The organism is Streptomyces sp. NPDC027672, assembly GCF_055566335.1.
In genome coordinates this window covers 397,445-455,115 of sequence record NZ_JBVHSO010000005.1, presented here as the reverse complement: position 1 = coordinate 455,115, position 57,671 = coordinate 397,445, and the positions used below count along the sequence as shown (strand labels likewise).

19 protein-coding genes (2 of these 19 running past the window's edge) are annotated in these 57,671 nt (G+C 74.8%); 11 read left to right on the top strand and 8 right to left on the bottom strand.

Annotation, left to right across the window (positions count from 1 at the left end):
* The 7 genes from ACZ4SV_RS15390 to ACZ4SV_RS15360 all read right to left on the bottom strand — a co-directional run.
* A protein-coding gene (locus tag ACZ4SV_RS15390; RefSeq protein ID WP_468004634.1) for an SDR family NAD(P)-dependent oxidoreductase crosses the window boundary here: on the bottom strand, window positions 1–9,303 show its 5' portion. The gene continues 2,454 nt to the left of window position 1, outside the view; the window shows 9,303 of its 11,757 coding nt (coding positions 1–9,303); the start codon lies at window positions 9,301–9,303; its stop codon lies beyond the left edge, outside the window.
* Between the two features lie 60 nt (window positions 9,304–9,363).
* On the bottom strand, window positions 9,364–24,303 hold the full coding sequence (locus ACZ4SV_RS15385) for a type I polyketide synthase (RefSeq protein WP_468004632.1): 14,940 nt from the start codon (window positions 24,301–24,303) through the stop codon (window positions 9,364–9,366).
* An 18-nt stretch (window positions 24,304–24,321) separates the two neighbouring features.
* Window positions 24,322–38,343 (bottom strand): type I polyketide synthase, encoded by a 14,022-nt coding sequence (locus ACZ4SV_RS15380; protein WP_468004630.1) that lies wholly within the window; start codon window positions 38,341–38,343, stop codon window positions 24,322–24,324.
* A 192-nt stretch (window positions 38,344–38,535) separates the two neighbouring features.
* Window positions 38,536–39,642: an arylcarboxylate reductase gene (locus ACZ4SV_RS15375; RefSeq protein WP_468004628.1), complete on the bottom strand. Its 1,107-nt coding sequence runs from the start codon at window positions 39,640–39,642 to the stop codon at window positions 38,536–38,538.
* 1 nt (window position 39,643) lies between these two features.
* Complete coding sequence (locus ACZ4SV_RS15370) at window positions 39,644–40,615, bottom strand: ACP S-malonyltransferase (RefSeq protein WP_468004626.1); 972 nt, start codon at window positions 40,613–40,615, stop codon at window positions 39,644–39,646.
* 665 nt (window positions 40,616–41,280) lie between these two features.
* The gene (locus ACZ4SV_RS15365) at window positions 41,281–42,126 is read right to left on the bottom strand and encodes a PaaX family transcriptional regulator C-terminal domain-containing protein (RefSeq protein ID WP_468004804.1); all 846 of its coding nucleotides are present in this window, start codon (window positions 42,124–42,126) and stop codon (window positions 41,281–41,283) included.
* A 35-nt stretch (window positions 42,127–42,161) separates the two neighbouring features.
* Window positions 42,162–42,761 (bottom strand): GNAT family N-acetyltransferase, encoded by a 600-nt coding sequence (locus ACZ4SV_RS15360; RefSeq protein WP_468004624.1) that lies wholly within the window; start codon window positions 42,759–42,761, stop codon window positions 42,162–42,164.
* Window positions 42,762–42,911: 150 nt separating this feature from the next.
* Here ACZ4SV_RS15360 and ACZ4SV_RS15355 point away from each other — a divergent pair, with 150 nt between their 5' ends.
* Window positions 42,912–43,976: an alpha/beta hydrolase family protein gene (locus tag ACZ4SV_RS15355; protein WP_468004622.1), complete on the top strand. Its 1,065-nt coding sequence runs from the start codon at window positions 42,912–42,914 to the stop codon at window positions 43,974–43,976.
* A gap of 147 nt (window positions 43,977–44,123) precedes the next feature.
* On the opposite strand, the gene ACZ4SV_RS15350 is transcribed toward ACZ4SV_RS15355, so the two are convergent.
* The gene (locus ACZ4SV_RS15350; protein WP_468004621.1) at window positions 44,124–47,768 is read right to left on the bottom strand and encodes a glycoside hydrolase family 3 C-terminal domain-containing protein; all 3,645 of its coding nucleotides are present in this window, start codon (window positions 47,766–47,768) and stop codon (window positions 44,124–44,126) included.
* Between the two features lie 1,347 nt (window positions 47,769–49,115).
* On the opposite strand from ACZ4SV_RS15350, the gene ACZ4SV_RS15345 reads away from it, so the two are divergent.
* From ACZ4SV_RS15345 to ACZ4SV_RS15300, 10 genes are all read left to right on the top strand, one after another.
* Window positions 49,116–50,132: a zinc-dependent alcohol dehydrogenase family protein gene (locus tag ACZ4SV_RS15345; RefSeq protein ID WP_397971985.1), complete on the top strand. Its 1,017-nt coding sequence runs from the start codon at window positions 49,116–49,118 to the stop codon at window positions 50,130–50,132.
* Between the two features lie 72 nt (window positions 50,133–50,204).
* The gene (locus ACZ4SV_RS15340) at window positions 50,205–50,747 is read left to right on the top strand and encodes a cyclophilin-like fold protein (RefSeq protein ID WP_468004619.1); all 543 of its coding nucleotides are present in this window, start codon (window positions 50,205–50,207) and stop codon (window positions 50,745–50,747) included.
* Window positions 50,748–50,791: 44 nt separating this feature from the next.
* Window positions 50,792–52,042 (top strand): MFS transporter, encoded by a 1,251-nt coding sequence (locus ACZ4SV_RS15335; protein ID WP_468004617.1) that lies wholly within the window; start codon window positions 50,792–50,794, stop codon window positions 52,040–52,042.
* Between the two features lie 45 nt (window positions 52,043–52,087).
* Window positions 52,088–52,855, top strand: coding sequence for a glucose 1-dehydrogenase (locus ACZ4SV_RS15330; protein WP_468004615.1), 768 nt, complete (start codon window positions 52,088–52,090; stop codon window positions 52,853–52,855).
* Window positions 52,856–52,918: 63 nt separating this feature from the next.
* Window positions 52,919–53,242 carry a carboxymuconolactone decarboxylase family protein gene (locus ACZ4SV_RS15325; protein WP_468004613.1) on the top strand — a complete coding sequence of 108 codons (324 nt, stop codon included), beginning with the start codon at window positions 52,919–52,921 and terminating at the stop codon, window positions 53,240–53,242.
* A gap of 43 nt (window positions 53,243–53,285) precedes the next feature.
* A complete protein-coding gene (locus ACZ4SV_RS15320) occupies window positions 53,286–53,699 on the top strand; it encodes a (R)-mandelonitrile lyase (protein WP_468004611.1) in 414 nt (137 codons plus the stop codon).
* 594 nt (window positions 53,700–54,293) lie between these two features.
* Window positions 54,294–55,391, top strand: coding sequence for a sugar ABC transporter substrate-binding protein (locus tag ACZ4SV_RS15315; RefSeq protein WP_468004609.1), 1,098 nt, complete (start codon window positions 54,294–54,296; stop codon window positions 55,389–55,391).
* A gap of 87 nt (window positions 55,392–55,478) precedes the next feature.
* Complete coding sequence (locus ACZ4SV_RS15310; protein WP_468004607.1) at window positions 55,479–56,258, top strand: ATP-binding cassette domain-containing protein; 780 nt, start codon at window positions 55,479–55,481, stop codon at window positions 56,256–56,258.
* Entirely contained in the window at window positions 56,255–57,526 is a 1,272-nt protein-coding gene (locus ACZ4SV_RS15305; protein WP_468004605.1) for a sugar ABC transporter permease, read from the top strand. Before ACZ4SV_RS15310 ends, ACZ4SV_RS15305 begins: the two co-directional genes overlap by 4 nt.
* Window positions 57,527–57,538: 12 nt before the next feature.
* A protein-coding gene (locus ACZ4SV_RS15300; protein ID WP_468004603.1) for an ROK family protein crosses the window boundary here: on the top strand, window positions 57,539–57,671 show its 5' portion. 1,127 nt of this gene lie beyond the right edge of the window; only the first 133 of its 1,260 coding nucleotides appear in the window; its start codon is at window positions 57,539–57,541; its stop codon lies beyond the right edge, outside the window.

The following is a 57,671-nucleotide window of genomic DNA, read 5'->3' as shown; positions in this document are numbered from 1 at the left end:
GTCCAGGTCCACGAGCAGGAACCGGCCGGGGTGTTCGGTCTGCGCGGTCCGCAGCAGCCCCCACACGCCGGACCGCGTCCAGTCCGCCGCCCGGTCGCCGGGGCCGGTGGTCACGGCGCCCCGGGTGACGACGGCGAGGACGGAGCCGTCGTACCGCTCGCCGGACAGCCACTCCCGCACGAGTGCGAGGCACTCCGCGGCGACGGCGTGGAACACCGCGGTCTCGTCCGTGCCGCCGCGCGCGTCTTCGTGCGCGGCGTCCGGGCGCGGGCAGTCGGCGACGACCAGGGCGGGCACGGGGCTGTCCGGTTCGGCCCGCAGGACGGCCCAGTCGCCCGGGTCCGTCTCCGGAACGAGGTCGTCGGCGTCCGGCGCGGGCACCCAGTCCACCCGGTGCAGCCCGTCCCGGCCGTGCCCCGCGCGCCCCGGCCCGCCCGCCGACGCCGGGCGCAGGGCGAGCGAACCGGCCGACAGGACCTCCTGCCCGGCGAGGTCGTACACGGTCAGGGCGACGGCGTCCGGTCCCTCGCCGGTGAGCCGGACCCGTACGGCGGTGGACCCCGTGGCGTGCGCGGTCACGTCGTTCCAGCTGAACGGCAGGCGCGCGGTGTCGTCGCGGCCGGGCAGCAGCGCGGCGGTCTGCAGGGCGGCGTCGAGGAGCGCCGGGTGCAGGCGGTACCCGGGGGCGTCGGCGTGCTGCCGCTCGTCCAGGACGAGGTCGGCGCAGATCTCGCCGTCCCGGGTCCAGGCGGCGCGGATGCCCCGGAACGTGGGCCCGTAGCGGTATCCGGCGGCCGCGAACCGTTCGTAGAGGCCCTCGATGTCCACGGCCTCGGCGCCGGGCGGCGGCCAGGTGACGAGGGCGGGCCCCGCGGGGCGGGCCGCGGGCGCGACGGTGCCGGTGGCGTGGGTGGTCCACGCGGACGCGGCCCCGGGCTCCGGTCCGGTCTCCGGCCCCGTTTCCGGTCCGGTGTCCCGCTCGGCCCGTGAGTGGAGGCCGAGTGCCCGCCGCCCGTCCGCGCCGGGCGTCCCGAGGCGCACCTGGATGCGGACGGCGCCCTCGTCGGGCAGCGGGAGCGGTGCGGACAGGGTGAGTTCGTCCACCGTGGCGCAGCCGGCCGCGGCGGCGGCGCGCAGCGCGAGTTCCAGGAAGGCGGTGCCGGGCAGCAGGGCGGTGCCCTGGACCACGTGCTCGGCGAGCCACGGGTGGCTGCGCCGTGAGAGGCGTCCTGTGCACAGGACTTCGCCCGTGCCGGCGATCTCGACGGTGGCGCCCAGGAGCGGGTGTCCCGTCGTCCCGAGCCCCGCCGAGGCCACGTCCCGGCTGGTGGTCGGGACGTCCAGCCAGAGGCGTCGTTCCTGGAAGGGGTAGGTGGGCAGGTCGGTGCGGGTGGCGCCGGTGCCCGCGAAGACGGGGGCGAAGTCGACCGGGATGCCGTGCGCGTGGGCCTGCCCGAGGGCGAGGAGCATCCGCTGGAGTCCGCCTTCGTCCCGGCGGAGCGTGCCGAGGACGACGCCGGTCGCCTCGGCCGCCTCCAAAGTCTCCTCGACCGCCATGCCGAGCACCGGATGCGGGCTGACCTCGATGAAGGCGTCGAAGTCCGCATCCGCCAGGGTACGGACGGCGGGCTCGAAGGCGACCGGGCGGCGCAGGTTCGTGTACCAGTACGCGGCGTCCATCGCCGAGGTGTCCAGCCACTCGCCCGTCACCGTGGAGAGCAGCGGCACCTCGCTTCGCACCGGCCGGATTCCCTCCAGGGCCCGTGCCAATTCGTGCTCGATCCGCTCCACATGGGCCGAGTGCGAGGCGTAGTCCACCTCGATCCGCCGCGCCCGTACGCCGTCCGCCGCGCAGGACGCGAGCAGCTCGTCCAGGGCGTCCGTGTCCCCGGACACCACCACCGCCGAGGGGCCGTTGACCGCCGCCACCGACAGCCGTCCGGTCCAGGCCGCGACGGTCTCGGCGGCCCGCTCCGGCGACAGGGCGAGCGACACCATCCCGCCCTGTCCGGCCAGTCCCGCGATCGCCCGGCTGCGCAACGCGACCACCTTCGCGCCGTCCGCCGGTGACAGCCCTCCCGCGACGACCGCCGCCGCGATCTCCCCTTGCGAATGTCCGACCACCGCGTCGGGCACCACGCCGAAGGAGCGCCACAGCCGCGCCAGTGACACCATCACCGCGAACAGCACCGGCTGCACCACGTCCACCCGGTCGAGGTCCGTGCCCGAGCGCACCACGTCCAGCAGCGACCACGGCGTGTACGGGGACAGGGCCGCCGCGCACTCCCGCAGGGACTCCGCGAACTCCGGTGATTCGTCGAGCAGTTCCCGCGCCATCCCGGCCCACTGCGCGCCCTGTCCCGGGAACACGAACACCGTCTTGCCGGACACCGAGGCCCGGCCCTGAGCGACGAACGCGGACGGCTCTCCGGCGGCCAGTGCCCGTACGCCCCGCAGCAGTAGCTCCCGGTCCCCCACCACCACGGCCCGGTGCTCGAACCGAGAGCGCGTCACCGCCAGCGACAGGGCCACGTCGGCGGCCCGGGTCTCCTCGTCGCACCCCTCCAGCAGCCGGGCCGCCTGCTCCCGCAGCGCCTGGGGCGTCTTCGCCGACACCACCCAGGGCACCGGCACCGGCAGGTCGCGGTCGGCGGGCGGGACCGTCTCCGGGGCCTGCTCCAGGATCACGTGGGCGTTCGTCCCGCTCACCCCGAACGACGACACCCCGGCCCGGCGCGGTCCGCCGCCGGCCTCCCACGGGCGTGCCTCGGCGAGCAGCCGCACCTCACCCGCCGACCAGTCGACCTGCGGGGTCGGTTCGTCGACGTGGAGGGTCCGCGGCAGCGTCCCGTGCCGCATCGCGAGGACCATCTTCATGACTCCGGCGACACCGGCCGCGGCGGAGGTGTGGCCGATGTTGGACTTCAGCGAGCCCAGCCACAGCGGCCGCCCCGCCCGGCGTTCCCTGCCGTACGTCGCGAGCAGGGCCTGCGCCTCGATCGGATCGCCCAGCGTGGTCCCGGTGCCGTGCCCCTCCACCGCGTCCACGTCCTTCGCCGACAGCCCGGCGTCGGCGAGCGCCGCGCGGATCACCCGCTGCTGGCTCGGCCCGTTCGGCGCCGTCAGACCATTGCTCGCGCCGTCCTGGTTCACGGCACTGCCCCGTACCACCGCCAGTACCGGACGGCCGTTGCGGCGGGCGTCCGACAGCCGCTCCAGGAGCAGCACCCCGGCGCCCTCGCCGAAGCCGGTGCCGTCCGCGCCGGCGGCGAAGGACTTGCAGCGGCCGTCGGCCGCCAGACCGCCCTGGCGGCTGAACTCCACGAAGAGTTCCGGGCTGGACATCACGGTGACCCCGCCCGCGAAGGCGAGCGAGCACTCGCCGCTGCGCAGCGACCGCACCGCGGTGTGCAGGGCCACGAGCGAGGAGGAGCAGGCCGTGTCGATGGTGAGGGCCGGGCCTTCGAGGCCGAAGGCGTAGGCGATACGGCCGGACACGACGCTGCCGGAGTTGCCGGTGCCGAGGAAGCCCTCGACGTCCTCGGGGATGTGCGGGAGGAGCCGTACCGCGTAGTCCTGCTGCATCAGGCCGATGAAGACGCCCGCGGGGGTGCCGCGCAGCGCGGCCGGGTCGATGCCGGCGCGCTCGCACGCCTCCCAGGTGAGGGTGAGCAGCAGGCGCTGCTGCGGGTCCATGGCGATGGCCTCGCGGGGCGAGATGCCGAAGAAGTCGGGGTCGAAGTCGGCGGCTCCGGTGAGGAAGCCGCCCTCGCGCACGTACGAGGTGCCGGTGTGCCCGGGGTCCGGGTCGTAGAGCGCGTCGAGGTCCCAGCCGCGGTCGGTGGGGAAGGCGGAGACGCCGTCGCCGCCGGAGGCCACCAGCCGCCACAGGTCGTCCGGGGTGCGGACCGCTCCGGGGAAGCGGCAGCCCATCGCGACGATGGCGATCGGCTCGGCCACGGCGGCCGCGGGGGAAGGCCGGGCCGCGGGCGCCGTGGGCACGGGGTCCGCTCCGGTCAGTGCGTCCCGCAGGTGCGCGGCGAGCGCCTGCGGCGACGGGTGGTCGAAGACCAGGGTGGCGGGCAGCCGCAGACCGGTGGCGGCGGTGAGGCGGTTGCGCAGTTCGACGGAGGCGAGGGAGTCGAAGCCGAGGTCGCGGAAGGCACGCGCCGGGACGACCGCGCTGTCGGAGGTGTGGCCGAGCACGGCGGCGGCCTGGGCGCACACCAGCCGGACGAGCGTGCGCAGGCGTTCGGCCTCGGGCAGGGCGGCGAGGCGCTCGGGCAGGGCGGTGCCGGTGTCCTGGGCGGGTGCGGCGGCCGCGGCCCTGCGCGCGGGTACGCGGACGAGGGAGCGCAGCAGCGGCGGTACCGGCTCTCCTTCGGCGGCGCGGGCCCGCAGTGCGCGCGGGTCGAGCCGCAGCGGCAGCAGCGCCGGGGCGTCGACGGTGAGGGCCGCGTCGAGGAGTGCGAGGCCCTCGTCGGTGGTGAGGGGCGGCATGCCCGAGCGGGCCAGGCGGCGCAGGTCGGCGTCGTCGAGGTGTCCGGTCAGGGCGGAGCGCTGCTCCCACAGGGTCCAGGCGAGGGACCGTGCGGGCAGGCCGAGGGCGTGGCGCCGCCCGGCGAGGGCGTCCAGGTAGGCGTTGGCGGCGGCGTAGTTGCCCTGTCCGGGGCCGCCGAAGGTGCCCGCGGCGGAGGAGAAGAGGACGAAGGCCCGCAGGTCCTTGTCCCGGGTGAGTTCGTGCAGGTGCCGGGCGGCGTCGGCCTTGGGGCGCAGCACCGTGTCGACGCGGCCGGGGGTGAGGGCGGTGATGACGCCGTCGTCGAGGGCGCCCGCGGCGTGGACGACGGCTGTCAGGGGGTGGCCGGCGGGGATGCCGTCGAGCAGGGCGGCGAGCGCGGTCCGGTCGGCGGCGTCGCAGGCGGCGACGGTGACGTGGGCGCCGAGCGCGGTGAGTTCGGCGGTGAGTGCCGTGACGCCGGGCGCGTCGGGGCCGGACCGCCCGGCGAGGAGGAGGTGGCGGACGCCGTGCCGGGCCACGAGGTGGCGGGCCACGCGGGAGCCGAGCAGTCCGGTGCCGCCGGTGACGAGGACGGTGCCGTCGGGGTCGAGGGCGACCGGTACCGGGTCGGCGGTGGGGACCTTGGCGAGCCGGGGGACGAGGACGGTGTCGCCGCGTACGGCCAGTTGCTCCTCCCCGGAGGTGAGCGCCGCGGCGACGGCCCGCGGCGCCGCCTCCTCGTCCAGGTCCACGAGGAGGAAGCGGCCGGGGTGTTCGGACTGGGCGGAGCGCGTCAGGCCCCACACGGCCGCGCGGGCCGGGTCGGCGGGCGCCTCGCCGACGGCGTTCCGGGTGACGAGGGCGAGCCGTGTGCCGGCGAGCCGCTCGTCGGCGAGCCAGGTCTGGAGGGTTTCCAGGGCCCGGTGGACGGCGGCGTGCACGTCCTCCGCGTCGTCCGTGTCCCCGTCGTGGTACGGCGGTTGCGGCGCCAGCACGAGGGCGGGCGGTGCCGTGCCCGCGTCGAGGGCGGCGGTGAGCGCGGCGGTGTCGGCGTAGACGGCCGACGCCGGCAGGCCGGTGCCGGCGGGGCCGATGACCGCCCAGTCGGCGGCCACGGGAGCGGGCGGGCAGGTGACCGGGGTCCACTCCACCCGGAACAGCGAGTCGTGGTGGGTCCGGGTCGCGCGGGCGTCCGGTGCGGCCGGGCGCAGGACCAGGGACTCCACGGAGGCGACGGGGCTTCCGGTGGTGTCGGCGACCTCCAGGGCGAGGGTGTCCGGCGCGGTCCGGGTCAGGCGGACGCGCAGCGCGGCGGCGCCCGTCGCGTGCAGGGTCGCCCCCGACCAGACGAACGGCATGCGGTCGCCGTCGCCCGTCCCGTCGGCGGTGAGTCCGGTGGCGTGCAGAGCGGCGTCGAGCAGCGCCGGATGCAGGGCGAACCGCTGGGCGTCCTGATGGATCCCGGGCGGCAGCACGGCTTCGGCGTACAGGTCGTCGCCGAGCCGCCACACCGCCGTGAGTCCCTGGAAGGCGGGCCCGTAGGCGAAGCCTCCCTCGGCGTAGCGCGCGTACATGCCGTCGAGGTCGACGGGGGCCGCGCCGGGCGGCGGCCAGGCGCCCGGGGCGGTGGCGGCGGGGGCGGGGGCCGCCGGGGCGAGGAGGCCGGTGGCGTGGCGGGTCCACTCCTCGTCCGTGTCCGGGTCGTCGGGCCGCGCGTGCAGGGCCAGTGCGCGGGTGCCGTCGGCGGCGGGCGCGCCGACGGACAGGCGCAGGACGACACCGGCGTCCCGTGGCAGTGTCAGGGGCGCTTCGAGGGTGAGCTCGTCGACGCGGGAGCAGCCGGTGCGGTCGCCGGCGAGGACGGCGAGTTCCAGGAAGGCGGTGCCCGGCAGCAGGATGTCGCCCTGGACGGTGTGGTCGGCGAGCCAGGGGTGGGTGCGCGCCGAGAGCCTGCCGGTGAACAGCAGGCTTTCGCTGTCGGCGAGCGTGACGACGGCGCCGAGGAGCGGGTGTCCCGAGGGGTCGAGGCCGAGCGAGGCGGCGTCGCCCGCGGGCGCGCCGGTGTCCTCCAGCCAGTAGCGCTCCCGCTGGAAGGCGTACGTGGGCAGGTCGACGCGGGTGGGGCGGTGCCCGGTGAGGACGGCGTCCCAGTCGACGGGCACGCCGCGCGTGTGCAGTTCCGCGAGCGCGGCGAGCGTCCGGCGCCGGCCGGCGTCGTCGCGGTGCAGGGTGCCGAGGGCGAGGGCGTCGGTGCCGGCTGCCGCGGCGGTGTCCTGGAGGGCGGCGGTCAGCACGGGGTGCGGGCTGACCTCGACGAACACGCGGTGCCCGGCGTCGAGCAGGGCGCGCGTGGCCCGCTCGAACTCCACGGTGTGCCGGAGGTTCTCGTACCAGTAGGCGGCGTCGAGGCGCTCGGTGTCCAGGAGACCGCCGGTGACGGTCGAGTAGAACGGCACGACGGCCGGGCGGGGCGTGAGGCCCGCCAGGGCCGCGGACAGCTCCGCGCGGATCGCCTCGACGTGCGGGCCGTGCGAAGGGTAGTCGACGGGGATGGCGCGGGCCCGTATCCCGTCGGCTTCGAGGGCGGCGAGGAGTCCGGCCAGTGCCTCGGGGTCGCCGGAGACGGCGGCCGACTCGGGGCCGTTGACGACGGCGAGCGCGATCCGCCCGGCCCAGGGCGCGAGGCGTTCGCGCACCTGGTCGGCGGGGAGCGCCACCGACGCCATGCCGCCGTGTCCGGCGAGGGCCCGCAGTGCCCTCGCGCGCAGGGCGACGACCTTCGCGGCGTCGTCGAGGGTGAGGGCGCCGGCGACGCAGGCGGCGGCGATCTCCCCCTGGCTGTGCCCCACCACGGCCGCGGGCTCGACACCGTGCGCGCGCCACACCTCCGCGAGGGAGACCATCACCGCGAACAGCGCGGGCTGTACGACGTCGACGCGGTCGAACCCCGGGGCGCCGGCGGCGCCGCGGACCACGTCCGGGAGCGAGAAGTCGGTGTACGGGGCGAGGGCGTCGGCGCACTGGGCGAACCGGGCGGCGAACACCGGTGAGGTGTCGAGGAGTTCGCGGGCCATGCCGGGCCACTGGGAGCCCTGGCCGGGGAAGACGAAGGCGACGGCCTCGCCGGGGCGGGCGGTGCCGCGCACGATGCCCGGCGGCAGCGGGTCGGCGTCGCGGGCGAGCGCGTCCAGCCCGTCGAGCAGCGCCTGCCGGTCGTCGGCGAGGAGGACGGCCCGGTGCTCGTGCCCGGCCCGGCCCGTCGCCAGGGTGTGGGCGACGTCGGCGGGGCGGAGGCCGGGCGTCTGTGCCAGGTGGGTGTGCAGGGCGGCGGCCTGGGCGCGCAGCGCGGCGGCGGTGCGCCCCGAGACGACGCAGGGCACGGGGCCGGTGGGCGCCTCGGTGCGCGGCGGCGCCTCGGCGGGCTCGGCCTGTTCCAGGACGACGTGGCCGTTGGTGCCGCTGACGCCGAAGGAGGACACGGCGGCGCGGCGCGGACGCCCGGTCCCGGGCCAGTCGGTGGCCTCCGTGACCAGTTTCAGCGTCCCCGTGGACCAGTCGACCTGGGGGGTGGGGTCCGTGCCGTGCAAGGAGGGCGGCACCATGCCGTGCCGCATGGCGAGGATCATCTTGATGACGCCGCCCACGCCGGCGGCGGCCTGGGTGTGGCCGATGTTGGACTTCAGCGAGCCGATCAGCAGCGGCCGTTCGGCGGTGTGTTCCCGGCCGTACGTGGCGAGGAGCGCCTGCGCCTCGATGGGGTCGCCGAGCGGGGTGCCGGTGCCGTGGGCCTCGACGACGTCGACGTCCGCCGCCGTGAGCCGGGCGTGGGCGAGGGCCTGGCGGATGACGCGTTGCTGGGAGGGTCCGTTGGGCGCGGTGAGGCGGCTGCTGGCGCCGTCCTGGTTGACGGCGGAGCCCCGTACGAGCGCGAGCACCGGGTGGCCGTTGCGGCGGGCGTCCGACAGGCGTTCCAGCAGGAGCATGCCGACGCCCTCGCCCCAGCCGGTGCCGTCGGCGGCGGCCGAGAAGGACTTGCAGCGCCCGTCGGCGGCGAGGCCGTTCTGCCGGCTCATCTCCACGAACGGCACGGGCGTGGACATCACCATGGCGCCGCCGGCGAGCGCGAGCGTGCAGTCGCCCTGCCGCAGCGCCTGGCCGGCCAGGTGGAGGGCGACCAGGGACGACGAGCAGGCGGTGTCCACGGAGACGGCGGGGCCTTCGAGGCCGAAGGTGTAGGCGATGCGGCCGGACGCGACGCTGTCGGAGCTGCCGTTGCCGAGGTAGCCCCGGACGTCCTCGGGCACCTGGCGCAGCCGGACCGCGTAGTCCTGGTACATCACCCCGGCGAAGACGCCGGTGCGGCTGCCGCGCAGGGTGTGCGGGTCGATCCCGGCGCGTTCGAAGGCCTCCCAGGCGGTCTCCAGGAAGAGCCGCTGCTGCGGGTCCATGGCGAGGGCCTCGCGCGGGGAGATCCCGAAGAAGCCGGGATCGAACCCGGCGACGTCGTCGAGGAAGCCGCCCTCGGCGCTGTAGGTGGTGCCGGGGCGCTCCCCCGCCGGGTCGTGCAGCGCGGCCAGGTCCCAGCCGCGGTCGGCGGGGAAGGGGGTGATCGCGTCGGTGCCCGTCGAGACCAGGCGCCACAGGTCCTCGGGGGTGCGCACACCGCCGGGGTAGCGGCAGGCCATCGCGACGACGGCGATCGGCTCCCGGTCCCGGGCCTCGGCCTCGCCGAGGCGCTGCTTGGTCCGGTGCAGGTCGGCGGCGACCCGCTTGAGATAGTCGCGCAGCTTGTCGTCATTCACCGTGGATCGTCACCTTCGTACGCGGGGCGGTCGGGGGGCGTGCGGGCGGCGGCGGTCACGTCATGGGCTGCCGAGTTCGCTGTCGATGAAGTCGAAGAGTTCGTCGTCGGTGGAGCCCATGCGGTCCTCGACGGCGTCCGCTGCGGGGCCGGGGTCCGGGCGGAGGGTCTCCAGGAGGTCCTGGAGCCGGGCCGTGAGCGCGGTGCGTGCCGCGTCGTCGTGCACGGCGTCGCGCACCGCGCCCTCCAGGCGGTCGAGTCCGGCGAGGACCTCGGGGCCGGGTCCGCCCGTGCCGTCCGCGGGGGCGATCTGCTCGGCGAGGTGGCGGGCGACCGCGGCGGCGGTGGGGTGGTCGAAGAGCAGGGTCGCGGGCAGGGGCAGGCCGGTGGCGGCCCGCAGCCGGTTGCGCAGCTCCACTGCGGTCAGCGAGTCGAACCCGAGGTCGAGCAGCGGCAGTTCGGTGCCCACGGCCATCGGGTCGGAGAAGCCGAGCACCAGCGCGGCGTGGGTGCGGACCACCTCGGTGAGGGCCCGCTCGCGCTGTGCCGGGGGCAGTCCGGTCAGGCGCTGTAGCAGCGCGCCGGCGGTGTCGGGGCCGGGTCCTTCGCCTGCCGCGGCACGGCGTACGGGGGTGCGGACGAGTCCGCGCAGGAAGGCGGGCACCCCGCCGGTGGCGGCCTGTTCCGCGAGGACGCCGGTGTCGAGGCGCAGCGGCAGGAGGGCGGGCGCGTCCAGGCCGGTGGCCGTGTCGAAGAGGGCGATGCCGTCGGCCGGTGTGAAGGCGACGATGCCGCCGCGGGCGATGCGGGCGAGGTCGGCCGCGCCGAGGTGCCCGGTCATGCCGCCGCCGGTGGCCCACAGGCCCCAGGCCAGCGAGACGCCGGGCAGGCCGCGGGCGCGCCGCCGGTGGGCGAGGGCGTCCAGGAAGGCGTTGGCGGCCGCGTAGTTGGCCTGACCCATGCCGCCGAAGACACCGGCGATGGAGGAGAACACGACGAACGCGGACAGGTCCAGGCCGGCGGTCAGTTGGTGCAGGTTGACGGCGGCGTCGACCTTCGGGCGCAGCACGCGGTGGAGCTGCTCGGGCGTCATGTCGGCGACCACTCCGTCGTCGATGACGCCCGCGGTGTGCACGACACCGCGCAGCGGATGCTCCAGACCGTCCAGCAGTTTCTCCAGGGCTTCCCGGTCGGCGGCGTCGCAGACGGCGATCTCGGCGTCGGCGCCCGCCGCGGCCAGGTCGTCGAGGAGCGCGCCGGCGCCGTCGGCGGCGGGTCCGCTGCGGCTGATGAGCAGCAGGTGCCGTACGCCGTGCTCGCGCGCGAGGTGGCGGGCGACCAGGGCGCCGAGGGAGCCGGTGCCGCCGGTGATCAGGACGGTGCCGTCGGGGTCCCAGGGGGCCTCGCCCGCGGGCAGGGAGCCGGGGACGCGGGCCAGCCGGGCGGCGTGGAGCTGTCCCGCGCGCAGGGCGAGCTGGGGTTCGCCCGTGGCGAGTGCCGTGGTCAGGGCGGCGCGCGAGGCCGGGTCGCCGTCGGTGTCGAGGAGGACGAACCGGTCGGGGTGCTCGGTCTGCGCGGAGCGGACCAGGCCCCATACGGCGGCGTGCGCCGGGGCGGGCACGTCGTCGCCGGGGGCCACGGGAACGCCGCCCTGGGTGACGAGAGCGAGCCTCGCCCCTTCGAACCGCGCGTCGGCGAGCCAGGTCCGCACCAGGTCCAGGACATGGCCGGTGAGGTCGTGCACGGCCCGGACCGTGCCGCCGTCACCGCCGTCCGTGGCGCCGCCGTCCGTGGCGCCGCCGTCCGTGGCGCCGCCGTCCGTGGCGCCGCCGTCCGTGGCGCCGCTGTCCGTCTCCGGCAGGGCGGTGAGTACGAAGGCGGGCACCTCGGCGCCCGCGTCGATCGCCGCGCCCAGGGCGGTGAGGTCGGTGTGGGCCGGCGCGAGGCCGGCGAAGGCGTCCCCGAGCACCGCCACGGCCCCCGGGACGCGACGGGTGGGCGCGGCGACGGGCCACTCCAGGCGGAAGACGTCCTCATGGGCACCCGTGCGGGACTCCTGGATCCGCTCGGCCGTCACCGGCCGCAGCACCAGGGACCGGGCGGTGGCGACCGGGGCCCCGGTGGGATCGGCGACCGTGAGGGCGACGGCGTCGCGTCCCGCGGGCGTCATGCGCAGCCGCAGGGCCGTCGCGCCGGACGCGTGCAGCCGTACCCCGCTCCAGGAGAACGGCAGCCAGCCCTGGTCGCTGCCTTCGAGTACGCCGAAGGCCAGCGAGTGCAGCACGCTGTCGAGCAGCGCCGGGTGGAGCCCGTAGCGGCCCGCGTCCGTGCGCTGCTCCTCGGGCAGGCGGGCCTCCGCGTAGACGTCGGTGCCCAGGCGCCAGGCGGCGCGCAGGCCCTGGAAGGCGGGTCCGTAGGCGAATCCGCCGTCGGCGAGGCGCTCGTAGAGGCCGTCGGTGTCCAGGGGTTCGGCTCCGGGGGGCGGCCAGGTGGTGAGGTCGTCGGCCCGCACCGGTGTGCCGTCACCGAGGCGGCCGCTCGCGTGCCGGGTCCAGGGCTCGTCGGGTGCGGCGTGCTCGGGCCGGGCGTGGACGGCGAAGGGCCGGCCGCCGGTGGCGTCGGGCGCCTGGACGGTGAGCTGGAGGGTGACGGCGCCTCGCTCGGGCAGGGTGAGGGGTGCTTCCAGCGTGAGTTCGTCGACCTCCGGGCAGCCGGTGCGGTCGCCCGCGTGGACGGCGAGTTCGAGGAAGGCCGTGGCGGGCAGGAGCGCGCCGCCGTGGACGGCGTGGTCGGCGAGCCAGGGGTGGGCGGCCACGGACAGCCGGCCGGTGAACAGGAAGCCGCCGGTGTCGGCGAGCGGGGAGCCCGCGCCGAGCAGGGGGTGCGCGGACGGCAGCAGGCCGGCGGCGGGCAGGTCGGCCGCCGCCGGGGTGGGCGCGAGCCAGTAGCGGGAGCGCTGGAAGGCGTACGTGGGCAGCGCGACGTGTGTGTCCGGCACGTCGGCGAACAGCGGGGCCCAGTCGACGCCGGTGCCGTGGACGTGCAGGCGGGCGAGGGCGGCGGTCACCGCGGCGGGTTCCGGCGTGTCCCTGCGCAGCAGCGGCACCGCGGCGACGTCGTCGGCGGCGCCGGTGAGGCAGTCCTGGGCGAGCGCGGCGAGGACTCCGTCGGGTCCGAGGTCCAGCAGGGCGGTGGCGCCCTCGGCCTCCAGGGTGCGTACGGCGTCGTGGAAGCGGACGGTGGAGCGCACGTGGCGGACCCAGTGGCCGGGGTCGCGCAGGTCGGCGGCGGTGGCGAGGGCGCCGGTCAGGTCGGAGACGACGGGGATGTCGGGCTCGTGGTACGTGACTTGTTCGGCGACGGCCCGGAAGTCGGCCAGCATGCCGTCCATGTGCGGGGAGTGGAAGGCGTGGCTGACGGTGAGCCGCCGGGTCTTGGCGCCCTGCGCGCGCCAGTGTGCGGCGATCTTCTCGACGGCCGCCGGGTCGCCGGACAGGACGGTGGCGGCGGGCCCGTTGACGGCGGCGACGGCTATCTCGTCCTCCCTGCCCGCCAGTTGGGGCAGGAGTTCCGCCTCGGGGACGGTGAGCGCGACCATCGCGCCGCCCTGGGGCATGGCCTGCATCAGCCGGCCGCGGGCGGCCACCAGGGCGGCGGCGTCGGGGAGCGAGAGCACGCCCGCGACGTGCGCGGCGGTCAGTTGTCCCACGGAGTGTCCGGTGACGAGGTCGGGCCGCACCCCGTACGACGCGACGAGCCGGTGCAGGGCGACGCCGAGGGCGAACAGGGCGGGCTGGGTGTAGGCGGTGGTGTCGAGCAGTGCCGCGTCGTCGGTGCCCGGCGCGGCGTGGACGACGTCGCGCAGCGGCCGGTCCAGGAGCGGGTCGAGTTCCGCGCACACCGCGTCGAAGGCGTCGGCGAACACCGGGAAGCGGCGCAGGAGTTCGGCGCCCATGCCGAGCCGCTGGCTGCCCTGCCCGGGGAACAGGAAGGCGGTCTTGCCGGCCCGTCCGGCGGTGCCCGCGATCACGTCGGCCGATGCGGTGCCGTCGGCGAGCGCGGTCAGGGCGGCCTCCAGCGCTGTCCGGTCGGCGCCGAGGAGGACGGCCCGGTGTGCGAAGGTGCTGCGGCCGGTGGCCAGGTTCTTCGCGACGGCGTCGGAGCCGGGTGACGGGTCGGCGCTGACGTGGTCGAGGAGGCGGCGGGCCTGGGCGCGCAGGGCGTCCTCGCCGCGGGCGGAGAGCAGCCAGGGCAGGCAGGGCGCGGCCGGTGGTGCCGTCTCGGGCGTCGGGGGGTCGGGGACGTGTTCCAGGATGGTGTGGGCGTTGGTGCCGCTGACGCCGAAGGAGGACACGGCGGCGCGGCGCGGGTGGTCGCCGTCGGGCCAGGCGGTGTTCTCGGTGAGCACGCGGACCTGGCCCGCTGACCAGTCCACGTACGGCGTCGGCTCGTCGACGTGGAGGGTCGCCGGGAGCGTGCCGTGCCGCATGGCGAGGACCATCTTGATGATGCCGGCGATGCCCGCGGCGGCCTGGCTGTGTCCGATGTTGGACTTCAGCGAACCGACGAGCAGCGGCCGTCCGGCGGGGCGCCGTTGTCCGTACGTGGCGAGCAGGGCCTGCGCTTCGATGGGGTCGCCGAGTTTGGTGCCGGTGCCGTGCGCCTCGACGGCGTCGATGTCGGCGGGTGTCAGGCCGGCGCCGGCGAGGGCCTGCCGGATGACGCGCTGCTGGGAGGGCCCGTTCGGCGCGGTGAGGCCGTTGCTGGCGCCGTCCTGGTTGACGGCGGAGCCCCGTACGAGCGCGAGCACCGGGTGTCCGTTGCGGCGGGCGTCCGACAGGCGCTCCAGGAGGACCATGCCCGCGCCCTCGGCCCACGCGGTGCCGTCGGCGGCGGCCGCGAACGGCTTGCACCGGCCGTCGGCCGCGAGGCCGCGCTGACGGCTGAACTCGACGAACGCGCCCGGTGTCGCCATCACGGTGACCCCGCCCGCGAGCGCCAGGGAGCACTCGCCGCCGCGCAGCGCCTGCGCCGCCATGTGCACGGCGACCAGGGAGGAGGAGCAGGCCGTGTCCACGGTCACGGCCGGGCCCTCCAGGCCGAAGGTGTAGGCGATGCGCCCGGAGGCGACGCTGCCGGCGCTGCCGATGCCGAGGTAGCCCTCGAACTCCGCGGTCGGCTCGGTGACGCGGGAGCCGTAGTCGCGGTAGCTGGAGCCGACGAAGACGCCGCCGTCGCCGCCCCGGACGGTCCGCGGGTCGATGCCCGCCCGCTCGAACGCCTCCCAGGCGGTTTCCAGCAGGAGGCGTTGCTGTGGGTCGACGGTGAGGGCCTCGCGGGGTGACATGCCGAAGAAGGCGGGGTCGAAGTGGTCGGCGTCGTAGAGGAATCCGCCTTCGCGGGCGTAGGTGCGGCCGGCCTTGTCCGGGTCGGGGTCGTAGAGGCCCGCCAGGTCCCAGCCGCGGTCGGTGGGGAAACCGGAGATGGCGTCGGTGCCGTCGGCCAGGAGCTGCCAGAACTCCTCGGGGCTGGTGACGCCGCCGGGGAAACGGCAGCTCATCGCGACGATCGCGACCGGGTCGTCGTCCAGGACGGCGCGGGGCGCGGGGGCCGGGGCGGCGGTGGGCTCGGGCGCGCCGGGCAGCTCCGCGTGCAGGTGGCCGACGAGCGCGGTGGTGGTCGGGTGGTCGAAGACGAGGGTGACGGGCAGGCGCAGGCCGGTGGCCTCGGCGAGGCGGTTGCGCAGCTCGACGGCGGTCAGCGAGTCGAAGCCGAGGTCCTTGAACGCCCGCTCCGGTTCGATCGCGGCGGGATCGTCGTGGCCGAGGACGCCGGCGGCGCACGCCCGCACCAGGGCCGCGAGTTCCTCGGCGCGTTCGGCCGCGGACAGTCCGGCGAGCCGGGCGGCGAGGCCGTCCTCTCCGCCGCCGGGCGCGGCGGCCTGCTCGACGAGGGCGCGGCGCACCTCGGGGAGGTCGCCGATCAGGGCGCTGGGCCGCAGCGCGGTGTAGGCGCGGACGAAGCGGTCCCAGGCGAAGTCGGAGACGATCAGGCGGGTCTCGTCGTCGTCCAGGGCCTGCCACAGGGCGTCGACGGCGCGTTCCGGGTCCATCGCGGGCAGGCCGTCGCGGACGAGGCGTTCGCTGGTGGCGCCCGCGGCCAGGCTGTCGCCGCCCCACAGGCCCCAGGCCACGGAGGTGGCGGGCAGGCCGCGGTCGCGGCGGGCCTGGGCGAGGGCGTCGAGGAAGGCGTTGGCGGCGGCGTAGCTGCCCTGTCCGGTGCCGCCGAGGGTCCCGGCCAGCGAGGAGAACAGCACGAAGGCCGTCAGGTCCGCGTCCGCGGTGAGTTCGTCGAGATGGAGTGCGGCGTCCGTCTTGGGACGCAGCACCCCGGCGGCGCGCTCGGGGGTGAGGGTGTCGAGGACGCCGTCGTCCAGGACGCCGGCGGCGTGGAACACGGCGCGCAGGGGCCGCTTGGCCGGGATGCCGTCGAGGAGCCGGGCGAGGTCGTCGCGGTCGGCGGCGTCACAGGCCGCGATGGTGAACTCCGCTCCTGCGGCGTCGAGTTCGGCGGCGAGCGCCGCGGCGCCGGGGGCGTCCGGGCCGCCGCGGCTGGTGAGCAGCAGGTGCGCGCCGCCGCTGCGGGCGAGCCTGCGGGCGATGCGGGCGCCGAGCCCTCCGGTGGCACCGGTGACGAGGACGGTGCCGTCGGGTGTCCAGCCGGTGCCGTCGGGCGCGCGCCGCGGTCCGGCGTGGGCGAGGCGCCGTCCGAAGACCCCCGGGGCGCGCACGGCGAGCTGGTCCTCGCCGTCCGGGTGCGCGAGGACGGCGGCGAGCCTGCCCCGGGTCCGCTCGTCGAGCCGTCCGGGCAGGTCGACGAGGCCGCCCCAGCGCTCGGGGTACTCGACGGCGGCGACCCCGCCCAGACCCCAGAGCAAGGCTTGCAGGGGGGCGCCGAGGCGGTCGGAGCGGCCCACGGCGACCGCGCCCCGGGTCACGCACCACAGCGGCGCCCGTACGTCGGCGTCGCCGAGCGTCTGGACCAGCGCGGTGGTGAGGGCGAGGCCCGTGGGCAGGGCGGTGCCGTCGGCGTACGGGGACTCGTCGAGGGCCAGCAGGGAGAGCACGCCGTCGGCCGGGGACTCCTCGGCGAGGGCGCGCAGACGGCCGGCGAGGGGACCGCGCCCGTCGCCCCCGGCGTCCCCGGTGCCGAGGTGCAGCAGGACGGGGTGGACGCCGTGCTCGCGCAGGGTCTGGAGGCAGGCGGCGACGGCCGGGTCCCCGGCGGCGGCCTCGGGTGCCACGAGCCACCAGGTGGTGCCGGTGAGGCCGGAACTCCCTTGCGGAGTGAGGGGCTTGAAGGTGACGCGGTGGCGCCAGGAGTCCAGCACGGACTGGCTCCGGCGGTCGCGCAGCCAGTCGGAGAGCACGGGCGTCACCGTGTTCACGGCCGCGCGCACGTCGTCGTCCACGACGCGCAGACGGTCGGCGAGGGCGTCCGGGTCCTGTCCGGTCACGGCGTCCCAGAACTCCTGGTCGACGGGACCGGCACCACCCCGGGCCCCGTCGCCGGTTCCGTTCCCGGGCGAGGGCTGCATCCAGTAGTGGCGGCGCTGGAAGGCGTACGTGGGCAGCTCGCGGCGGCGGGCTCCCGTGCCGTCGAAGACCGCGTCCCAGTCCACCGGGTGCCCGAGGGCGTGGAGTTCCGCGAGCGAGGTGAGGACGCGGGTGCGGGCGCCCTCGTCCCGGTGCAGGGTGCCCACGACGCCACCGGTGCCGCCGGCCGCCTCCAGGGCTTCCCGGATCCATACGGTGAGCGCGGGGTGGGTGCTGGTCTCGACGAACAGGCGGTGCCCGTCGGCGAGGAGGGCGTCCAGGGCCCGGCGGAAGGCGACGGGCTCGCGCAGGTTGCGGTACCAGTACGCGGCGTCGAGTCCCGAGGTGTCGAGCTCGCCGCCGGTGACGGTCGAGTAGAAGGGCACGCGGGACGGGCGCGGGGTGATTCCGGCGAGGAGGGTGCGCAGTTCGTCGTGGATCTCGTCGACCTGCGGCGAGTGTCCGGCGAAGTCGACGCCGGGGAGGGGCCAGCACAGTACGCCGTCGTCGGCGAGTGCGCCGTGCAGTTCCTCCAGGGCGGCGGGGTCGCCCGAGACGGTCACCGTCGTGGGCCCGTTGACGGCGGCGATGTCCAGCCGGCCCGCCCAGGGCGCGAGCCGGGCTTCGACGGTCTCGGCGGGCAGCGGGATGTACAGCATGCCGCCCCGGCCGGTCAGCGCCACCAGCGCCTTGCTGCGCAGGGCGACGACGCGGGCGGCGTCCTCCAGGGACAGCGCCCCGGCCACACACGCGGCGGCGATCTCCCCCTGCGAATGCCCGACCACCGCCGCGGGCTCGACCCCGTACGACCGCCACACCCGCGCCAACGACACCATCACCGCGAACAGCACCGGCTGGACCACGTCCACCCGCTCCAGCCCCGCACCCGACCGCAGCACCTCCGCCAGCGACCAGTCCGTGTACGGAGCCAGCGCCACGGCACACTCCGCGATCCGGGCCGCGAACTCCGGCGAGGAATCCAGCAGTTCACGCGCCATTCCCGGCCACTGCGACCCCTGACCGGGGAACACGAACACGGCCCGGGTGTCCTGGGCGGCGGTGCCGCGCACGGCGCCGGGGCCGGTGCGGCCGTCGACGAGGGTGTCGAGCGCGGCGAGCAGGGTGTCCCGGTCGCGGCCGACGACGGCGGCGCGGTGCTCGAAGGCGGTGCGCGTGGTGGCGAGGGAGTACCCGACGTCGGCGGGCAGCAGGCCGGGCCGGCCGGTGACGTGGGCGCGCAGCCGCGCGGCCTGCTCCCGGAGCGCCTCGGCGGTCCGCGCGGAGAGGACCCACGGCACGTCCACGTCCGCGGGTCCGGCCTCGGTCCCGGTCGCGGTGGACTCGTCTTCCGCGGGCGGCTGTTCGACGATGACGTGGGCGTTGGTGCCGCTCAGGCCGAAGGAGGAGATCCCGGCGCGCCGCGGACGTCCGTTCGCGGGCCAGGGCACGGCCTCGGTGAGCAGCGAGACGGCTCCCGCCGACCAGTCGACGTTCGGGGAGGGCGCGTCCACGTGCAGGGTCGCCGGAAGCACTTCGTGGCGCATCGCCAGGACCATCTTGATGATGCCCGCGACACCGGCGGCGGCCTGGCTGTGCCCGATGTTGGACTTCAGCGAGCCCAGGTGGAGGGGTACGTCACGGTCCTGACCGTAGGTGGCGAGGATGGCCTGTGCCTCGATGGGGTCGCCGAGGGTGGTGCCGGTGCCGTGGGCCTCCACGGCGTCGACGTCGGCGGCGGTGAGACCGGCGGCGGCGAGGGCCTCGCCGATCACGCGCTGCTGGGCGAGGCCGCTGGGCGCGGTCAGTCCGTTGCTCGCGCCGTCCTGGTTGACGGCGGAGCCGCGCAGGACGGCGAGCACGGGGTGGCCCAGGCGCCGGGCGTCGCTGAGCCGCTCCAGGAGCAGCAGCCCGGCGCCCTCGGCCATGCCGAAGCCGTCGGCCGCCGCCGCGAAGGACTTGCAGCGGCCGTCGGCGGCGAGCCCGCGCTGCCGGCTGAAGCCGGTGAAGGTGAGCGGCGAGCCGATCACGGTGACACCGCCGGCGAGGGCGAGGGCGCAGTCGCCGTTCCGCAGCGCCTGCGCGGCCAGGTGCACGGCGACCAGCGAGGACGAGCAGGCCGTGTCCACGGTCACCGCCGGGCCCTGGAGGCCGAGGGTGTAGGCGACGCGGCCGGACAGGACGCTGGTGGAGATGCCGGCGACGAAGAGACCTTCGAGTTCCTCGGGGACCTCGTCCATGCTGCCGCCGTAGCCCTGGTAGGCGGCGCCCGCGAAGACGCCGGTGCGGCTGCCGCGCAGGGTGCGCGGGTCGAGGCCGGCCCGCTCCAGGACTTCCCAGGAGGTCTCCAGCAGGAGCCGCTGCTGCGGGTCCATGGCGAGGGCCTCGCGCGGCGAGATGCCGAAGAAGTCCGCGTCGAAGCGGCCCGCGTCGTACACGAAGCCGCCGGCCGCCGCGTAGCTGGTGCCGGGCCGGTCGGGGTCGGCGTCGTAGAGCGCGTCCAGGTCCCAGCCGCGGTCGGCGGGGAGTCCGGCGACCGCGTCGCGGCCTTCGGCGACGAGCCGCCACAGTTCCTCGGGGGTGTCGACGCCGCCCGGGTAGCGGCAGCTCATGGAGACCACGACGACCGGATCGTCGTCGGCCGCGACGGCGCGCACCACCGGGGCCGCGTCCGGGGCGGCCCGGTCGCCCAGGAGTTCGGTGCGCAGGTGACGGGCGAGGGCGCCGGGTGAGGAGTAGTCGAAGACGACGGTGACGGGCAGGCGCAGACCGGTCGCTGCGGTGAGCCGGTTGCGCATCTCCACGGCGGTCAGCGAGTCGAAGCCGAGGTCGCGGAAGGCGCGGTCGGGCGCTATGGAGTCCTCGGTGTCGTGGCCGAGGACGGCCGCGGCCTCGGTGCGCACGAGGTCGGTCAGGACGCGTGCGCGCTCGGGCCCGGTCAGGTCGCGCAGCCGGTCGCGCAGGCTCCCGGTGGCCGGGTCCGCGTCGGCGGGGGCCGGGGCGGTGTCCGGCTCCAGGGCGGCGCGGGCCTCGGGGACGCCGCCGATGAAGGGGCTCGGCCTGCCGGTGGTGAAGACCGTGGCGAACCGGTCCCAGTCGATGTCGGCGACCAGGGTGAGGGTCTCGTCGTGGTCGAGGATCTGCTTGAGGGCGGTGACACAGGTGGCGGGCGGCATGAACACCACGCCCTGGGCGCGCAGTTGGTCCTCGGCGAGGTGCGCGGCCATGCCGCCGCCGTCCTCGGGGCTCCAGATGCCCCACACGACGGAGGTGGCGGTCAGGCCCCGGGCCCTGCGGTTCTCGGCGAGCGCGTCGAGGTGGGCGTTGGCGGCGGCGTACGCGCCGTGGATCGCGCTGCCCCACACACCGGATATGGAGGAGAACAGCACGAAGGCGTCGAGGGTGTCCCGGTCGAACAGCGCGTCCAGGTGGGCGGCGCCCAGCGCCTTGGCGTGCAGGGTGTCGGCGAACTCGTCCAGATCGGTGTCGTCGAGTGCCACGAGCGAGCCGCCGGCGGCCGCGTGCAGCACGGCGCGGATCTCGCAGCCGTCCGCCGTCAGGCCGGCGACGAGCGCGGCGAGCGCGTCCGGGTCGGTGATGTCGCAGGCGGCGACCGTGGCGCGGGCGCCCAGGGCGGTGATCTCCCGGACGAGCGCGTCGGCTCCGGGTGCCTCGGGGCCGCGGCGGCTGACGAGGACCAGGTGTTCGGCGCCCTCCCGGGCCAGCCAGCGGGCGATGTACGCGCCGAGGCCGCCGGTGCCGCCGGTGATCAGTGTGGTGCCGCGCGGGGTCCAGGTGCGGCGGGGCGCGGTGGCGCCGAGCGGGGCGCGGACCAGCCGGCGGCCGTGGACGCCCGCGCCGCGCACGGCGAGCTGGTCCTCGTCGCCGGGCGCGGCGAGCACCGCGCACAGCCGGGCCGCGGACCGTGCGTCCGGCTCCGGCGGCAGGTCGACGAGACCGCCCCAGCGGCGCGGGTGTTCCAGGGCGGCGCACCGGCCGAGGCCCCAGCTCACGTGCTGGGCGGGGCTGACGGCCGCGTCGGCGGGGCCGACGGCGACGGCGCCGCGCGTGGCCCACCACAGCGGCGCGACGAGCCCGGCGTCGCCGAGTGCCTGCACCAGGGCGAGGTTGAGGGCGGCGCCGACGGGCACCGACGGCCGGCGCGGGTGCGGTCGTTCGTCGGTGGCCAGGAGCGAGAGGACGCCCGTGGGCGCGGTGTCCGCCAGGGCCTCGGTGAGCCGGGCGGCGAGCGGGCCGCGTGCGGTGTCGTGTGCGTCGAGGACGACGGTGGTCACGGTGGCCCCGGCGTCCTCCAGGGCGCGTACGCAGGCGGAGTGCCAGGTGTCCCCGGCGGGCGCGGCGGGCAGCAGGACGAGCCAGGTGCCCGACAGGCGGGCGGTGGCGGGCTCGGGCAGGGGCTGCCAGGCGGGTCGGTAGCGCCAGGACTCGACGGTGGCGAGTGCGGCGCGGCGCTCGCGCCAGGCGGTGAGCGCGGGCAGGACGGCGCTGAGCGGTTCCTCGGGTCCGACCCCGAGGGTGGCGGTCAGCTCGGGCAGGTCGCCGGTGCGGACGGCCTCCCAGAAACGGTCCTCCACGGGATCGGCGGGCGCGTCCGGCACGGTCGTGGCGGGCGGCGACTCCAGCCAGTACCGGCGCCGCCGGAACGCGTACGTGGGCAGTGCGGCCGCGGTGTCGTGGCCGTCGAACACGCGGGACCAGTCCGGGGACAGGCCGCGGGTGTGGGCCTCGCCAAGGGCGAGCAGGAAGCGGTGCGGGCCGCCGTCGTCGCGGCGCAGGGTGCCGAGCACGGCGGCGGGCCGTTCGAGGCCCGCGGACTCGGCGGTCTGCTCCACGCCCAGGGTGAGCACCGGGTGGGCACTGACCTCGATGAAGAAGCCGTGGCCGGCGTCGAGCAGGCCGCGGACGGTTTCCTCGAAGCGCACGGTCCGCCGCAGGTTGCGGTACCAGTACCCGGAGTCGAGGACGGTCGTGTCCGGCACCCGGCCGGCGTCGACCGTGGAGTGGAACGGCACCTCGGCGGCGCGCGGTGTGATGTCCGCGAGAACGGTGCGCAGCCGTTCCTCGATCTCCTCGACGTGCGCGGAGTGCGAGGCGTAGTCGACGGGGATGACGCGGGCCCGTACGTCCTGCGCGACGAGGGCGGTGACGACGCCTTCGATCGCCTCCGGGTCTCCCGAGAGCACCGTGGCCGAGGGCCCGTTGACGGCCGCGACGGACAGCCGGCCGCCCCACGGCGCCAGGTGCGGGCCGAGGTCGGCGGCGGGCAGCGGCACGGACGCCATCCCGCCGCGTCCCGTGATGTCCCCGAGCGCCCGGCTGCGCAGCGCGACGACCTTGGCCGCGTCGTCCAGGGACAGCGCGCCCGCCACGCAGGCGGCGGCTATCTCTCCCTGGGAGTGCCCGACCACGGCGTCCGGTTCGATCCCGTGCGCGCGCCACAGCGCCGCCAGCGACACCATCACCGCGAACAGGGCGGGCTGCACCACGTCGACGCGCTCCAGGGACGGCGCGCCGCCGGTGCCGCGCAGCACCTGCTCCAGCGACCAGTCCACGTACGGCGCGAGAGCCCGCTCGCACGCGGCCATCCGGTCGGCGAAGACGGGCTGTGCGTCGAGCAGACCGACCGCCATGCCCGGCCACTGCGAGCCCTGCCCGGGGAAGACGAACACCGTCTTGCCGACGGGCCCGGTGGTGCCCCGCACGAGGCGTGGGGACGGGCTGCCCGCGGCGAGCGCGGTCAGCTCCTCGACGAACCCGGCGCGGTCGTCCGCCACCACGGCGGCCCGGTGTTCGAAGGCGGACCTCGTGGTCGCCAGGGCCCGGCCGATGGCGCCGTCCGTGGCCGGGGCCTCCCCGGCCGTGTCCCCCGCCGCTCCGACGTGTCCGAGCAGGCGCGCGGCCTGGGCGCGCAGGGCGTCCTCGTCGCGGGCGGAGAGCACCCACGGCAGCGGGCCCGCGGCGGGCGCGGTCCCCGGCGCGGTGGGCGTCTGCGCGGTGTCCTGCGCGGCGGTGTCCTCCTCCAGGACGAGGTGGGCGTTGGTGCCGCTCACGCCGAAGGCGGACACTCCGGCCCGGCGGGGCCGCCCCGGCGCGTCCCAGGGGCGGGACTCGGTGAGGACGCGGACGGCGCCCCGCGACCAGTCGACGAACGGGGTCGGCTCGTCGACGTGCAGGGTGCGGGGCAGCCGGCCGTGGCGCAGGGCCATCACCATCTTGATGACGCCGCCGACGCCGGCCGCGCCCGAGGTGTGGCCGATGTTCGACTTCAGCGAGCCGATCCACAGCGGTCGTCCGGCGTCCCGCTGCTGCCCGTACGCGGCCAGCAGGGCCTGGGCCTCGATGGGGTCGCCGAGACGGGTGCCGGTGCCGTGCGCCTCGACGGCGTCGATGTCGCCGGGCGCGAGCCGGGCGTCGGCGAGGGCGTCGGCGATGACGCGCTCCTGGGCCGGGCCGTTGGGCGCGGTCAGGCCGTTGCTCGCGCCGTCCTGGTTGACGGCGGTGCCGCGGATGACGGCGAGCACCCGGTGGCCGGCCCGGCGGGCGTCGGCGAGGCGCTCCAGGACGACGATGCCGGCGCCCTCGGACCAGCCGGTGCCGTCGGCGGTGGCCGCGAACGCCTTGCAGCGTCCGTCGGCGGACAGGGCGCGCTGGCGGCTGAAGGCGACGAACGGGTCCGGTGTCGCCATCACCGCGACGCCGCCCGCGAGGGCGAGGGTGCACTCGCCGGCGCGCAGCGAACGGACCGCGAGGTGCAGGGCGACCAGGGACGACGAGCAGGCGGTGTCGACACTGATGGCGGGGCCCTGGAGGCCCAGGGTGTAGGCGACGCGGCCGGAGACGACGCTGGTGGCCGTGCCGGTGTCGAGGAGGCCCTGGAGTTCGGGGATGCCGCGGGAGGTGCTGCCGTAGTCGTTGCGCATCGCGCCGAGGAACACGCCGGTGCGCGTGGAGCGCAGCGTGGCCGGGTCGATGGCCGCGCGTTCGACGGCCTCCCAGGCGGTCTCCAGGACGAGGCGCTGCTGCGGGTCCATGGCGAGGGCCTCGCGCGGGGAGATCCCGAAGAAGCCCGCGTCGAAGTCGGCGGCGTCGTGCAGGAATCCGCCGTGGCGGGTGGCGGAGGTGCCGGGGTGGTCGGGGTCCGGGTGGTAGAGCGCCTCGGTGTCCCAGCCGCGGCCGGTGGGCCATTCGGTGATGGCGTCGGTGCCGCTGTCGACGAGGTCCCACAGCCGTTCGGGGGTGTCGGCGCCGCCGGGGTAGCGGCAGCTCATGGCGACGATCGCGACGGGTTCGTGGCGGGCGTCCTCCGCCTCGCGCAGGCGGCGCCTGGCGTCCCCCAGGTCCGCGGTGGCACGCCTGAGGTATTCGAGGAGCTTGTCGTTGTCCGGCATGGGTGTCCCGCTTCTCCCTCAGGCGCCGTATTGGTTGTCGAGCAGTTCGAAGAGTTCGTCGGCGGTGGCGGTGGCCGTGTCGGCGCCCTCCGCCCCGTCGGTGCCGCCGTCCCGCGGCCGGCGGCCGTCCCAGGCGCGCAGCAGGTCACGCAGGCGGGCGCCGATCTCGTCGGCGTCGGGCGTGTCCGTGCCCGCTCCGGCCAGCGCGTCGGCGAGCCGGTCGAGCTGGGCGAGGACGGGCCGCTGCGGTTCGGGTGGCGCGGCCAGCCGTTCGTGGAGGTGGGCGGCGAGCGCGGCGGGCGTGGGGTGGTCGAAGACCGCGGTGGGCGGCAGCGGCACCCCGGTCGCCGTGCCGAGCCGGTTCCTGAACGTCACGGCGAGCATCGAGTCGAATCCGGCGGCGGCGAAGGGCCGTTCGGGTTCCACGGCCGCGGTGCCGGAGTGTCCGAGCAGGGCGGCGGCGTGGGTGAGGACCAGGTCGAGGACCGCGCGGTGGCGGTCGGCTCCGTCCAGCGGGGCGAGCCGTGCGGCGAGTTCGGCCGCCGGGTCGGTCCCGGGCGGTCCGGCCGTGGGTGCCGGGGCGGTGGCCGCGGCCGGCGCGGCGCCGGCGGACCGGCCCGGGGTGGGCAGCCAGTAGCGCTGGTGCTGGAAGGCGTAGGTGGGCAGGGTGACGTGCGGGCCGGTGGGCGGGGGCAGCACGGCGGCCCAGTCCACGGCGGCGCCGTGCGTCCACGCCTCGGCGAGCGAGGCGAGGAGGCGGTCGGTGCCGCCGTCGTCGCGGCGCAGCGTGCCGACGGCGGCGACGGGGCGCCGCGCCCGCTCGGCGGTCCCGGCGACCGCGGCGGTCAGCACCGGGTGCGGGCTCATCTCGACGAACAGGTCGTGTCCGGCGGCGAGCAGGGTCTCGGTGGCGCGCGCGAACTCGACCGGCTCGCGCAGGTTGCGGTACCAGTAGGCCGCGTCCAGCGCGGCGCCGTCGACGACTTCGCCGGTCACGGTGGAGTACAGCGGCACGTCCGGCGTCCGGGGCCGGACCGCGGCCAGGGCGGTGCGCAGCGTGTCGCCGACGTCGGTGACCTGGGCGGAGTGGGCGGCGTAGTCGACGGGGAGCCGCCGGGCCCGTACGGTCTCGCGGGCGCAGTCGGCGAGCAGTCCGTCCAGGGCGGCGGGCTCGCCGGCGACGACGACGGCCTGCGGACCGTTGACCCCGGCCACGCCGATCCGGTCGGCGTACGGCAGGAGCAGCTCCCGTACGCGTTCCTCGGGCGCGGCCAGGGAGACCATGCCGCCGCGGCCCGCGAGGCGCAGGAGTTCCCGGCTGCGCAGGGCGACGACGCGGGCGGCGTCCTCCAGGGACAGCGCCCCGGCCACACACGCGGCGGCGATCTCCCCCTGCGAATGCCCGACCACCGCCGCGGGCTCCACCCCGTACGACCGCCACACCCGCGCCAACGACACCATCACCGCGAACAGCACCGGCTGGACCACGTCCACCCGCTCCAGCCCCGCACCCGACCGCAACACCTCCGCCAGCGACCAGTCCGTGTACGGAGCCAGCGCCCCGGCACACTCCGCGATCCCGGCCGCGAACACCGGCGACGCATCCAGCAGCTCACGCGCCATCCCCGGCCACTGCGAACCCTGACCGGGGAACACGAACACGGCCCGGGCCTCGCCCGCGCGGCCCGTGACGGCGCCGGGTGCGGGCGCCCCGTCCCCGAGTGCCGTGAGCGCCGTGAGGATCTCCTGCCGGGTGCGGCCGGTCACCGCGGCACGGTGACGGAACGGCGTGCGGGTGGTGGCGAGGGCGTGGGCGAGATCCGCGAGGGGTGTCCCGGGCGCGGCCTCGGCGTGTTCGCGCAGGCGGCGGGCCTGGGCGCGCAGGGCGGGCGCGGAGGCCGCGGACAGCGGCAGCGCCACGGTGTCGCCGGCGACCGGCTCCGGTGCGGTGGTCGGGGCGGGCGGTGCGGCCGCCGGGCCGTCGTCCGGGGCCTGTTCGAGCACCACGTGGGCGTTGGTGCCGCTCATGCCGAAGGAGGAGACCCCGGCCCGGCGCGGGCGGCCGGTGTCGTCCCACGGACGGGCCTCGGTCAGCAGCCGTACCGCGCCCGCGGACCAGTCCACCCCGGTGGTGGGCGTGTCGGCGTGGAGGGTGCGGGGCAGCAGGCCGTGGCGCAGGGCCAGGACCGTCTTGATGACGCCCGCGATGCCCGCGGCGGCCTGGGTGTGGCCGAGGTTGGACTTCAGCGAGCCGAGCCACAGCGGCCGTTCCCCGGACCGGTCCCGGCCGTAGACGGCGAGCAGGGCCCGGGCCTCGATGGGGTCGCCGAGGGTGGTGCCGGTGCCGTGCGCCTCGACGAGGTCGATGTCGCCGGGGGTCAGTCCGGCCGCGGTGAGGGCCCGGCGCAGGACGCGCTCCTGCGCCGGGCCGCTCGGGGCGGTGAGGCCGTTGCTGGCGCCGTCCTGGTTGACGGCGGAGCCGCGTACGAGGGCGAGGATCCGGTGTCCCCGGCGACGGGCCTCGGAGAGCCGTTCGACCACCACGACGCCGACGCCCTCGCTCCAGCCGGTGCCGTCGGCGGTGTCCGCGAAGGACCGGCAGCGGCCGTCGGGCGAGAGCCCGCGCTGGCGGCTGAACTCCACGAAGGCGTCGGGCGACGCCATGACGGCGGCGCCGCCGACGAGCGCGAAGGAGCACTCCCCCGCGCGCAGCGCCTGCCCGGCCAGGTGGAGCGCGACCAGCGAGGAGGAGCAGGCGGTCTCGACGGTGACGGCGGGACCCTCGGTGCCGAGGGTGTAGGCGATGCGTCCGGAGGCGATGCTCGTGACCGTGCCGCTGAGCAGGTGTCCCTCCACGTCGGCGGCCGGGTCCTGCGGTCCGGCGCCGTACCCCTGCCCGGCGACGCCGAGATAGACGCCGCCCTGGCTGCCGCGCAGCGATCCGGGGTCGAGGCCCGCGCGTTCGAGCGCCTCCCAGGAGGTCTCCAGGAGGAGGCGCTGCTGCGGGTCCATGGCGAGCGCCTCGCGCGGCGAGATCCCGAAGAACTCGGCGTCGAAGTCGCCCGCGCCGTCGAGGAAGCCGCCGCCGCCGGCGTAGAAGGTCCCCTCGCGCGCGGGGTCGGGGTCGTAGAGGGCGTCGAGCGGCCAGCCGCGGTCCTCGGGCAGCGGGCCGATCGCGTCCCGCTCGCCCACGACGAGGTCCCACAGGTCCTCGGGGCTCTGCACTCCTCCGGGGAAACGGCAGGCCATCCCGATGACGGCCAGCGGCTCGTCGGTGGCGGCGGCGGTGGGGGCGGTCGGTGTGTCCTGCGGCGCGGGGGCGGTGCCGGTCAGTTCGTCGTGCAGGTGGGCGCCGAGCGCGGTGGCCGTGGGGTGGTCGAAGACGGTGCTCGCGGGCAGGGTGAGGCCGGTGGCGGCGGCGAGACGGTTGCGCAGTTCGACGGCGGTGAGCGAGTCGAAGCCGATGTCGTGGAAGGGCCGTCCGGCGTCGACGGCCACCGCCGAGTCGTGGCCCAGGACGGCGGCGGCCTCGGCGCGCACCAGCTCGGTGAGCCGGCGGTGCCGCTCGGCGCCGGGCAGGGCGGCGAGCCGCTCCCGCCAGCGGTCCGCCGCGTCGGCTTCCGCCTCCCTTGCCGGCTCGGACGCCGCCTCGGGGAGGTCGGCGAGCAGAGCGCTCGCACGGCCGGAGCGGAAGGCCGGGGCGAAGCGCGCCCAGTCCATGTCCGCGACGGCGATGCCGCTGTCGCCGTGCTCCAGGGCCCGCCACAGCGCGCCGAGCGCCGCCTCGGGTGCCATCGGGACCAGGCCGAGACGGCGCAGCTCCGCGCCGGTCTCCCCCTGGGCCATGCCGGGGCCGGCCCAGGGTCCCCAGGCGACACTGGTCGCGGTGCGGCCCTGTGCGCGCCGCCGCTCGGCGACGGCGTCGAGGAAGGCGTTGGCCGCGGCGTAGGTGGCCTGTCCCGCGCTGCCCCAGACGGCGGAGACCGACGAGAAGAGCACGAAGGCGTCCAGGTCGTCGCCGAGCAGGGCGTCGAGGTGGGCGGTGCCGCGCACCTTGGCCGCGGTCTCCTCGGCGAGCAGCGCGGGTGCGCAGTCCGCGATCCGGGTGCCGGAGGTGACACCGGCCGCGTGGAAGACGGCCCGTACGGTGTCGCCGTCGGCGGCGAGCCGGGCGAGGAGGTCCGCGAGGGCGGCCCGGTCGGCGACGTCACAGGCCACGACGGTGGTGCGGGTGCCCGCCGCGGTGAGGTCCCGGACGAGTCCGTCGGCGCCGGGCGCCGCCGGTCCCTGCCGGCTCGTCAGGACCAGGTGGCCGGCGCCGCTCCGCGCGAGCCGGCGGGCCACGTGGGCTCCCAGGCCGCCCGTGCCGCCGGTGACCAGGACGGTGCCGCGCACGGTCCACGCGGACGCGCCGCGCCCGGCCGTACGGCGGTCACCGGCGGCGGCCGGCTCCCTGACCAGGCGGCGGCCGTGGAGACCGTCCCCGCGGACGGCCACCTGGTCCTCGGCGCAGCCGCCGTCGCCGGCGCGCACGGTCCCGGCCAGCAGGGCGCACAGGCGGCCCAGGGCGGTGCCGTCGGGCCGTTCGGGCAGGTCCACGAGACCGCCCCAGCGCCGCGGGTGTTCGAGCGCGGCGACCCTGCCGAGCCCCCACACCTGGGCCTGTTCGGGCCGCTCAGGGCCGCGGCCGTCCACGGTGACGGCGCCGGTGGTGACGCACCACAGCGGAGCGTCGCAGCCGGCGTCGCCGAGGGCCTGGACGAGGAGCAGGGTGGTCCCGGGCCCGGTGGAGGGGGCGAGCAGCGACAGGACGCCGCTCACGCCGGACGGTACGCGTGCGGCGAGCCCGGCCCGGTCGGTGCCGTCGGGGACGGCGAGGACGGCCACGCCGGCGCCGTGTCCGGTGAGCGCGCCCCGGCACGCCTCGGCGAGCGGCGTGCCGAGGGCCGCCTCGGGCAGGGCGAGCAGCCAGGTCCCGGACAGCCGGGCGGGGGCCGGGTCGGGCAGCGCGCGCCAGGTGACGCGGTAGGTCCAGGCGTCCGCCGCATCCGCCGCGTCGGCGGTGCGGGCCGGGCCTGGCGCGGGCCAGTACCTGCGGTGCTGGAACGGATAGGTGGGCAGGTCGAGCGGGGGCGTGTGGGCGGGGGTGCCCGCGGTCCAGTCGACGGGCACGCCCCGTACGTGCAGGGCGGCCAGGGCTCCGGCCAGCGACTCGGCCTCGGTGCGCCCCTCGCGCAGCAGCGGTACGGCGCGGCAGTCGTCCCCGGCGGTGCGGCACTCCTCGACGAGCGCGGACAGGACGCCGGCCGGGCCCAGTTCGAGGCAACTGGTGGTGGACTCGGCGAGCAGGGTGCGGGCGCCGTCGAGGAAGCGCACGGTGCCGCGCACGTGCCGCACCCAGTACTCGGGGTCGCACAGCTCGCCGGCGGTGGCCCGCGCGCCGGTGAGGTTGGAGACGACGGGGATGCGCGGCGGCTCGTACGTCATCCGGCGTGCCACGGACCGGAACTCCTCGAGCATCCCCTCCACGCGCGGCGAGTGGAAGGCGTGGCTGACGGGGAGCTCCTTGGTGCGGCGGCCCCGTGCCCGGAAGGCCTCGGCGAGGCGCAGGACGGGCGTGCGGTCACCGGACAGGACGGTGGAGCGCGGGCCGTTGACGGCGGCGACCGAGACGCCGTCCGCGTCGGAGCCGGCGTCCGCGAGCAGCGCCCGTACCTCCTCCTCGCCGGCTTCCACGGCCGCCATGGCGCCGCCGCCGGGCAGCGCGTCCATGAGGCGGCCCCGGGCGGCGACCAGGGCGCAGGCGTCCGGCAGGCCGAGCACCCCGGCCACGTGCGCGGCGGCGAGTTCGCCGATGGAGTGCCCGAGCAGTACGTCGGGCCGTACGCCCCAGTGCTCCAGCAGCCGGAACAGTGCCACCTGGAGGGCGAACAGCGCGGGCTGGGTGCAGCCGGTGCGGTCCAGGAGCGCGGCGGCCGGGGTGCCGGGGGCGGCGAACATGACGTCGCGCAGCGGCAGCGCGAGGTCCGGGGAGAGGTGCGGTGCCAGGTGGGTGAGGACGTCGTCGAGCGCGTCGGCGAAGGCGGGTTCGGTGCGGTAGAGGGCGGCGCCGGCGCCCGGCCGCTGGCTGCCCTGGCCGGGGAAGAGGAAGGCGGTCCGGCCGGGCGTGCCCGCGTGGCCGGTGACGAGCCGCCCGGCGGACTCCCCGCCGGCCAGGGCGTCCAGGGCGGCGCGGACCGCGTCGGGGTCGTGGCCGAGGACGGCGGCGCGGTGGTCGAGGGCGGCACGCCGGGTGGCGAGGGTGTGGGCCACGTCCGCGAGGTCACGGCCGGGATGGGCAGCGAGGTAGGTACGGAGCCGGGCGGCCTGGGCGCGCAGCGCGTCCGGGGTGCGGGCGGACAGCAGCAGCGGCACGGTGACGGCCGTGCCGGGTGCGCCGTCCGTCGCCGGGGCCTCGGCGGGCGGCGCCTGTTCCACGACGACGTGGGCGTTGGTGCCGCTGATGCCGAAGGAGGAGACCCCGGCCCGCCGCGGCTCGTCCGTCTCCGGCCAGGGCGTGGGCCCGGTGAGCAGCCGCAGGCCGCCGCCGGACCAGTCGATGTGCGGGTTCGGTGTGGAGGCGTGGAGCGTGCCGGGCAGTTCCCCGGCGCCGAGGGCGAGCACCGTCTTCATGAGCCCGGCGACTCCGGCGGCGGCCTGGGTGTGCCCGATGTTGGACTTGACCGAGCCGAGCCACAGCGGCCTGCCGGCGGGCCGTCCGGCGTGCACGGCCTGGAGTGCCTGGGCCTCGATGGGGTCGCCGAGACGGGTGCCGGTGCCGTGCGCCTCGACGGCGTCGATCTGGTGGGGGCGCAGGCCCGCGTCGGCGAGCGCGGCGCGGATGACGGTCTGCTGGGCGGGCCCGTTCGGGGCGGTCAGGCCGTTGCTCGCGCCGTCCTGGTTGACGGCGGAGCCCCGGATCACGGCGAGCACCCGGTGGCCGCGCCGGCGTGCCTCGCTCAGCCGTTCCAGGAGGAGCACTCCGGCGCCCTCGGCCCAGGAGGTGCCGTCGGCGTCCGCCCCGAACGCCTTGCACCGTCCGTCGCGGGCCAGGCCGCGCTGGCGGCTGAACTCGACGAACAGGCGGGGGGTGCTCATCACCGTGACGCCGCCCGCGAACGCCTGGTCGCAGTCGCCGCGCCGCAGTGCCTGCGCGGCGAGGTGCACGGCGACCAGCGACGAGGAGCAGGCCGTGTCCACGGTGAGGGCGGGTCCTTGGAGCCCGAGGACGTAGGAGAGCCGGCCGGACAGCACGCTGGCCGTGTTGCCGGTGAGCAGGTGGCCTTCGGACACCTCGGGGTCGGCCCCGGCGAGGCTCATGTAGTCCTGGCCGTTGGTGCCGACGAACACGCCGACCCGGCGCCCGCGCAGCGCGGCCGGGTCCTGCCCGGCGTGCTCCGCCGCCTCCCAGGAGGTCTCCAGCAGGAGCCGCTGCTGCGGGTCCATGGCGAGGGCCTCGCGCGGCGAGATCCCGAAGAACTCGGCGTCGAAGCCGGCGGCGTCCGTCAGGAAAGCGCCCCGCGTGCAGTAGGTGGTGCCGGTGCGGTCCGGGTCCGGGTCGTAGAGTCCGGCCGTGTCCCAGCCCCGGTCGGTGGGCCACTCCGTGACCGCGTCCCGGCCCTCGGCGAGCAGCCGCCACAGTTCGGCGGGGGTCCGTACGCCGCCGGGGAACCGGCAGCCCATGCCCACGACGGCCACGGGATCGTCGTCGTGGGCGACCGGTGCGGCGGGTGTCCCGGCCGGAGCCGGTCCGGGTCCGGTGCCGGGTGTGCCGGGCACGTCCAGTGCGCTGACGAGGTGGCCGGCGAGGACGGCCGGTGTGGGGCGGTCGAAGAGCACGGTGGCGGGCAGGCGCAGGCCGGTGGCGGCGGCGAGCCGGTTGCGCAGTTCGACCGCGGTCAGCGAGTCGAACCCCATGTCCGTGAAGGCCCGTTCGGGGCGCACCGCGTCGGGGACGGTGTGCCGCAGGACGGCCGCCGCGTGGGTCCGTACGAGGTCGGTGACGTACCGGGTCCGTTCGGCGGCGGGCACGGCGGCGAGCTGTTCGCCGAACCCCCCTGCGGACGCGGCGGGCCGGCTCTCGTCGCCGTCGTCGTCCTGGCCGGTCAGTTCGGAGAGCAGGGTGGCGGTGTGCGGCCCGGCGGTGCCGGCGAACCGCCGCCAGTCGGCGTCGGCGACGACGACCAGCGCGTCGTCCTCGGCGAGGGCCCGCCCGATGGCGGTGACGGCCGCCGCGGGGTCCATGGAGGGCAGGCCGCGTTCCCGCAGCCGGTCGGCGACCGCGCCGGCGAGCATGCCCTCGCCGGCGGCCCAGGCACCCCAGGCAAGGGCGGTGCCGGGCAGCCCGGCGGCCCGGCGGGCCGCGACGAGGGACTCCAGCGCGGCGTTGGCCGCCGCGTAGCCCGCCTGTCCCGCGTTGCCCACGACGCCCATGACGGAGGTGAAGACGACGAACGCCGAGAGGCCCAGGTGCGCGGTCGCCTCGTGCAGCACCTCGGCGGCGGTCACCTTGGCCCGGAACGGACCGGCGAGCCGCTCGGGGGTGAGGGCGTCGAGGACGCCGTCGTCGAGGACGCCCGCCGCGTGCACGACGGCGGTCAGCGGACGGTCCGGCGGAAGTGTCCCGAGCAGTTCGGCCACCTGCTCCGGGTCGGCGACGTCGCAGGCCGCCACGGTCACGGCCGTACCCGACTCCTCCAGTTCGGCCCGCAGCGCGTCCGCGCCCGGCGCCCCCGGCCCGCGCCGTCCTGCGAGGAGCAGGTGCCCGGCGCCCCGCGCGGCCAGCCAGCGCGCCACGTGGGCGCCGACTCCGCCGGTGCCGCCGGTGACGAGGACCGTGCCGTGCCCGAACGCCTCGTCCGGGAGGGCCGGACGGCCGCGCACCGGCGCGGGCAGCAGCCGCCGCCCGTGGACGCCGGTCGCCCGCACCGCGACCTGGTCCTCGTCGGTCACGGACGCCAGCACGGCGCACAGCCGCCGCAGGGTCCGCTCGTCCGGTTCGTGCGGCAGGTCGGCCGAGCCGCCCCAGCGGCCGGGGTGTTCGAGGGCGGTGCAGCGGCCCAGCGCCGCGACGGCCGCCTGCCCGGGGGCTCCCGGCCGTTCCCCGGCTTCCACCACGGCCGCGCCGCGTGTCAGGCACCACAGCGGTGCGTCGATCCCGGCGTCACCGAGCGCCTGCACCAGGGCGAGGGTCAGGGTGAGCGCGCCGGGCAGGTCGGGGTGCCCGGGGTGCGGGCGGGGTTCGTCCGCCAGCAGGGAGAGTACGCCGGTGAGAGGCCGCCCTGCGGCGGCGGCGAGCGCGTCGGCCAGCGCGGCGCGGCTCTGGCCGGGCCCTTCGGCGTGTACGACGGTGAGATCGAGGCCGATCGCCGCCAGCGCGCGGACGACGTCGGCGGCGGCCGGGTCCTCGGGGCAGACGGCGAGCCAGTGCCCGGGCGGCGCCGGGGCGGGCCGCAGCTCCAGCGGCCGCCAGCCCACGCGGTACCGCCAGGAGTCGACGCGCCGCTCCCGCGTCCGGCCGTCCCGCCAGGCGGTCAGCGCGGGCAGCACTTCGTCCAGTGCCTGGGGTGTCACGCTCAGCGTCTCGGCCAGCCGCGCCGGTTCCGCCGCCGTGAGCTCCTCCCACAGCCCGTCCGCCTCCGCGGGTCCGCCGGCCGTCGGCCGCGCGGCGGACAGCCAGAACCGCTCGCGCTGGAAGGCGTAGGTGGGCAGGTCGGTCCGGGCGGCCCCGGTGCCGTCGAAGACGGACGACCAGTCGACGGCGACGCCCCGCGCGTGCGCCTGTCCGACGGCCAGGAGCATGCGCCGAAGGCCGCCTTCGTTCCGGCGCAGCGTGCCGAGGACCACGCCCGGCGTGCCGGCCGCGTCGAGGGTCTCCTCGACCGCCATGGCCAGCACGGGATGCGGGCTGACCTCGATGTACGTGCCGAAGCCCTGCTGCGCGAGGGTGCGGACGGCGGGCTCGAAGCCGACGGTGCCCCGCAGGTTCCGGTACCAGTACCCGCCGTCCAGCACCGAGGTGTCCAGCCATCCTCCGGTGACCGTGGAGAGCAGCGGTATCCGCCCGCGGGCCGGTTCGATGCCCTTGAGCGCCTCCAGCACCTCGTCCTCGACGCGCTCGACGTGGGCCGAGTGCGACGCGTAGTCCACGTCGATGCGCCGGGCCCTCACCCCGTCCGCCGCGCAGGACGCGAGCAGTTCGTCGAGGGCGTCGGTGTCCCCGGACACCACCACGGCCGAGGGGCCGTTGACCGCGGCCACCGACAACCGCCCGTCCCAGCCGGACAGCCGCTCCCCGGCCGCCGCCGCGTCCAGCGCCAGCGACACCATCCCGCCGTGTCCGACGAGCCGGAGGAGCGCCCGGCTGCGCAGGGCGACCACCTTCGCCCCGTCCGGCAGGGACAGTCCTCCGGCGACCACCGCCGCCGCGATCTCGCCCTGCGAGTGGCCGACCACCGCGTCCGGCACCACGCCGAACGCCTGCCACAGCCGGGCCAGCGACACCATCACCGCGAACAGCACGGGCTGCACCACGTCGACCCGGCCGAGCCCGTCGCCCGAGCGCACCACGTCGAGCAAGGACCAGTCGGTGAACGGTGCCAGCGCCGCCTGGCACTCCTGCATCGAGGCGGCGAACGGCGCGGACCCGGCCAGGAGTTCACGCGCCATCCCGAGCCACTGCGTCCCCTGTCCGGGGAACACGAACACCGTCCCGCCGGTTGCCGACGCCCGGCCCTCCGCCACGAACGGGGACGGCTCGCCCGCCGCCAGCGCCCGTACTCCCTGGAGGAGTTCCGGGCCGTCCCCGGCCACCACGGCCCGGTACTCGTGCAGGGCGCGGGACACCACGAGCGACAGCCCCACGTCACCGGCGCGCAGACCGGCGCCGCACGCGTCGGCGAGGCGCGCCGCCTGCTCCCGCAGCGCGCGGGGGGACTTGGCGGACAGCACCCACGGCAGCGGCGTACCCGGGCCGGCGGCCGCGGGAGCTTCCGCCGCCGTCTGAGGGGCGGCGACCTGCTCCAGGATGACGTGCGCGTTGGTCCCGCTGATCCCGAATCCGGAGATCCCTGCCCGGCGCGGCCCCTCGCCGGCCGGCCAGGGTATCGCTTCGGTGAGCAGGCGCACGTCGCCCGCGTTCCAGTCGACGTACGGCGTCGGCTCGGTGATGTGCAGGGTCCGGGGCAGCAGTCCGTGCCGCATCGCCAGGACCATTTTCAGCACACCGCCGACCCCGGCGGCGGCCTGGGTGTGCCCGATGTTGGACTTGAGGGAGCCGAGCCACAACGGCCGTCCCTCGTCGCGCTGTCGCCCGTACGTGGCGAGCAGCGCCTGGGCTTCGATCGGGTCCCCCAGGCGGGTGCCGGTCCCGTGTGCCTCGACCGCGTCCACGTCCCGTGCCGACAGTCCCGCGTCGGCCAGCGCCGCGCGGATCACCCGCTGCTGGCTCGGCCCGCTCGGTGCGGTCAGGCCGTTGCTCGCGCCGTCCTGGTTGACGGCGCTCCCCCGCACCACGGCGAGCACCGGGTGCCCGTGGCGGCGGGCGTCCGACAACCGCTCCAGCAGCAGGACGCCCACGCCTTCGGCCAGGCCGAAGCCGTCGGCCTGCGCGGAGAACGCCTTGCAGCGGCCGTCGGCCGCCAGGCCGCCCTGGCTGCTGAACTCCACGAACATGCCCGGTGTCGGCATCACCGTGGCGCCGCCGGCGAGCGCGAGGGCGCACTCGCCGCTGCGCAGCGCCTGTGCCGCGAGGTGCAGGGCCACGAGCGAGGAGGAGCAGGCCGTGTCCACGGTCACGGCGGCGCCTTCGAGGCCGAGGGCGTAGGCGATGCGGCCGGAGGCGACGCTGCCGGTGGTGCCGGTGAGGAGGTGGCCGTTGCCGTCCGTCGCCTCGTGCAGGCGGGGGCCGTAGTCCATGGTCATCGCGCCGATGTAGACGCCGGTGCGGCTGCCGCGCAGGGTGTGCGGGTCGATCCCGGCGCGTTCGAGGGTTTCCCACGAGGTCTCCAGGAGGAGCCGCTGCTGCGGGTCCATCGCGAGCGCCTCGCGGGGCGAGATGCCGAAGAACTCGGCGTCGAAGCGGTCGGCGTCGAGCAGGAATCCGGCCTCGCGCTGGTAGTGGCGGCCCGGTCCGGTGTCTTCGGGGGCGCAGAGGTTCCCGGTGTCCCAGCCGCGGTCGTCGGGGAACGGGGTCACGGCGTCGGTGCCCTCGGTCAAGAGGTGCCACAGGCGCTCCGGGCTGTCGGCGCCGCCGGGGTACCGGCAGCCCATCGCGACGATCGCCACCGGGTCGTCGTCCGTGGTGGCGCCGGCGCTGCCGCGCTCCTCGTCACCTTCTTGTTCCGGTCGTGGGCCCGACCGGCGCGAGCCGGCCAGCAGTTCGTCGCCGAGCACACCGGCCAGCTTCCTCGGCGTCGGGTGGTCGAAGACGGCCGTCACGGGCAGCGTCCCGGCGCCGGTGACCGCGCTGAGACGGTTGCGGATCTCCACCGCCGTCACGGAGTCGAGACCGAGGCCGGTGAACGTGGCGTCCGGGTCGACGGTCCCCGCGTCGCCGAGCACGGCGGCGACCTCCTGGCCCACGAGGCGCAGCAGCCGCTCGCGCTGTCCGGCCGGGGTGAGGCGGGCCAGTTCGTCACGGAGGGCGGTTCCGGGTTCCGCCGGGTCCGCGTCGCCGTCCGCCTCCCACAGTGCGGCGGGCAGGTCGGCGGGCCGGGCGTCGAGCCCGGTGAAGACGGCTTCGCGGTCCGGGGTGGCGCCGTGCGCGTACGCCTCGCCGAGCGCGGTGAGGAACTGCGTGCGGCCACCGTGGCCGCGGCGCAGCGTCGCGCCGGCGTGGGCGGTGGTGTTCCGTTCGGCGACGGTCGCCTGGAGTGCGGTGGTGAGGACAGGGTGCGGGCTGATCTCCAGCAGAAGGTGGTGGCCGTCGCGCAGCAGGGCCGCGGTGGCTTCGTGGAAGCGGACCGTGCCGCGCAGGTTGCGGGCCCAGTAGTCCGCGTCCAGGACCGGTTCCGGAAGCCGGCCGCCGGTGAGACCGGAGTAGTACGGCAGGACGGCGGGCAGCGGCCGGACGGCGGCCAGGTCCGCGTGGAGCCGGGGCACGATGGCGTCGATGTGCGCGGAGTGCGCGGCGAGTCCTACGGCGATCCGGCGCGCGTGGACGCCCTCGGCGGTGAGCCGGGCGACGAGTTCCGTGGCGGCGTCGGTGTCACCCGACACGATCACCGAACCCGGCCCGTTGATCGCGGCGAGCCCCAACCGGCCGTCGTACGGGGCCAGTCGGGCTGTCACGTCGGCGGCGGAGGCCATGACGGAGACCATCTCGCCGCGTCCGGTCAGGGTGGCCTGCGCCCGGCTCCACAGGGCGACGACGCGGGCGCTGTCGTCTAGGGAGAGCGCGCCGCTGACGGCCGCGGCGGAGATCTCGCCGCAACTGTGCCCCAGGACCGCGGACGGTTCCACGCCGTGGTCGCGCCAGAGCCCGGCCAGGCTGACGCCGACGGCGAACAGGGCGGGCTGCACGACGTCGGGGCGCTCCAGCGCGGGCGCGCCGTCGGCGGCGCGCAGCACGTCCATGAGGGACCAGTCGACGAAGGGTTCCAGGGCCTGTGCGCAGGCGTCCATGCGCCTGCGGAAACCCGGTGCCGACTCCAGGAGGCCGGCGGCCATGCCGGGCCACTGGGAGCCCTGTCCCGGGAAGACGAAGGCGACGCCGGTGCCGGTCCCGCCGGGCCCCTCGATCAGGCCGGGGGTGCGGCGTCCGCGGGCGAGCGCGTCGAGGCGGTCCAGGAACTCTTCCGGTTCCCGGGCCACGAGGGCGGCGCGCCGGCCCTGGGAGGCGGTGGCGCGCGCGAGGGCGAGCCCGATGTCCGCCGGGCTCCACTCGGGCAGGGTGCGCAGGTAGTCGCGCAGCCGTCGTGCCTGCGCCGCGAGGGCGCCCGCGCTGTCGCCGGACAGCACCCACAGAAGAGGGGACCCGGTGGGGGAATCGGGCAGGTTCACGCCATGGCTCCTCAGCACACACAGGTGACTACGGGACGGGGATCGCGGGGCGCGGTGCGTGACGCACGGCTCGGGGTGCGGACGCCTCGGTGGGTGGGAGCGGGCCAGGGCGCCGGTGCCCGTGCCCGTGGAGATGACCCTCGGAGCGGAGGATGCGGAGGATGCGGAGAAGACGGTGGGTGCGGGGGCCCGTCAGTACAGGCCCTCGGGGGCGGTGGCGGCGATCTGCAGCGGGCGGACGTCGGCCACACCGTCACAGGGCCACTCGGCGTCGAGGTGGCGTGCCGCCTGGTCGCGTTCGAGGATGTTGGGCAGGAAGAGGTCGTCGTGCAGGACGGTGAGGCGGACCTGGCCGTTGGCGCCGGGCGCGACGACCGAGCGCCAGTCGTCCTTGCGCACCACGGCCATGGTCACCTGCGGGTAGTTCGGCATGTACGGGATCGGGCCACCGCTCTCCGGCAGGCCGAGGAAGGCGGCGTTGCCGAAGGTGTTGCCGTAACTGATGCCGCAGATCCCGCCGTCGAGGGCGGCGCGGAAGTCTTGATACATCGCGGCGTTGATCTGGGTGCCGCTCAGGCGGGCCCCGGCGAGGGCGGCGACGCGCTCCGGTGAGCGTCGGCACAGCGCCGAGAAGAGGGCGGGGGTGGTGTTGAGGTAGTCGATGCCGCCCTGGCCGAGAGCGTCGGTGATCTGGTCCAGGAGGTGGCCGGTATAGCGCTCGACGTCGGCCGGGCGTCCTTCGCGGATGAGCCGTTTGACCCAGCGCGGATCCATGTCGATGGCGTACACCAGGCCCGCGTACAGGTCGGCGACCTCCCAGACGCCGTGCCCGATGAGGTGCGGTCCGGTGGGTGTGGCCTGGAGCCAGCGGCGGCCGGGCGCGAATCCTTCGTGGACGAAGGACCAGCGGCGCCAGACGGCGCGGTGGTGGAGCATGGCCGGGGTGTAGTAGACGCGGCAGGGTGTGCCGGTGGTGCCGCCGGTGTCCCAGACGCGGCCGGCGAGCGGCCGCCGCAGGGCGCGGGGCACCAGGTCCGCCGGGTCCACGCTGCGCAGGTCGGCGAGCGGGAACGGGCCGAAGGCCGTGAGCTGTTCGTAGCGGGTGATGTCGTACGGGTCGAAGCCGAGCTGCTCGCGGCGGCTCAGCCAATAGGGGCTGCCCGCCTCGGGGTCGAAGGTGCGCCGCACGACCGCGCGGGTCCATTCGTCGAGATCGGTGTCGAGCCATTTCGCCACGAGTAAGTCGGGGTCGGTCGCGTCATTTCCTTCCGGCTCCGCCGCGTGCCCGGATGCTCCCATATCAGCGTTCCCACGTGCCGGAATCGCCGCCGGAGAAGCTGATTCCCAGATCATAGGCGGTGCTGACGGCGAGTCGTATGTGCTCGGTATTCTCCACGTGTACCACAGGGAACGGGAAGGCGAGCATTCCTTCGGGAATGGCGGGACCCATGACGAGGCCGAGTCGCACGTCGTGACTGCGCATGCCTTCATAGATGTCGACGAGGCTGATCGGATCGGTGGGGTTCCGCTCGAACATGTGACGCACTTCGTCCGCCGTTTTCAGTTCCCCGCGCTCCAGACAGGAAAGGAGCGGAATGCGGGGAGCGGTGAACGGCATCTGCGCGATATGCGGGGCGATGAAGTCACGGAAGGGCCGGCGCAGCGGGGAGTGGACGGCGATGGTCCGGCCCGGCAGCGGCACGATCGCGCCGGGCTCGGAGTCGGCGGCCAGCCGCTCGATCGCCGCGCGGTGACCGGCCAGCATGAGGATGCGCCGGGATCCGTCCACCATGGGGCCGAAGTCACCCGCGAGGTGGACGTCCGGGAGTCCCTGCCAGGGCGGTGGCGACTGCGCCTCCGCGGCCTGCACGAACGCCAGTGCCATTCCCTCTTCGGGAGCGTCGGGCCGGGGGTCGGGGGCGTCGGCCGTCCGGGCCAGCATGGTGAACAGGGACCGGCGGTCCAGGGCGCCGGCCAGGCAGCTCGCCGTCATCGCGCCCAGGCTCAGCCCGCCGGCCACGTCCGGGCGCAGGCCGGCCTCGGCGAGGAGGTCGTGCACGGCGATGGCGAGCGCCGTCTCGCGTATCGTGCCCGCGCTCTGCCGGCGCTCCCTGCTCTCGGGCAGTTCGCCGCGCAGGATCTGCTCGGCCGTGAGGCCGGTCCAGCCGGATATCTCTTCGTAGAGCTCCCGTACGAGCGGTGACGCCTCGTACAGTTCGATCCCGTGCGGTTCGGTCCCGACCCCACCGCCGAACAAGTACCCCAGGGGCATTCTTACTCCTGTCACACTTCAGGACAGTTCTTTCCGTGCGGGAACGGACTCGGCATCGAGTCCGAACCGACGGCAGAGATCTCCCGCGCTTCGACAAAAGAAATACACGACGCTCGACACCACGTCGCCAGGACTCGGCGGGGCGAGTCGTCCAGCCGGCGCCATAAAGGAATCGGAGATACGGGAATAAGCTGCGGCGAGCCTAGCACCGAACCCACGGCAGCAGAACGGCACCTTCTCGATTCAGCCATGCGCCGGACAGGCCGTCCCTCACCAGGAAAAGACCTGAACAAGCCAGCACCGAGCGCCCCATACACCTCAGCACACACTCACTCACACCCTGCCCTCCGACGGCCGGCCAGGCGGGATACTCACCGACGCCGACAACCGCCAGGCCACCGGTCCGCCCCGATCCGGCCGGGCACCGCGCGGGCGCCGGACAGCCGGACTGCCTGGACGACCGGATAGTGACTCGCCGTCATAGACTCCTCGACAGCCGGCTGCTTCTGCTGCCGGACTTGAGCAGCCGAGAGGTCACACGACACGGCAGACGCTGCTCCCGCCTGCCGGGGTCGGGGACGCTTGGTGCACCGTCTGTCCGCCAGGGCCGTTGCCCTCCCGGTGGCTTCGCCCCACCGGCATGATGTGCGCCGTCCGCTGTGTCTTCAGCGCGTGGCCCGGCCGGCTGTTCCTCGGGTGATGTCGGCGTAGAGGCGGAAGAGGGCCGGGCGGCCCTCGCCTTGGTCGCGTTCGTGCAGGGCCGCCCAGCACCGGGCGACGAGGTGCCGGGCCTGGGTACCGGGCCAGGGCTGGGGCAGGAGCTGAGGCGCCAGCAGCGGGTCGGGCTCCATGGCGCGGGTCAGTTCTGCGGCCAACTCGACGGCGATGGTGAGAAGTTCGGCCGGGGAGAGTGCGGCGGGGCCGGTGAGCCGGGCGAGGCGGGGCCGGGCGAGGCGGCTGAGGCGGTGGTAGCGGTCGGCGATCTCCTGCAGAGGCCACAGACAGCGGGCGAGTTCGGCAGGCTCTCGGGTGTCACCCCTGCGCAGGTCCGTCGTGGTGAGGAGGGTGAGCGCGCCGTGGGCGCCGAGGCGGTGGGCCGCTTCTTCGACGTACGGTTCCCATGCGTTGGCGCAGACGTACAGTCCGCCCTGGAGCGGGGCGCCCCCGAGATGGACGAGCGTCTCGCGCAGGGCGTCGCGGGCGGTGCGCGCCGATTCGGGCACCGCGAAGGCGGCCAGGTGCCAGACACCGTCCCAGGGCGCCAGCCCGGCGTCCTGCCGGAACGCGTGCCGCAGGAAGTCCGCGTTGGGGGCGAGGGCACGCATGGTGTCCGTGGTCGCGTGCAGCTCCGCCTTGCGGCCTCGGCCCTCGTGAGTGAACCGGCCCTCGGCCACGAGGCGTTTGACGCACAGCCGTACCTGCTGATCGCTCATGCCCAGGGTGTTGGCCACGGTGTACAGCTCGTCCGCGCCGACGGTGCCGTCCTCGCGGATCAGCGCGTGGACGAGCATGCGGGTGGGGACCTCGACGTGCTCGGTGGCGGCGTTCACCGTTCTCCCACCCCTCCTGCTCCGACCGGGCGGCACATGGTGGTCACCGCGCCGAATCCGAGCAGCCCGCGCAGGTAGGGCGTGTGTTCGGTCCGTACGGCCGTGAAGCCGCGCCGCTCGTACAGGGCCCGGGCGCGCGGGTTGGTGTCGATCACGTCCAGTCTGATCTCCCGGCAGCCCTGCTCCGCCGCGACGGCGGCTACTTCCTCGATGAGCAGGCTCCCGACGCCGCGGCCGCGCATGTCCGGGTCCACGGCGATGCCGTCCATGACGAGCTGTCCGGGGGCCGGGTGACGTTCGAACAGGGCGAGGAGCAGGAGTCGGCGCAGTCCTCGCAGGTGCCCGTAAGCGCGCAGCACCGCGCGGGCCGAGCCCCCGGTGAGGGCCCGCCCGCCGTGCTGGTAGCCGGCGAGGCCGACGAGCTGCCCGTCGAGGAGTGCGCAGACGGCTCGATCGGTGTTCAGGTGGGCGGCGATGAAGGACACCGCTTTGCCCGCCGGGTTCAGGGCGGGACCGAGTTTGCGGCCGAAGGCATGCCAGTACAGCTCGGCCACCCGCCGCTCGGCTCCGGCCGGAACGCCCCGCCGCACCGTCACGGGTCCGACTCCCGGGCCTGTCGCGTCCAGTCCCACGCCGTGCCTCCGCTCTCCCTGAAACCGAGAAGCGAATCTATCAGACTCCCTACGGTCGTTCCCATGATGATAGTTTCGGCATCTGCTGCACACCCGAACAGAGGCGGCCTTCCCATGTGTCCGAAGACCCAGCCCCGACGGCGCGGGCTCCGCATCGCCGCGTGGTCACTCGTCACGGTCCTGGTCGTGGCCGTCGGCCTCGCCGGTGTGGTGCTGTGGCAGAACTCCTACGACATGGACGAGCAGCGGATCACGATCCGCCACGGCGGCCACACCCTCAACGGCGTACTGGCCATCCCTGATGACGGCCGCAAGCACCACGGCCTGGTCGTGTACGTCCACGGCGACGGCCCCGTCGACGCCACCCACGACGACGGTTACAAGCCCATGTGGGAGGCGAACGCCAGGGCCGGGTACGCCTCCCTGTCCTGGGACAAGCCCGGCGTCGCGGGCGCCCCCGGCGACTGGCTCGACCAGTCCATGGACGACCGGGCCGACGAGGCGGCCGCCGCCATCGCCTGGGCCCGCGCCCGCCCGGACATCGACGACGACCGGATCGGGCTCTGGGGCGCCAGCCAGGCGGGCTGGGTCCTGCCGAAGATCGCCGCCAAGACGCCCGTGAGTTTCGTCATCGCCGTCTCGCCCGCGGTCAACTGGCTCCGGCAGGGCCGCTACAACCTCCTCGCCGAGCTGCGCGCCGACGGGGCGTCAGCAGCCCGCGCCGAAGCGGAGGTCGCCAAGAGCGACACCACCCGCCAACTACTCAGACGCCAGGCGACCTTCGAGGAGTACGTCAAGGCGATGGGCGGCGACGCGGACGGCATGACCGCCGGCCGCTGGGGCTTCATCTCCAGGAACTACACCGCGGACGCCACCCGAGACCTCCGCGCCCTGCGTGGCATACCGGTGCTGCTGACCCTCGCGGGCCATGACGTCAACGTGGACACCGCCGACACGGAGCGCACGTACCACAGGGTGCTGGACGCAGGTGGTGCGTTGACGGTCAGGCGTTACCCGGACGCGACCCACTCACTGCTCAAGCAGTCCATCGAGCAGTCGGACCTCACCATCACGCTCACCGCGCTCTTCTCCCCCCGCTCGCTCTTCGCGGACGGATTCCTGGAGGACCAGAGACAGTTCCTCGACAACCTCGGCTCAGGCAGCCACGCCACTCCATGACACTCCTGCGAGCCCGGCGAGGACGGGACCCTGCGGCGCCGCGGTGTCACCGCCGTCCCGCGACCGAGGAGTCCCTCCCAGCATCAGGTGTGACGCGAAAGGGAGGGGCGCCGCTGGGTGCGGCGCCCCTCTGGGTGTCGTCGGCTGTCAGCCGATGGCGGTGGCGAAGATGTGCAGGGCCACCTGGCTCTTCGCCGCGTCCGGGCCGACGTTCGGCAGCGTCAGGTAGGCGACGGTCTTGCCGGCCTGGAGCGGGACGGTGGCCGCGTAGACGCTGACCTTCTGGTCGGCCTTTCCGCCGCCGTTGTTGAAGTAGTCGGTGGTGGCGAGGATGTCGCTGCCGTCGACGGGGCTGTTGTTCCACCAGTCGGCCACGGCCAGGGTATAGGGCTGGGTGGTGCCGTCGGTGTAGGTGACGAGACCGCTGCCGGAGGCGTTGCCGTAGGTGCCGGTGGCGAGGAAGCCCAGCTTGGTGCCGCTGCCGGTGTAGGGGACGGTCTGGCCGGCGGCGATGATGTTGTCGGGCTTGCCGGTGCCGGTGGTGGGCCAGGAGAAGGTCACGCCGTCGTGGTCGACGGTTCCGCCGGGCGTGATGCCCTGCGCGGCGAGGGCCTGCTGGGACAGGCTCTGGCCGCCGCCGTCGAGGTCGCCGGCGCCGGGTGCGGCGTCGTCACTGATGCCGGTGTTGGTGACGATGTCGTTCAGGGAGGCGTAGGGGATGTTCAGTTGGGTGGCGACGTCGTCGCTGGCCTTGGCGCCCCGGTAGGTGGCGGAGGCGGCGAGGGCGTAGGGGCCGGGCTTGGCGCCGGCCGGCGGTGTGACGGTCCAGATGGTCTTCACCGAGGCGCCGGCGGGGATGTCGGCGAAGGTGGCCGGAGTGGTGGGCGTGGCGGTCCATCCGTCGGGCACGGACAGCGACACGGTGGCGTCGGCCAGGGGTACGGCGGCGGTGTTGGTGTAGGTGGTCGTCACCGTCGCGGTCGCGCCGGGCTTGAGGATCGGGTGGGCGCTGACGGCCAGGCTGTGGTGGACCCGGATCACGGCCGAGCCGGTGACCCCGCCGACGGTGGCGCTGATGGTGGCGGCGCCGTTGCCGACCGCGGTGACGACGCCCTGGGTGTTCACGGTGGCGACGGACGGGTCGCTGCTGCGGTAGGTCACCCTGGCCTTGGACAGGTCCAGGAAGGAACCGTCGTCGTTGACCGCTTCGACGACGTGGTCGGCGGTGACGTCCAGGTTGCGGCCGGGCTGCCGGGCCCGGTCCGTGTCGTCCTTGATCCACTGGTTGCGGCCGGTGAGGTCGATGGTGTCGCCGGCGTCGTAGACCACGGCCTCGGGCTGCACGGTCACGTACTGCACGTGCGGGGTGAGGCTGCCGTGGACGGCCACCTTCGCCGATCCGGCGGTGGTGGACGCGTCGGGTCCGACCTGGAAACGGTACCGGCCGGCGTAGACGACCTGCTTGGCCCGCTGCCCGTCGTGGAAGGCCAGGCCGGGCACGTGTACGCGGAGGGTGAGGTGCTGGGTGGCACCGGGGGCCAGCGTCCTGGTCTTGGCGAAGCCGGCCAGGCGCTTCGTGGGCAGTTCGCGGCCCTTGACCTCGAAGTCGGTGGCGGCGTAGAGCTGGGCGACCGTGGTGCCCGCGACGGTGCCGGTGTTGGTGACGTCGAAGCCGACGTTCACGCTCCCGTCGGCGTTGACCGAGGAGCGGTCGGCGCGGATGTGGGAGTAGGCGAAGGTGGTGTAGCTCAGGCCGTAGCCGAAGGGGTAGGTCGGGGTGCCGGTGAAGTACTGGTAGGTGCGGCCCAGCCCGCCGGTGCCGCTGGGTGCCAGGTCGTAGTCCGAGATCGCGGGCAACTGGGAGTCGTCCTTGTACCAGGTGAAGTTCAGGTGCCCACCCGGGTTCTGCCTGCCGAAGAGCACGTCGGCCAGCGCGTCGCCCTGCGATTCGCCGTTGTAGCCGGCGAAGACGATCGAGGCGACCTTGGCGCGGTAGGACTCGATGGCCACCGGTCCGCCCGCCTGGATGTCCAGGACGGTCCTGGGGTTGCCCAGCGCGGTCACCTGGTCGATGAGGCTGCCGTAGTTGCCGGGCAGGGCCAGGCCGCTGCGGTCGTGGCCCTCGCCGGCGGTGGCGTCGTCGGTGCCCACCGCGATGATCACCAGGTCGGCGTCCTTGATGTCGGCCTGCGTCCGCTCGCTCAGCTTCGCCGCGCCGGTCGCGGTGGTGGACGTGCCGGCCGCGTCGTAGACGATGTCGGCGCCGGGGTTGGCCGCCTTGACCTGGGCGGTGACGCCCTGGACGGCGTCCACCTTCTTGGTGGGGTCACCGGAGTAGCCGCCGAGGGAGACCTTGCCCGCCTGGTCGCCGACGATGACGACCTTGCCCAGCTTCGCCGGATCGGCGGGCAGCAGCGGGGCCCCGGCCGTGCCGGCCTTGTGGTTCTGCAGCAGGACCAGGGAGTTGTCGGCGATCTTCCGGGCGAGTTCCTGGTGGGCCGGGGACTCGATCACGTCCTTCTTGATCTTCGTGTACGGCTGCTGGTCCACCGGGTCGAACTCGCCGGTCTCCATCCGTACGGTGAACAGGTGCACCAGCGCGTTGTCGATCACCCCCTCGCTGAGCACACCGGCCTTGATGGCCTGCTCCACGTTGGCGGGCGTGGCCTCGTCACCGGTGCAGTTGACGTTGGTGCCGGCCCGGAGCGCGTACGCCTGGCCACCGGCCGCCCCGGACACCTTCTGCCCGGTCGCGCTGTTGGTCCAGGTCGCGTTGGTGCCCTTGCCGTCGGTGGTCCAGCCGGGCGGCGCCCAGTTGTGCCCGCCGGGGAAGTCCTTGTACGTGGTGCCCACCGCACCACAGTCGGAGGTGATGTACCCGCCGAAGCCGTAGGTGCGCTGCGCGATCTGGTTCGTCGTGTACGTGTTCGCCGCCGACGGGGTGCCGTTGATCGCGTTGTACGAGGTCATCAGGCCCGCGACGTGCGCCTTCTCGATCAGGCTCCTGAACTGCGCGGTGTAGTAGTCGTACAGGTCGTCGTCGCCGACATCGGAGCTGATGCCGGTGCGGTCCTGCTCGACGTCGTTGAGCGCGTAGTGCTTCGCCGTCGCGGCGACCTTCAGGTACGTGCCCTGCCGGCTGCCGTCGGGGTTCTGGCCCTGGTATCCGTTGACGAACGCACCGGCCATCTGGCCCACGAAGTAGGGGTCTTCGCCGAACGCCTCGTCGTTGCGGCCCCACCGCGGGTCCCGGCTGAGGTTCACCGTCGGGGCCCAGTAGGTGAGCATGCCGTAGTTGTCCTTCGACGGCCCGAGGTTGTTCTGCCCGGTCCCCCACAGCGACTTGTCCAGCAGGCCCCGGGCCTCGTCCGAGACCGCCGTGGTCTCCTGGTAGATCAGGTCCTTGTCCCAGGACATCGACGCCGCGAAGTTCGTCGGGAAACTCGTGGCGTGCACCCCGCCCCCGACCGAACCCGGATTGTTGTTCGCGAACAGGGTGTTGATGCCGTGCTGTCCCTCGCTCCAGTACGTGTACTGCTGCACGCCCAGGCGCGGGAGGGCGGGGGCGCTGTTCGTGCGGAGCTGCAGCGCCTTCTCGTCCAGCGTCATCCGTGACACCAGGTCCGCCGCGCGCTCCTGGAAGGAGTAGTGCGTGTCCAGGTAGATCGGCACCGTCGCCCGCACCGCGGCCGCCCGGCTCGCCTGGGCCGTGGCGGCGGCGGTGCCCACCAGGGCCAGGGAGCACACGGTCGCCATGACCGCGTGTCTCGCAGGTGTGTTCTTCCAGTACATCGGGTCTCCTTGCGCAGTGTGCGGATCGGATGGGGTGGGGCGCGGCACGGCGCGGCGCGGATGGTGGCAGCAGTACGCCGGCTCGCGGACCCGCAGCCGGTCGTGCGCCGGTCACGGGGACCGCTCCGGCCGGGGCCGGGCGCGGGTCCGTTGCCGGCCGCGAGATGGTGGCAACGGATGGGGTGACCGAGGGGGCAGTTGCAGGGAAGTCCGGGGAATCCGGCTTCAGTTGAACGTTGTGTGCGGCAACATACGCTGCCGCCGAGGATCGCACCAGACCCCGCGCCGACATGACTGCGTAACCACAGGAGCGACGATGGGTGATAACCCCGCACCGGGCGTGACGCTCCGCTTCCCGGGAGATCGGCGCACCTATCGGCAGCCGCCGGGGCGCGCGCCAGCGACCGGGCCGGCGGGGTCGTTGCGGGCTCGACACCGCGCGGCGGGCAGGCCCCGGCCCCCGTGCGGCGCGTCATCCGCAGCGCCTTGCAGCGCGATTCGGTGGATGCCACCGTTCGCGCATCGCACGATCACGGGTCCATGCCGTTCCACGTCTGGCGGGACCCCTCCCGACGGCGTATGTTGCCGCACAAAACCTTTAACATCACGCTGATGGGCCGCCCCGCCCGCCCCTTCCCGCCTGCCGCCGCTGGCGACTCGCCCACCAGGGGCTACGCCGGTCCGCCCGGCAACGGCTACCGGAACTCCCTGCGCAGTGAACCGGTGACGGAGGGGAACTGAGCGGAATCACCGGCGCGTTCTCCTTCACCCGGCGGGCAGCCGACAGCACGTCCGCGGCCGAGGCACGGGCCGACTCCCCCGTGCGGCCGACGGCCGGCACCTGGTACCACCTGGTGGGCGTGGACGACATCACCACCGGAACCCCATCCTCAGCCTCGGCTGACACGTCCCGTTCCCCCCGCACTCGCGCAGGGGCGGCCCACTGCCCTGGGCCGCTCCTGCGCCCCGGACAGGCTGCTCCAGGCTCCGGCTGCCGGAGCACTGGCGCCGCGCGCCCTCGCAGCGGTGCCTTTCCCGACGAGGCCGGTGCCGTCGAGGCTGAGGATCCCGCCGTCCTTGTCGCGGGGTCGCGGCCGGCTTCGGTGTGCCGGACCGCGGCCGGAGGGATGTACTGCCGGTACACCCCTTGACGGTGACTCGCTCCGCGCGTCGGGAGGGGGTTACCTGGATGACGTGGGACTTTCCGCCCGGCCGTCGAGCGGGCCGGGCGGACAGTCCGCACCCGGCCGACGGCGACAGCCAGTCCCCCGCGGCCGGTCCGTCCCGCACCCGGCGACTGCCGGTACGCCCGTACCGCACCGCCTCGGCACGCAAAGGAACCCCCTCATGCGCGGCGCAGTGATCCACGCCCCCCGTGACGTCCGCTTCGAGAACCTGGACGACCCGAAGATCCTCCACCCCACCGACGCGATCATCCGCACGGCCGTCACCTGCGTGTGCGGCTCGGACCTGTGGCCCTGGCGCGGCCTGGAGCCGATCGGCGGAGCCCATCCGATGGGGCACGAATACGTCGGCTTCGTCGAAGAGGTGGGAGCGGAGGTCACCTCCGTCAGGCCGGGCCAGTTCGTCGTCGGCTCGTTCGCCACCTCCGACAACACCTGCGCGAACTGCCAGAACGGCTTCCAGTCGAACTGCCTGCGGCGCGAGTTCATGAGCACCTGCCAGGCCGAGTACGTGCGCATTCCCCAGGCCCAGGGCACCCTGGTCGCCACGGACGAGGTGCCGGGCGAGGAGTTCTGGCCCGGTCTGCTGGCCGTCTCCGACGTGATGGGCACCGGCTGGTGGGCCGCCGACGCCGCCGAGGTGCGGCCCGGCTCCACCGCCGTGGTCGTCGGCGACGGAGCGGTCGGTCTGTGCGCCGTGATAGCGGCGAAGGAGCAGGGCGCGGAACGGATCATCGTCATGAGCCGCCACGAGACCCGCCAGCGGCTCGCCCGGGAGTTCGGCGCCACCGACATCGTCACCGAACGCGGCGACGAGGGCGTCGCCCGGATCAAGGACCTCACCGGCGGGATCGGCGCCGACTCCGTCCTGGAGTGCGTCGGCACCGCCCAGGCCATGCGGCAGGCGCTGCACTCCGCGCGGCCCGGCGGCAACGTCGGCTTCGTCGGCGTACCCCACGAGGTCGCCGTGGACGGCCAGGAACTCTTCTTCTCCCACGTCGGCCTGCGCGGCGGCCCCGCCCCCGTGCGCCGCTACCTGCCCGACCTCGTCGAGCGCGTCCTGACCGGCCGCATCGACCCGGGCAAGGTCTTCGATCTCGTCCTGCCCCTGGAGCAGGTCGCCGAGGGCTACCGGGCCATGGACGAGCGCCGTGCCGTCAAGGCGCTCCTCAAGCCCTGACTACACCCGGCCCGGCACCGGTTTCCGGCACTCCGCCGGTCCGTGCCCCCTGCCCGCTCCCGGACGCCGCCCATGCACCCGACCACCCGCCGTGTCCGGGCCGGCATCCTTCCGGCGGCCGCGTTCCTGTTCGCGGTGGCCGCCTGTGCCGACGGCTCCCCCGCGGGCTCCCGTCCCACCGGGCCCGGCGCGACGGCGCCGGCAGGAGGGCGCGAGCCGTCGGCCTCCGCCCCGCCCAGTGCCCCGCCCGAGAAGGACCCCGCCATGCACATCCGGCTCACCCTCGACGGTCATCCGGTCGAGGCCACCTTGCACAACAGCCCCACCGCGCGCGACTTCGCCGCACTGCTGCCGCTCACCGTGACCATGAGGGACTTCCACCGGACCGAGCGGATCGGCGACCCGCCGCGCGCGCCGGACACCTCCGGCGCCCCGGACGCCGTCACACCGAAGGCCGGTGACCTGGCCTATTACGCGCCCTGGGGCAACCTCGCCTTCTTCTACCGCGACGGCGAGCACTCACCCGGCCTGGTCCTCCTCGGCCGCCTCGACAGCAGTGCCGACCTCGTCCGGCTGGCCAGGGCCACCTCGGTCCGCGTCGAAGCCGCGACCTGATCCTCCGCGTCCTTTGCACCCACCCCAGGAAGAGAACCACCCGTATGCCCTCCGCAGCCCGGACCGTCACCGGTCAGCTGCCCTTCGTCGTCTGGGTGCTGGCCGCCGGCACCTTCCTGATGGGCACCACCGAGTTCGTCATCGCCGGACTGCTCCCGGAGATCTCGGACGACCTCTCCGTCAGCGTGTCCCAGGCGGGCCTGCTGATCACCGCGTTCGCGATCGGCATGATCACCGGGGGGCCGGTCATGGCCATGGCCACCCTGCGCCTGCCCCGGCGGCAGACCCTGGTCGCCGCGCTGGCCGTGTTCGCCCTCGGCCACGCCGTCGCGGCCCTCACCCCCTCCTTCACGGTCCTGCTGGCCGCCCGGTTCGTCACCGCGCTGGCCACCGGGGCGTTCTGGGCGGTCGGGTTCGTCGTCGCCACCTCCGCCGCGGGCCCCGGCAGGTCCACCCGGGCCGTCAGCGTCATGATGGGCGGCCTCACCCTGGCCAACGTCGTCGGCGTCCCGATCGGCTCCTTCGCGGGCCGGTTCACCGGCTGGCGCGGACCCTTCTGGGCGCTGGCCGTACTCGCCGCCCTGGCGGCAGCACTCGTCGGCCGCTTCATCCCGGCCGCCACCCAGCGGGCCGATGTGTCGGTCCGCGCCGAGATCCGGGCCCTGCGTCAGGGCCGGCTGTGGCTGGCGCTCGCCGCCGCCGTGCTGATCATGGGCGGCGTCCTGGCGGCCTACACCTACATCACGCCGCTCCTGACCGGCCGCGCGGGCATCGCGGCGGGCGCCGTTCCGCTGGTGCTGGTCGCGTTCGGGGCCGGGGCCCTGGGCGGCAACACCCTCGGCGGGCGCCTGGGAGAACGCCGTCCCATGGCTACGACGCTCACCGCCGCCGCGGCGACCGCGGTGACCCTGCTGCTGCTCATCCCGCTGTCGGACAACCCGGTGACGGCCGTCGTCCTGGTGTTCCTCATGGCGCTGACCGGGTTCACCGTCAACCCCGTCGTCACCTCCCTCGCCGTCCGCTTCGCCGGCGACGCCCCGACCCTCACCTCGGCGCTGACGACCTCGGCCTACAACACCGGCATCGCCGCCGGTTCCGCCCTCGCCGGCCGGGCCCTGGATTCCAGGCTCGGTCTCACGGGGCCCGTCCTCGTCGGCGCGGTCTCCGCGGCCCTCACCCTGCTTCCCCTCATCGCGCTCACCCTCCGCGCACCCTCCCGCACCCCGGGCATCAGCGCCGCGCACACCGCCCCGGCTCCGGCACGCGACGACGCCGTCCCGTCGCCCCGGCACTGACCGGCGCCCCCTCGTCCACTCACCCCTCGGTACAGGAGACCGCTCATGAACCCCACCTACGACTTCACCGGCCAGGTCGCCTTCGTCACCGGTGCTTCCTCCGGCATGGGCCTGGCCACCGCCCGCGCCTTCGCCACCGCGGGTGCCGCCGTCGCCCTCGCCGACATCGACGAAGCCGCCGTGCACCAGGCCGCCCGAGAACTCACCGACGCCGGGCACCGAGCCCTCGCCCTGGTCTGCGACGTCACCGACGAGCAGCAGGTCGCCGCCGCCGTCGACCGCACCGTCGACACCTTCGGCCGCCTCGACATGGCCTACAACAACGCCGGCATCCAGGTCCCGCCCACCGACGCCGCCGAGGAAAGCGCCGACCAGTTCGACCGCGTCAACGCCATCAACCTGCGCGGAGTGTGGGCCTGCATGAAGCACGAGCTGCGCCACATGCGCGACCAGGGCAGCGGTGCCGTCGTCAACTGCTCCTCCCTCGGCGGGCTCGTCGGCCTTCCCGGCCGCGCCTCCTACCACGCCACCAAGCACGGGGTGATCGGCCTGACCACCAGCGCCGCCCTCGAATACGCCCCGCGCGGCATCCGCGTCAACGCCGTCTGCCCCGGCACCATCGACACCCCCATGGTCAGCGACATGATCGCCAAGGGAGAGCTCGACCGGGCAGCGGCCCAGGCGAGCCAGCCCGTCAACCGCCTCGGCACCGCCGACGAGGTCGCCCAGGCCGTCCTGTGGCTGTGCAGCCCCGGTGCCGGCTTCGTCGTCGGAGTGGCCCTGCCCGTCGACGGCGGCTACGTCGCCCAGTAGCCCGACCCCGAGATCAGAATCCGGCTGACGCCCGATCCCCCGTACGAGAAATGGAGAGACCCCATGCCCCAGCAGTCCGCTCCCGAGGAGCTGAGGACGATCGCTCCCAAGCTGGTCGAGGTGACCAACGACGTCCTCTTCGGCGACGTCTGGGAACGCCCCGGCCTGTCACCGCGGGACCGGAGCCTGGTCACGGTGAGCACGCTGGCCGCGCTCTACCGCGGTGAGCAACTGGCCTACCACCTCGGCGTCGCCCTGGACAACGGCCTCACCCTGGAGGAGCTGTCCGAAGCGCTCACCCACCTGGCCTTCTACGCGGGCTGGCCCAACGCCATGACCGCCGTCAACCAGCTGAAGAAGATCGCCGAAGAGCGCGGCTCCGCCTGATCACCGCGTCCCCCCTTTCCCCGACAGCGAGGAACACATCATCATGGAACACATCACGTCCACGCCGACGGTCAAGGCCCCGGCCGAGCGGTTCACCGGCGACGTCTACCTCAACATGATCGAAGCGCCGGCCGAGCCCGCCCGGCTGGCCGCCGCCCTGGTCCGCTTCACGCCGGGCGCCCGCACCAACTGGCACTCCCACGCCAACGGCCAGACCCTCTACATCACCGACGGCGTGGGCCTGGTCGGCACCCGTGACGGCAACGTCGTGCGCGTGAGCGCGGGCGAGACCGTGAAGTGTCCGGCCGGGGAAGAGCACTGGCACGGCGCCACCGGCTCCCACCTCATGGCACACATCGCCATGGTCGTCGGTGACGCGGGCGGCGACGGCACCACCTGGCTGGAGCCGGTCGCCGACGACCAGTACGCGCAGGCACTCACCGCGCTCGACGGCTGACCCGCACGCTCGCCCGTGCGAACTCTCCGCCGCGTCGCCGGGTGAGAGAACACGCCGACCCTCCCGCGACCGACCGCGCGCCGGCCAACGGGAGGGTCGGCATGCGCAGTTGAAACCGCTGCCCCGGCGCCGCTCTCGACGGTGGCCGGGGCAGCGGCCGTATGCGCGCCGGCCGGGACGCCGGCGGCATGCCGGCCGACGGCGACGGCGGCCATTCCTCGCCCGCCCCAGCGGGATTGTTGCAGCGTGCGACAAAGCCGGTACGCCGATGACTCGAGAGTTCCGCTGGAACCCGGGGGTTGCGGGTTGAGCGGGCACACCCTCCCCGACAACCCCAAGTAGCGACCAACCGCAGGACGTTGCCGACAGGAAGCCCCACCCCTCCGGCGCTCCGCTCCCCACCCCTACGGGGTGACCGGATCGTTACGTTGCCGCCTGTCCGAAGTCTGGCGTGACCGCCCTCCGCGCCGTAAGTTTTCGCCCACAACATTCACGGGGACCGCTCGGTGCCGACACCGGGTGCGCATCCCGCCTCCACCGCCCTCGCACGTCCGGCTCAGCCCCGGGCACGCCCCTTCCCGAAAGGACCCTGCCATGCGCAAGGGATCCCTCCTCGTCGCTGCCTCCGCGTCCGCGGTCATGCTCACCGCGCTCACCGCCTGCGGAAACTCCTCCGCCAGTGCCGGGTCCGACGGGACCGACACCAAGCCGAAGATCGGCGTCATCCTCCCCGACAGCAAGTCGTCCGTCCGCTGGGAGACCGCGGACCGGACGTACCTCGGTGCGGCGTTCAAGGCGGCCGGGGTGGACTACGACATCCAGAACGCCGAGGGGGACAAGCAGGCGTTCCAGACCATCGCCGACCAGATGATCACCAACGGTGTGAACGTGCTGATCATCGTGAACCTCGACAGCGGCACCGGCAAGGCGGTCCTCGACAAGGCCAAGTCGCAGGGTGTGGCCACCATCGACTACGACCGGCTCACGCTGGGCGGCTCCGCCCAGTACTACGTCAGCTTCGACAACTCCGGCGTCGGCAAGCTACAGGGCCAGGGCCTCGTGAAGTGCCTGAGCGACCAGAAGACGGCGAAGCCCGTCGTGGCCGAACTCAACGGCTCGCCGACGGACAACAACGCCACGCTCTTCGCCAACGGCTACAACAGCGTCCTCGACCCCAAGTACGCCTCGGGAGAGTTCGTCAAGGGACCGAACCAGTCCGTGCCCGACTGGGACAGCGGCCAGGCCGGGACCATCTTCGAGCAGATGTACACGAGCCGGCCCGACATCGACGGTGTCCTCGCGGCCAACGACGGCCTCGCCAACGCCGCCATCGCCGTCCTGCGCAAGAACCACCGCAACGGGCGCGTGCCCGTCACCGGCCAGGACGCCACCGTGCAGGGGCTGCAGAACATCCTCGCCGGCGAGCAGTGCATGACCGTCTACAAGGCCGTCAAGAAGGAGGCCGACGCGGCGGCCTCCCTCGCGATCGACCTCGCCCACGGCAAGAAGGGCAAGACCAACGCCCGCGTGCACGACCCGGACGGCAACCGCGACGTGGCGGCACAGCTCCTGACGCCGGTGGCCATCTTCAAGAACAACGTCAAGGACGTCGTCGACGACGGCTACGTCGACAAGGCCGAGCTGTGCACGGGCAAGTACGCGGCCCTGTGCACCAAGGCCGGCATCAAGTAGCCCGTCGCCTCCGACCGCGTCCCGCGGGTCCCGGGCCTGCCGCGACACGGGACCCGCTCACGCTCAGCCCTATCAGGAGTGTCCCCCATGACATCGAGTCCGATTCTCGAACTGCGCCGAATCGACAAGAGTTTCGGTCCGGTCCAGGTACTGCACGACGTCGCCCTCAGCGCGTACCCCGGAGAGGTCACCGCCCTCGTCGGCGACAACGGCGCCGGCAAATCGACCCTCGTCAAGTGCATCGGCGGAATCCACCCCATCGACGGCGGGGAGTACCTGTTCGACGGGAACCCGGTCCAGGTGCGCAACCCGCGCGACGCCGCGGCACTCGGCGTGGAGATCGTCTACCAGGACCTCGCGCTGTGCGACAACCTCGACATCGTGCAGAACATGTTCCTGGGGCGCGAGAAGCGCCGCGGTCTGGTCCTCGACGACTCGACCATGGAGCAGATGGCCGCCGCGACACTCAAGGGGCTGTCCGTCCGCACGGTCAAGTCGCTGCGCCAGAAGGTCTCCAGCCTCTCCGGAGGCCAGCGCCAGACCGTCGCCATCGCCAAGGCCGTGCTGTGGAACAGCAAGCTGGTCATCCTCGACGAACCCACCGCCGCCCTCGGCGTCGCCCAGACCGCACAGGTACTGGAACTGGTGCGCCGGCTGGCCGACAAGGGCCTGGCCGTCGTGCTCATCTCGCACAACATGAACGACGTCTTCGCGGTGTCCGACCGCATAGCCGCCCTGTACCTCGGGCGCATGGCGGCCCAGGTGAAGACCTCCGACGTCACCCACGCGCAAGTCGTCGAACTGATCACCTCGGGCCGCAGCGGCGACCTCGGCCTGACCACTTCCGCCAAGGGAGCCGCAGTATGAGTGCCGCCGTCACACCCCAGAAGCAGAACCAGTCCGGCGCCGCCGCCGACCACGCACAGCCCGCCGCACTCAGCCTGCGCGACGTCGGCCGCGGCTACCTGGAGCGGCTGCGCGGCGGCGAACTCGGCGCCCTGCCCGCCGTCGGCGGCCTGGTCGTCCTGTGCGCCTTCTTCTCCATCCTGCGCCCGGTCTTCCTGTCGAACCTGAACTTCGCCAACCTCCTGACGCAGAGCGCGGGCAGCATCGCCATCGCCATGGGACTCGTGTTCGTCCTCCTCCTCGGCGAGATCGACCTGTCCGCCGGCTACGCCAGCGGCGTCTGTGCCGCCGTACTGGCCATCCTGCTGACCAACCAGGGATGGCCCTGGTACGGCGCGGTGGCCGCCGCCATGCTGACCGGCGTCGCCATCGGATTCCTCATCGGCGGCCTGGTAGCCAAGGTCGGCATCCCCTCGTTCGTCGTCACCCTGGCCGCGTTCCTCGGCTTCCAGGGCGTGGTGCTCATCCTGCTCAAGGAAGGCACCAACATCTCGATCAAGGACCCCACGGTCCTCGCCATCGCCAACAAGAACCTGAGCCCCCTCTTCGGCTGGGCCCTGCTGGCCGGGTGCGTCCTCGTCTACGCCGGCGTACAGCTCCGCCGCGGCCGGGACCGCCGCAAGCGGGGTCTGCAGGGTGTGCCCCCGGTGCTCCTCGCCGTGCGGATCGGAGGGATCGCCGTACTCGGCGGCCTGGCCGTGTTCCTGCTCAACCAGGAACGCAGCCGCAACGTCGTCGTCGACTCGCTCAAGGGTGTGCCGATCGTCGTGCCGGTCATCAGCGCCCTCGTCCTGCTCGGCACGCTCGTCCTCCAGCGCACCGGGTTCGGCCTGCACATCTACGCCGTCGGCGGCAGCCCGGAAGCGGCCCGGCGCGCCGGGATCAACGTCGCGTTCATCCGCATCGCCGCCTTCGTCATCTGCTCCGCCATGGCGGCCGTCGGTGGCATCATCGCCGCTTCCCGAGGGAACTCCGTCGACCCCAACACCGGCGGCAGCAACGTCCTGCTGCTCGCCGTCGGCAGCGCCGTCATCGGGGGTACGAGCCTCTTCGGCGGCCGGGGACGCGTCGTCGACGCCGTCCTGGGCGGCCTGGTCGTCGCCGTGATCCAGAACGGCATGGGCCTGATGGGTTACTCCTCGGGCGTCAAGTACGCTGTCACGGGATCGGTGCTGCTGGTGGCCGCCGGTGTGGACGCACTGTCCCGCCGCCGTTCGGTTCGACATTGAGGTTGTCTCGCGATGAAAGCTGGCCCATCCCAGGAAGAGATCCGCCAGCACAACCTCGGCACCCTGCTGCGCCACGTCCATCTCGACGGGCCCACCTCGCGAGCCGTCCTCACCGCCCGGATGGGTCTGAACCGCAGCACCATCC

What these genes read in the sequence shown, in the direction of transcription:
- ACZ4SV_RS15385 (WP_468004632.1), bottom strand. Translation starts at nt 24,303, where the DNA reads ATGCCGGACAACGACAAGCTCCTCGAATACCTCAGGCGTGCCACCGCG.
- ACZ4SV_RS15375 (WP_468004628.1), bottom strand. Translation starts at nt 39,642, where the DNA reads ATGGGAGCATCCGGGCACGCGGCGGAGCCGGAAGGAAATGACGCGACC.
- ACZ4SV_RS15370 (WP_468004626.1), bottom strand. Translation starts at nt 40,615, where the DNA reads ATGCCCCTGGGGTACTTGTTCGGCGGTGGGGTCGGGACCGAACCGCAC.
- ACZ4SV_RS15365 (WP_468004804.1), bottom strand. Translation starts at nt 42,126, where the DNA reads ATGCTCGTCCACGCGCTGATCCGCGAGGACGGCACCGTCGGCGCGGAC.
- ACZ4SV_RS15355 (WP_468004622.1), top strand. Translation starts at nt 42,912, where the DNA reads ATGTGTCCGAAGACCCAGCCCCGACGGCGCGGGCTCCGCATCGCCGCG.
- ACZ4SV_RS15350 (WP_468004621.1), bottom strand. Translation starts at nt 47,768, where the DNA reads ATGTACTGGAAGAACACACCTGCGAGACACGCGGTCATGGCGACCGTG.
- ACZ4SV_RS15345 (WP_397971985.1), top strand. Translation starts at nt 49,116, where the DNA reads ATGCGCGGCGCAGTGATCCACGCCCCCCGTGACGTCCGCTTCGAGAAC.
- ACZ4SV_RS15340 (WP_468004619.1), top strand. Translation starts at nt 50,205, where the DNA reads ATGCACCCGACCACCCGCCGTGTCCGGGCCGGCATCCTTCCGGCGGCC.
- ACZ4SV_RS15335 (WP_468004617.1), top strand. Translation starts at nt 50,792, where the DNA reads ATGCCCTCCGCAGCCCGGACCGTCACCGGTCAGCTGCCCTTCGTCGTC.
- ACZ4SV_RS15330 (WP_468004615.1), top strand. Translation starts at nt 52,088, where the DNA reads ATGAACCCCACCTACGACTTCACCGGCCAGGTCGCCTTCGTCACCGGT.
- ACZ4SV_RS15325 (WP_468004613.1), top strand. Translation starts at nt 52,919, where the DNA reads ATGCCCCAGCAGTCCGCTCCCGAGGAGCTGAGGACGATCGCTCCCAAG.
- ACZ4SV_RS15320 (WP_468004611.1), top strand. Translation starts at nt 53,286, where the DNA reads ATGGAACACATCACGTCCACGCCGACGGTCAAGGCCCCGGCCGAGCGG.
- ACZ4SV_RS15315 (WP_468004609.1), top strand. Translation starts at nt 54,294, where the DNA reads ATGCGCAAGGGATCCCTCCTCGTCGCTGCCTCCGCGTCCGCGGTCATG.
- ACZ4SV_RS15310 (WP_468004607.1), top strand. Translation starts at nt 55,479, where the DNA reads ATGACATCGAGTCCGATTCTCGAACTGCGCCGAATCGACAAGAGTTTC.
- ACZ4SV_RS15305 (WP_468004605.1), top strand. Translation starts at nt 56,255, where the DNA reads ATGAGTGCCGCCGTCACACCCCAGAAGCAGAACCAGTCCGGCGCCGCC.